Genomic DNA, 57,671 nt, shown 5'->3' with positions numbered 1-57,671 from the left:
ACACTAGCTTTACAGTTGCGAAATGATCATTCACAATTTTAGTAATTTGTACCGTTCCTACCTTTTCGATAGTGTAGGGATCGTCACCTTCACTCAATACTATTCTTTCATGGAATCTAATAACACTGTATTTTTGCCCAACCTCTGCGCCATGCTTAGCACCAATACAGATTAGAGTTCGATTATCAGAACTTTCTACTACCTGACCTCTCATCATGTATTTATGATAAAAAGTGGTATTAGAACAACCCACTAAATATAAACCGAATGTAAGCAATAAAAGAGCTTTTATATAGGGTGTTTTCATCACTGTTACCTCATTTGACTAACTAATTATCTATACACTTTTTTATGAATTCATTTGTTTTTCCGGCCAGCCCCCGAAGGTGCTTGATGACAACTCCAAGGCTTATGAACAGAGTTATCTTTGATGTTCTGATCAACAAATTTATAGTAACTTTCTTTAGTATGTGTCCACCAATCATCATGAACATCTGCGCCATACTTACGGATTACCTCCTCAATCCCATCAAGGCTTACGTTTGCGGCATCATAGGCAAGGTGTATTTCACCTTCTTTGATGTTGTAACTAACTTCATCTATACCAAAAAGCTGATCTATTTCTTTTACTAACTCGTCACAGCTTTCTTCTGTGACATTGCTAAGCTTTAGATTTCGAACAACTAAATTTTGCTCTCTAACGCCAACTCTATGATCTAAATCGCTCATAATTTTTCTCCTAATGTTTGTGTGAATGCTGTTGATTGCTATCTTTCATTTCTTCCATTTTCCGGTTCATCTGCGGCATCATGTTCTCCATCATTTCTAAATGATGTTCAGTCATCTTGATTTGTTGATGCATTGGCATTTCTTCCATATTTTTGTGCATGGATTGCATCATCTTCATCATTGAACGGTGATGTTCAACCATCATCTGCTGTTGCTTGTCAGGATCTTTTTCAGTTTTAATGGCATGGACTTCCTTTTTCATTTCCATCATTTTTTTATGCATTTCTCCCATGTTCTCATGTGGTATTGTCATGCCTTGATGCATATCAGCTTTGTTCGCACCTTCATGTTTATGCTCATTGTTTTGGGCAAATGAGCTAGTGGTTATCAGTAGTGAACTAATAAATAAAATTGATTTAGTTAACGTTTTCATGATTTTTACCTTCTACACTTTTATTAAAACTTGGGATCCAACTTGGTGTCGATTCCATATACCTGTGGTACTCCGAACCAAATTCAGCAATCGCCTGTGCTTCTTCGCGTTTCGCTAGCTTGACGTAAACAACGACTAAGATCGGAAACATCGCAAGTGTTGGGATTGTCGGCCACTGCAATAAAAAGCCGAACATGATTAGAATGAAAGCTACATACTGTGGGTGGCGACATCTTGCATACCATCCAGTTGTAGCCAATTGATGATGTTTTTGCGCGTGATGCAATACATTCCATGCTGAAGACAACATAAAGAAACCTGCAACAATAAACACCATACTCACTATATGAAATGGGTCCCAATGGGCATCACCTTGAAATCCAAAGAAAGTATGTAATAAATGCCCATTTTCATGCGCAAAGAAATTTACTTCTGGATAGGTCTCCGTCAGCCACCCCGACAGAAAATAGATAGTTAAAGGAAAGCCATACATTTCAGTAAATAGGGCAACAATAAAGGCAGAGAACGCGCTTAGACTTCTCCAATCAGTTGATGTTTTTGGTTTGACAAAACTAAAGGCAAAAAAGATAAAAATTGCTGAGTTCAGTATCACCATTGACCATAAGCCATAATCATATGTTTCATTCATCACTGCTCTCCTTTTTATGTGATTCCTTACGTGCCTTTTCTAAGCCTTGTATGTAGCCATCGCGATAGGCTGCATTTTTATCCGTGAGTTCTTGAAAGCTCTCTTCCTTTTTTTCATCAGGCGCATGTGAATGATCGTGACCATGTTTACCATGACTGCCATGCATAAATACGTGCATCAAGGGGCATAGCAATAAAATCAAGTAGGGAAGAAATTGCAGCGTATGTTGACCATGCTCAAGCACTAAGAAGTAGGTCACTGCGGCAATAAGTGCCAGTGCAGCCCAGCCTGTAGGTGTTGACCAAAAATTAGGGTGTTGATTTTTCATATTGCCCTCCTAAACGACTTTTAAGACACCGCGATACATTTGCATCTGACAGTGAAACTCATGCTCTCCCGGTGACAAGTTTAATAAGGTAATTTGAGTAATTTCATTTAACTTAAGCTGTTCGCTTATATCCAATGAAGGAATAAGCATTGTTTCAGCGCAGGGGGATTGATCTTTGCGTATAAACTTCAAGGTAACAGGTTGGCTAGCAGACACCTGAATTGAGGATGGGGAATACACGCCATCCCTCACTTCAATGAGTACTTCATTACCTTGAACGATTGTTTTATTGGGTTTATATAGCCAAAACCACCAAACAATCAGCGCGATTAACATTAAGCCTAATAAGTTAATTAACATCATCGCTCTTCTCCTTAATGCTCTTTTGCTTTAAAAAAGCGAAGTCGATTTGCATTTGACACCACAGTCAATGACGAAAACGCCATTGCAGCACCTGCAATTACAGGGCTAAGCAGAATGCCAAAGAAGGGATATAGAACCCCCGCAGCAAAAGGAATCCCAGCTACGTTATAGACAAACGCGCCAAACAAGTTTTGTTTGATATTTCGTAAAGTAGCTTTGCTTACCGCTATGGCATCGGCAAGGCCATGAAGTGAACCACGCATTAGGGTAATGTCAGCACTTTCGATAGCTACATCAGTCCCTGTGCCTATGGCGAAGCCAACATCGGCTAACGCTAGCGCAGGAGCATCGTTGATGCCATCTCCTGTCATACCAACAATTTCGCCACTGCCTTGTAGCTCTTTCACCTTGTTGGCTTTATCTTCTGGCAGCACCTCAGCAAGAAATTCGCTAATACCTGCTTTTTTGGCAACAGCGGCAGCGGTTTCCTTGTTATCACCTGTTAACATGATGACGCGTATACCATTAGCCTGAAGCCGTTTGATAGCAGAGATTGAGTCTGACTTAATGGGATCTGCGACAGCAATGATTGCGGCAAGTTCACCATCTACAGCAAAGTACATAGGTGTTTTGGCTTCTTTGGCTAAAGACTGGGCTTTTCCAACAAAGCCTGTGAGGTCTATGCCTTTTAACTTCATTAGTTTATCGTTACCAAAAAGCAGGACTTTATTGTTACAGTTTGCTTCTACACCAAAACCCGTAATAGCATTAAACGATTCAATTTTTAGTAACTCAATATCCTTATCTAAAGCACTTTCAACAATCGCTTGCGCTAAAGGGTGCTCTGAGCCGCTTTCTAAACTTGCTGCAAGCTGTAGTACGTCTTTTTCGTCAGTAGCTTTTGCTAAAACAATATCGGTTACCTTAGGTGCCCCTTCAGTAATAGTGCCCGTTTTATCTAAAATCATGGCAGTGATTTTAGAGGCGGTTTGCAGTGCCTCACCGTTGCGAATAAGTACTCCGGCTTCTGCTGCTTTTCCTACTCCCACCATGACAGACATAGGCGTTGCCAAGCCTAAAGCACACGGGCAGGCAATAATAAGCACAGTAGTTGCTGATACGATAGCAAAAGCAATTGCTGGCTCAGGGCCAAAGTTAAGCCATGCTAACGCACTTAACACCGAGATGATCATGACTACAGGAACGAAATAGGCGGAAATAACATCGGCCAAGCGGCCAATCGGCGGTTTTGAATTTTGCGCTCGTTTCACCATATTGATGATCTGTGCAAGCGCCGTGTCTTTACCAACGCGTGTCGCTCTAAATAAAATCATGCCTGATTTGTTCAAAGTACCAGCGACAACCTCATCTTCTTCGGCTTTTTCAACAGGCATAGGTTCGCCTGTCAGCATGGACTCATCAATAGAGGTGTGTCCTTCCAATACAACGCCATCTACGGGAATTTTTTCACCCGGCTTTACTTTCACAACATCATGAAGCAAAACCTGTTCGATACCTATCTGAACCTCTTTATTATCACGAACTACAGTTGCCGTTTTGGCCTGCAAGCCGATAAGACGTTTAATGGCCTCAGAGGTTTTACCTCTGGCTTTTATTTCTAATGCTAGACCTAAATCAATTAAGCCAATGATCATGGCGGTAGCTTCAAAATAGACATGTCGTGCCATCAATGGAACGGCGTCAGGTGCAAACACAACAACCATTGAGTACACCCAAGCTGTACCTGTTCCCAAAGCTATTAGTGTGTCCATATTAGCGGAGTGGTTTTTAAAGCTTTTCCAAGCGCCAACATAAAAATGCTTACCTGAAAAATACATAACACCAAAAGTTAAAATACCGACAACCAGCCAAGACATGCGTTCAAGGTTTGTTTCAACTGTCATTTCTCCAACTACAATGCTGTAGATCATCAAAGGAACGCCGAGTGAAAGGGCAATAAACGTATCGCGCATTAGCTTTTTGTAATATGCCCAATCCGCCGCCTCTTTCTCGTCAAGCGCATCTGTTGCTGAGCTATCATCAATTGGCTTCGCGTTATACCCCACTGACTCAACAGCTTTGATCAATTCTTCTGTCTTAGCTGTCCCAGAAACTGTTACAGTCCTATCAGCAAAATTCATTTCTGCACTGACGACTCCATGAGTTGCCTTTAACGCCCCTTCAATTTTGCCTACACAGCTAGCACACCCAGCGCCTTCAATGATGAGCTGTTGGCTTTGTGATGTTTTTTCCAACGTATTCTCCTTACTTTTACACGAAGAGGATTGAGTTTTTGCCTGACAGCAACAGCCTGATTCGGTTTCTATATTTGTATTAGTAGTTACCATTTTTCCTCCTATGCCTTTTTAATTTGTTCAAAGTTTTCGATGAGATGACAAACCATGTTTGCAGTCGGCGCTTTGTCTTCCATTTCTTCCCATTGAGAAAGCGCTGAAGACATTTTCCCTCGAAGTGCCAACATTGCTTGAAACTGTTTTTCTGTTTCTTCAAGCCGCTCTTTGATGAGGCTTCTGACTAATGGGCACGCACTTGTACCATCTTCAGATTCATTAAGAATTTGCTTGATATCAGCAACGGAAAAACCAAGATTTCTGGCACTTAAAATGAACTTAAGTCTCGATACTTCTTTATTCGAGTATGACTTGTAGCCGTTCACTGACTTAGCAGGTTTTAACAGTCCCAATCGCGTGTAATAGCGCACCGTATCAGCAGTCGTTCCAAGGCTTTTTGACAGTTCTGCTACTTTCATATTTACTCCTTAGTTTTTCACCTAAGTTTGTACTCTCACCTACAGCTTAGACCTGTGTCTAAGACACAGGTCAAGTACTAATACTAGTGAATAAGCTAAAAAATAATTTTTTGGTAAAAGAGAAATCTCGGCCAAAATCGACAGCATTAAGTACTGTAAATGGCAATAGTTTGAGAATTTTCATAGTGCCTTCAAAATATCGTACTAATCGTTCAAAACAATTGATTATTTAAATCAATGAATAAGTCATTCTATTTTTGATGGGAGTGGCGAAAAAAAGACGCACTGATCCCGTGATTAGCCAATAATTGGTGGACGATAAAGTAAGAGATGGATACCAGATTTTGGTAGAGGTGTACGCTGTAGAAATAGCTCAGAGTAAATATTGCAAATACCTTCCTCTTGCGCTTGCACAAGATAGGGATTTAAATGAAAGCTTGAACAAAATCCCCCCTCACAACAAACACAATCACTAGCTTTACATTTTTCACAGACTTCATCACCATGACGGTGTTTAGAGTCTTGCGAGTTTACAGTGTGATAGTGACTATTGTCATTCATTGATTGATGGTGAATATTTTTGCTTCGTTGCATAATATGCGTGTCGGAAGATCCATTTTGATGTTCTTCACAATTCATTGGCTTAGCTGTAGCAAAACTATGCTGCGTAAGCAACACAGTTATTATCACTATTTTAAACCACCTGAAAAGTCCAAACATTATCATTCCTTCTTTAGCTCCTACAATATTAGCCACTTTATAAAAATAATTTTATGATCTTGATCAACCTTTGAACTAAAACCTAAACTTTTTACTTTTTTAAACAGCTTAAACTTAACAAGTATAAAAGGGGTGTCTGATTTATACTCATGAGATTGAAGCCAAGCATGAGCACCATAAAAAAAATAAAAACCCTACGCTCATAACTAGGTATTGAGTAAGGGATCATTTTTCCAATTGTTCAGCTTTAAGCGCAGTACTTTGCAACAATCGATTCTATCCCGAGCACACCCAATTCCCGTTCATCAAAAGTGATAAAATAGTCTATTGTACGTCTTTCAATGGCGATGTTTTTTGGCTTGACTCTTTAACCTTTACCATTCGCCAACTTTACTTCTTAGCTGATATTCCACCTTGATAGGTATACACCAGACTGGCACAGACTGAAAACAAGAAGTAGCTTACTATTACTGCTCTTAGTTCTTTCCAAAAAAACTATTAGCTAGGCCTTTCCTAACATAACTAAAATGGTTTAAATCCCAAAAAACAAAAGCTACCATCAATATAGTTGCGGTAGCTCTCATCAAGTCAATATAGTATTTCTTCACATCAGAGCCAGAACTTGATACCTGCAACAAAAGCAGTATCACGAGTACTTTGCCCATTTAACTTCGCAAATTCGGCTGTATTACCAAATTTATTTGTCCACTCAACGCCAACATAGGGAGCAAACTGGCGGGTAAACTCATAACGAACCCGAAAACCAATAGCACTGCTAGATAAGCCACTACCAAGGTTATTTTGGACGTCATCCTTACCGTAAAGCGTCAACTCTGCTCGTGGTTGAACAATTAACTTTTGAGTAAGTAATAGCTCATACTCAGCTTCGATCGAAAATGCACTATTACCTTGCTCTCCTAAATACGCAGTCATATCAATTTCAAACCAGTAAGGGGCTAGACCTTGTAAACCAAAAGCTAGCCATTTGCGGTTTTCACCTTCGTTATTGTAATCAAGTCGAATACCGACTTGTGTATCCCAATAAGCAGATATTGCGTGGCCCCATAGAAAATCTGTTTGGTTCTCCTCTAAATTACCTTCGCTAAAATCTCCCTCAGTTTTGATGACTAATCTATCAAAAGTAGTGCCATACCATGCCTGAAAGTCAAAAACACCTGCGTTTGTTTGCTCATTATATTCAAGACGATCCCCTAGTAGCGCGTAAAATGAATGCTCATCTGCCAAAGTCAGTCGTTTGTCGCTATTGAGTGCATAAGGACCTTCAGTCAATGTTGTACCTGCGGCATAAGCATGAGGGTCTCTAGCATCTTTAGGTGCATCTCCACCTTGTGCTTGCATTTTAGAATCACCCATCTCAGTCATCTCATCTTTTGCAGATACAGATACACTTATAAGGGGCAAACCTATTAATAATAGTTTTAACGTATTGGTTAGTATTAATTTTCTCATGATACAACTACCTCTCTAAACATACCTGCATCCATGTGGAATAATAAATGGCAATGCCATGCCCAGCGACCTACGTCATGAGGTGTTGTTAAAAAACTAATTCTTTGCGCTGGTTGTACAGGGATAGTATGGCGACGAACCTGTACATCACCTTTTTCATTCTCCAAATCGCTCCACATACCATGCAGGTGCATTGGATGTGTCATCATTGTATCGTTTTGTAAAATAACTCTTAAACGTTGATTATGCTTCATGTGAACTGGCGTGCTTTTTCCAAATTCCAAGCCATCAAATGACCAGCTATAACGCTCCATGTTTCCAGTTAAATGTAATTCAATTTCAGCCTCAGGCTCTTGCTGGCTTGTAATTCCCTCAAGAGAATGTAAATCTGCAAGTGTTAAAACACGGCGTCCATTTTTACGTAAACCTATACCGGGATCATCAAGGTTTGTTCTAGGCATATCAACACGCATATCAACAGAAGCTCCATACTCTGTTTTTGCATGACGCACTTTAGTGCTAGCAACAGCTAATGGGTTTTTAGTCATTCCATGTTTACTATGATCCATTGCCATCGCTCCATGACCCATTGCACTATGATCCATTTTATTAGAATTCATGCCCGACATACCTGCCGTATCAGCCATTGTAGAATGCACACTATCATGGGTCATATTGCCCATCATATCTGTCATCGTTAACCACTCAACGGGGTCTAAAGAAGGTACTGGTGCATCAACGTTAGGTGCCATTGATAAAGTACCTTTAGCATAACCTGAGCGATCCATGCTTTGTGCAAAAATCGTATATGCGTCATTTTTTGGCTCGACAAGTACATCATAAGTTTCACCGGGACCAAATCTAAATTCATCTACTGTCACAGGTTCAACATTTTGTCCATCAGCTTGTACAACTGTTAACTTCAGCTCAGGTATTCTTACATCAAAAAACGTATTGCTAGAACCGTTAATAAATCTAAGCCTAACCTTTTCGCCAGCTTTAAACATTCCACGCCAATTTGTCAAAGGCGCACAACCATTCATTAAAAAAGTCATTGCAGATGCTGATAAGTCTGCAAGATCTGTAGGGTTCATTCTCATTTTATTCCACATTTCCCGGCGTTGTAGCGCATTTGAAACGCTGCTATTTGAAATGTCATCAAAAAACTCTGGAACAGTAGGTTGATTAAAGTTAAATACATCGCTCTGTACTTTTAACTTGCGAAACAAATCCATTGGGTCATCATCAGTCCAATCAGACAATTGGATGACATGCTCATTGTCAGCACTAATAATATCCTTTTCTCTTGGCTCAATAATTAATGCGCCGTACATACCTGTCATTTCTTGAAAACCACTGTGTGAGTGATACCAATATGTGCCGCTTTGTTGCAGCTTAAATTTATAAACAAAGGTTTCACCCGGCATTATACCTTTAAAGCTAATACCCGGTACGCCATCCATTTGATACGGAAGAATGATCCCATGCCAATGAATTGAACTCGGCACTGATAATTTATTCGTTACCCTGATAGTAACGTCATCACCTTCTCTGAGGCGCAAGGTAGGAGCTGGTATTGAGCCATTGATTGTTGTAGCCATTCTTACAACACCTGTGAAGTTTACTGGTGACTCATCTATCACCAGATCTATGACTTCCCCACTTAGTTCGGGCGCAGTACCTGTTGAAGTTCCAGCAAGCAAAGATGAAGCTGCATGAAGAACACTTGGAAAAGCAGCTAATACACCGCCAGCAGCTAATCCTTGTACAAAGCGTCTACGTGGCGTAGAAACTTGATGTAATGGATTGTTATTTCTCATTTTACTCTCCGTTGTTTGAACAATAAATTAATGTGACCAATGAATGTGCTTAATCTTCCATTCACCATTTTGTTTTTCCAGCACCATCGTTTCCATGCCTTGATAATCGCGTTCAACACCTTTATGAGTACCTGTAGTTTGACTGCGCGACGCAGAGATAGCGGTATTTCCAAGTATCGTCACTTGATGTTCAAGTGTGTCGCTCTTCATCGCTGCTAAATACTTCATATCCGACAACATATGATGATGAGCATATTCATCAGCGCTCCTTTCAACGCGGCCTCCCTCGAAAATGGTGACATCATCCGCTAACTGCGCTCTAGCCTGTTTTTGATTGCCAGTTTCAAGTGCTTGATGAAATGCCAAAACAACTTTTGCGGCTGGGGTATCTATACCTTTAAACAAACCTTTGTCTTTGTTCTTATCACCATGAGCGTTTGCTGCGAAACTAAACGTCATTAATAAAACGAGTAATATATTTATTGTTTTCATTTTCATTCTCTCTTTTAGGTTTTAATTTGCAGGGCCAACAACACTAGTAAGCCCAGCCGTTACAGATAAAATGGCAAAAGCTACTACCATTTCTATCGAGATAGATTTAGATAAAGCCTCTCTGCCTTGACTATTTTTAAGTTGTGGAACGAGTATTAGTTTATGTTTAGCAGCAAGTGCCAAAATAGACACTACAAGGGCCAATTTAAACAACAGTGTTTGTCCGTAACTTGAGCTTATTAGTGCATCAAGACTTCCGACCAATTGAATCACGAGCCAGAGGCCTGCTACCAACAATAGGCTCAATGTAAAACTTGCTTGTTTGCCAAAGCTTTCCATCAGCAAATGAAGTTCTGCATAACTTAGCTGATGGCAAGCCTGTTTTAGTGGCAATAACGCCCCAAACCACCATGCCATAACGAGCACATGCAAAATAAGCAAGCCTTTTTCAATTGTGCCTAACTCAGAAATATGACCCAGTAACGTGAATGAGTATGCAAGGATTAATAAACTCAACATTAAAGCGCTTTGTTTTAAGTACGAGTTCACAGCGAGTTTGAACCTTAAAGCTAAAGCGATTATTGCGGTAACTAGCCCAAGCGCTCGAAGCAAAGCTCCAGTGCCGACAGAGGAGTCCCACATAATAGCCAATATATCAGCGTCTATCGCCCCCTGAATTCCCTCTTCTGCCATTGCACCAGTACTGGCAAAGAACCAAGTAATATTAGCGATCAAAGCCATAACTATATAAGTTCTTGTCCACGTTAAATTCGCTATTACAGCATTACTATGAGATTCATTATGCTCAAAAATTTGTCTGAAAAATGTATAGCCGGCAATACAGGCAAAGCCGACGTAAAATACAATTTTTGACAGTACAATGACTGTATTCCAGATATACATTTCCATATCAATCACACAGCCTTACTAATGAACCATAAAGCCGAAGCTATCTTTCATTTTATGTCCATCTTTACCTAAATAGGTCACATCAACGATATAGTTTGTTGGAGCTAATTTAGGTAGTTCCCATGAAAACTCTCTGGAAGCTTCTTTTGATGGTTTAAAGTCAAATTTAATATTTTCACCTTTTTTATTTTTCAACGTAACTTTAACTACACGTACCTCTTTGCTAAATCCCAATGTCAATTTTTCTGGAGTATTCATTAGCATTGCATTATCAGCAGGCACGCTTTTTTCAAGATGCACATGTGCAAATACTGCACTACTAAAAACAACACTGATTATGGTTAAAAGTTTAATTAATGTTTTCATATATACCTCTATTTATTTAATGGATTAACGACTAAATTTATCTTTGAAAATTTGATTACTTGGAATCCCAGCATCTGTAATTATTTTTTCCACTTCACTCATCATTGCTTCTGGACCGCACAAGTAAAACTCAGCCAAATGCAGTTCTGCTTTTTGGTTCATATACGGCAGAAGTACTTTTTGAACATAGCCTGAGTGCCCTTGCCATTCTTCTGAAGGATTAGAAAGAGTAGGAATATAAGAGAAGTTTTTATGCTTCTCACTCAGTGACTTCAATTCATTATGGTATAGCAAGTCATCTTCAGTTCGCGCACCATAGATAAGAGTCAAACCACTTTTATCTTTATGCTTTTTCAACTGTTCAAAAATAATAGACCTCAGTGGTGCAAGTCCTGAACCCGCACCTATAAACACGCGACTAACTTTTTTATTTGAAGTGGCATAAAAATCAGAAAAAGGGCCTCTTGCAGTTATCGTTTCACCTACTTGGAGTGAACCTAAATAACTTGAACCTATTCCTGCTTTAAAACCATTCTTTGCGGTCTGCCAACGGATATTAAACATTAACTCATCAGACTCCTCGTCAAAGTTAACTAATGAGTAGTGGCGAGTTACACCGTTATGAGAAAATTTTCCATGATAGTAGCTATCCCAGTATTTTTCATAGCACTCTGGCATATCATCTGGACGTAAGCTATTCATCCCTGCTGGCACATCAAATTGCATATATGCACCAGCTTTAAATGCCAACTGTTTGCCTGATTTCAGCTTAAATTTCACTTCCTTGATAAAAGGAGTAATGAAATTAGTCGCAACCACAACTAGCTCATGATTTTCAATATTGCGATCAGTATTAACTTCAATCGAACTAATTTCAGAGAACCTATGCTGACATCCAAGCCGATAACCTTCCTTAAGTTGCTCCTGAGATAAATGTTCCTGTTCAGATAGTGTGATAGGTAATTTAGTTGAACTTAAGAACACGCATTTGCCACAAGTACCGCCACCACCGCAACCTGAAGGAAGGTATACATGTGAACTAGCTAGCCCTTCTAATACAGTTGAGCGACCAACTGCTGAGATGTCAGTAATAGTATTTTCATTGGAAAACGTCACTGCCACTTTTTGCCTGTTAGTGCCCCAACCTAGCTTCAGTAAACCACTTCTATACTGTTGTATCAGCCAAGTAACACCAGTAATTGAAAGGAATAGCGTTGCAAAAGCAAATGCAATGATCAACCAATGGTTAAATCCTCCAGAATTGCCATAGTCCATAAAGTGAAGCTTCATCATCAGATCTTTCAATCTGAAATCATCATTGGCATGGCGAAGTACTTGACCTGTAATACTATCTAAATAAATAGTTGTATTGTTCTCATCCTCAACGGCAACTTGCCACATAGGATTTTGCTGCCTTACGTGATCAGAAAACGGAGGTTGAGATAACACTGGAGTAGTTAACTTACCCTGTCCTGAGTAGGAGTTTTTTGCCAAAGTTAGTACTTGTTCTTCAGACAAATTAAATGGCTTTCCTGTTACAGCATCAAATAGCTTTGAGTGGCGCTCTTGATAGCTATGCTGCCCCTTATCGAACACAAAATGATAGTAAGGCTGATGTAAAACCCATATAAGGTTTACTTCCTGCGGAGCATTACTAGTAATGTCTTTAATAGGGAATAGGTCAAAGCCTGTAATGCTACCTTCATGATGAGAATGAACTCTAAGTTCATTACCACTGGCTTTACTGTGATCCATCAAATTGAAGTAAAGGCCCGTTCCCAACCAAATAAGCAGTTGTAAACCAACAAATAAAGAAAGCCACTTGTGTATCGTTGTATTTAACTTAAATAGTCGCATCAAATGACTCTCTTTTTATTTGGGGAAAGCACTCGGTAATAAGTCAATACTGCGCCAGTAATTGCTCCCATTAGACCTAGAGTTGCGACCAAGAACAAAAACCAGTTTGATACGTTTTCTCCATCATAGTAATCCATAATGTGGAACCGCCACATCCAATCAAACAATCGCCAGTAATCATGACGCTTGGCAACAAGTGATCCTGTTTGTTGACTTATATAAAATGTCGGTGTGGAGAATTGCTCAAACGTCACTCTCCAAACAGGTAAATGCCTTGGGGACAACTCAGCAGGCAAGTTTGTCGCTGACTTAATCAACCTTATGCTGTCGATTTGATGATTCAGCGCATAATGGTATTGTGCGATTTCTTTAGCCTTGGTTTCATCTACAAGGGCCTGAACAGCTCCAGTTTTAGCATCTATTGCTACTTTTCCATTTTCTCCATTAATAAAAGAATACAAAGGACGGCCCATACTTTGAGTAAGTGTAACTTGGCTAGCTTTAGGATAATCCGCAGCTAGCTTTACAATGGAGTAATCCATACTTGCTAAATCTATTTTGGCTTCCTCACTCTTAGCCAAGGTTTCGCCGTGTATATAGTGAATATCCATAGTCACCATATACACGCCTGTAATAGACCAGAAGAGGAATTGTATTCCGACAAATGCCATTAGCCATTTGTGATATTTTCTAGCCGTGCTAAGCATTATTCTCAGGCTCCACGTTAGAAAGCTCTTTGTTAAAGGCATTTACTTCAGGCTTTTTAATGATTGAGTAAATTGCAGGGAGTACAATAAGCGTGAGCAGCACAGCACTTGTCATTCCGCCTACCATAGGAGCAGCAATGCGGCTCATGACCTCAGAACCTGTACCAGTACCATATAAAATAGGCATTAAACCTATAATGATTGTAGCTACCGTCATCATTACTGGACGAACTCGTAAGCCAGCACCGTGCAATAATGCATCTTGATATGCATCATCTGAGATGAGTTCTGCTCGCTCCACCGCTTTTTCCTTAAGCTCAGCAAGTGCTTGATTAAGATAAACCAGCATTATCACGCCAATCTCAACCGCAACACCAGCTAGAGCGATAAAGCCCACACCAACAGCTACTGAGAAATTAAACCCTTCTAGATACATCAACCATAACCCACCGATCATTGCCATCGGCAAGGTAACGATAATGATAGCCACTTCACTAAACGCTCTGAAATTCAGGTAAAGCAGAATAACAATAATGGCGAGTGTTAAAGGCAATACATAGGTGAGCTTTTCTTTCGCTCTTTCCATATATTCGTATTGTCCAGCCCAAGTAATTGAATAGCCTGCTGGTAATGTCAGGTTATTTGCTAAGTGTTCTTTAGCATTTTCAACATAAGTACCTACATCAACGCTATCAATATCAATGAAAGTCCAACCATTGATTCTGGCATTCTCACTTTTAATACCCGGTGGGCCATTCTCTACTCGAATATCAGCAACATCACCTAGTGCAATGCGTTGACCACTTGGTGTTACAACAGGTAATCGTGCTAGCTGCTCAGGAGAATCTCGATAATCTTGCGGATAGCGCAGATTAACAGGGTAACGCTCTTGACCTTCTATCGTTTGTGTCACATTCATACCGCCAATCGCAGTAGAAACTACTTGTTGGACATCTTCGATATTTAACCCAAAGCGACTTGATTTATCTCGTGAAATATCAACCTTGATATATCGTCCACCTGCAACTCGTTCAGAGTAAACTGACGCTGTGCCTGTCACTTCTGGCAAGAGTTGTTCTATTTGTTGGCCGATATCCTGAATTACATCAAGTTCTGGTCCGGCGACTTTAATACCGACAGGCGTTTTTATACCTGTAGCTAACATGTCAATGCGGGTCTTGATTGGCATGACCCAAGCATTGGTTAAGCCCGGAAATTTAACCAACTTATCAAACTCAGCTTTTAACGACTCAGTTGTCACGCCTTCTCGCCACTCCTCCCGTGGCTTCAATTGAATAAAGGTTTCAATCATGGTTAGAGGCGCAGGGTCAGTTGCGGTTTCAGCTCGTCCTACTTTACCGAATACATTTTCAACTTCTGGCACAGTACGAATAAGCTTGTCCGTTTGCTGCAATAACTCTCTTGCTTTACCGATTGAAATTCCGGGATATGTAGTAGGCATATACATAAGGTCGCCTTCATCCAATGGCGGAATGAATTCACTACCAATTTTATCGACAGGCCAAAAACCAACGATAGTCACTAATACTGCTGCGACTATTGTCAATTTTGGAAACTTCATGACTTGCTTTAAAACAGGCATGTAGATAGCAATCAATAATCGATTTAATGGGTTTTTCTTTTCAGAGACGACTTTGCCTCGAATAAAGTAGCCCATCAAAACAGGCACCAATGTTATTGCCAAGCCTGCTGATGCAGCCATTGCATAGGTTTTTGTATAGGCGAGCGGTGAAAACATTCTTCCTTCTTGCGCTTCTAAGATAAACACAGGTAAGAATGAGACAGTTATGATCAGCAAGCTAAAAAATAATGCAGGGCCTACCTCACTCGCAGCCTTAGCTACAATTTGCCAACGGTTTTCATCTGTTAGTGGTGTTTTCTCCATATGTTTATGCATATTTTCAATCATCACTATTGCACCATCAGTCATCGCACCAATAGCAATAGCGATACCGCCTAAAGACATAATATTGGCATTGATGCCTTGCATATACATGATGATGAATGACACCAATATACCTAATGGTAGAGTAACAACTGCCACAATTGATGAGCGAAGATGAAATAGGAAAGCAACACAGACAATAGCCACGACCGCAAGCTCCTCTAGCAACTTGCTCCAAAGGTTATCAACAGCACGATCTATTAACTTCGATCTGTCATAGACAGGGACAACCTCCACCCCCTCTGGTAAAGAAGATTTGAGCGACTCAAGCTTTTCTTTTACCCCATTTATGGTTTGTTGAGCGTTTTCACCAAAGCGCATAACGACAACACCACCAACAACTTCGCCTTCGCCATTAAGTTCTGCGATACCACGGCGCATTTGAGGACCAAGGTTAACGTTGGCAACATCACCAATACGCAACGGCGTGCCTTGTTCGTTAATACCAAGTGGAATTTTCTCTATATCACTAACTGATTGAATATACCCCGTTGCGGTAACCATATATTCAGCTTCAGCCATTTCCACAACGGATGCGCCAGTTTCTTTGTTCCCTTTTTGTAAGGCTATTTGTATTAAACTTAGAGGAATATCGTAAGCTCTCAATTTGTCAGGATCTACTTGCACTTGATACTGCTTAACCATACCACCAACGGCGGCAACTTCGGACACGCCCGGAACAGTTTGTAGTTCATACTTTAAGAACCAGTCTTGAATGCTTCTTAATTGGCTTAGATCATGGTTTCCAGACTTATCTGTTAAAGCGTAAATGTATACCCAACCCACACCTGTTGCATCAGGTCCTAATTGAGGTTTTGCCGAATCAGGCAGGCTTGATGCTACTTGGCTTAAGTATTCAAGTACTCGGCTTCTAGCCCAATACAAATCAGTATCATCATCAAAAATAATGTAGACGTAGGAATCACCAAAGAATGAGTAACCACGAACAGTTTGCGCCCCCGGCACTGATAGCATCGCTGTAGTAAGTGGAAATGTCACTTGATCCTGCACAACTTGTGGTGCCTGTCCCGGATAACTCGTCTTAATTATCACCTGCACATCAGAAAGATCTGGGAGTGCATCTACTGGCGTTTTTTGTAATGAATACAAACCACCAAACGCGATAATTAAGGTAATCAACAAAACAAAGAAACGATTGCCGATAGACCATCTAATAATTGATTCAATCATTATTTTTCTCCCACTTAATGATTAGAATGATCAACAGCAGCTTTATTTTCCTTGCCGTGTTGTTCATCTGATTCAAGAGAGATTTCAGTGATAACTAAGTCATCCCTAACCTCAAAAGTGAAAGTGACATTATCACCAACATTGAAATCAACTATTTCTATATTGTCCGCGACGATAAAATCCATCGTCGCAGCAGGTCTATCCCACTTCTCTATTGGGCCTCGGCTAATATTTAGAATCCGTGTATCAATATCAATCGCATTAATTAAACCTGATACTGTTGCTGATGATACTTCTTCACTCATATCAGCAGGCTCACTCATGATATGAATTCCAGTAACTTCATATCCACCCTCTTCGGTTTTGCTCACTTCAAAGTGCAAAGATTGACCAGACTTCAGTGAATCAATATCTACCTTTTCACCTACATCGAAGTCCATTGTCATTTCAGGCCAATCCCAAGCCTCAGCAGGACCATGAGTAATATTAACCATACGATGTCCCGCCATGACGCTGTTGATTTCGCCTTCCATCCAAACAGAGCTAGGCACTTCGTCATGAGTCATTCGTTTAAAATCAGAGTTTTTACTTGATTCAGAATCAATCAAGAATTGAGCAGATGTCACCACAACATCATCTTCATTAAGACCCTCTAAGATTTCGATACTATCGATATCAACCCGGCCAATTGTCACTTCGATAGACTTAAATTGCCCATCCCCCAAGGCAAGTACAACTCTGTCTTGTTTACCTGTGCGAATGACGGCTTCTTTAGGTACGAGTATCGTGCTATCAGCTTGATTAGCGTGAATAGAGACTTGTGCAAACATGTTTGGTTTTAATTGATAGTCTGGGTTGTCAAACTTCAGTCTCACTCTGAGTGTGCGTGTTTTACTATTCAATGTTGGATAAACATAATCAACGACACCAGCCCAGTCCTCTCCGGGTAAATAATCCAGTGTCATTGATACAGGCAGTCCTTCTTTAATTAAGGCTGCGTCACGTTCAAACACTTCTGCTTCAACCCAAACTTGATCTAGTTGACCAATGCTTAATAAAGTGTTTCCCGGCTTGACATAAAAGCCTTCTCTAATCTTCAAACCGTCAACAACACCTGCTTGTGGTGAATAAAAGGTGATGGTTTGCTGAACTTTTCTAGTCTTTTCTAGCTTTTGAATGAAATCTGCTGAAAGCTGTAACGCTTTAAGGCGATCTTTCGCCGCCGAAATTAAGGAACTATTGTCGCGCTTTAAAGCTATTAAAAGTTCTTCTTGCGCGTTAACTAACTGAGGAGAATACAGTGTATAAAGAGGCTGCCCTTTCTCTACAGGGTTACCTGCCGCTTTGACATAGAGTTTTTCAATCCAACCATCAACACGTGGGTGGATATGAATTAGCTTATCTTCATCATATTGAACGTAACCAACCGTTGATATTTCAGTATGCATATTTTTCAGCTCAACAGGTGCAGTGCGAACCCCTAGGTTATTCACTACATGAGGCGCAATTTTTACTGCTCCGGGACCAAAATCATCACCAGATGATTCTTCCTCATACACAGGAATTAAATCCATCCCCATAGGCGACTTACCGGGCTTGTCCCGGCGGTAATTAGAATCCATCGGTGCAACCCAATACAGAGGCTTTTTCTCTGCTGATGTTGTTTCATCTGTATTACTGTTTGACCCTGCACCTTGATATAAGCTCAATACTCCTGCGCCTAGCGCAGCACCAATGATGATGGCAATAATTGTTTTAGTATTCGTTGACATTATTTTTCTCCAAATTGCTGATTGGATAAGTGCTGATTAGTTTTGTGTGAAGTTTGCATCGACTTATGTTCAGCATTTGAGTTAGATTGAGAACGTGCAAAGAAATAGTTGATACGAGCAACTGTTTTAAGTGCGTCAACATCAATTCTTAAGGCTGATATTCTGGCATTTAATTCTGCGATTCTTGCTCGAACAACTTCGGCAAAATCGCCATCATCATTTGTGTAAGCTGTCAATGACGCTTCTGCTTGGTCATGAGTTTGTTTAAGGAGTTGTTCTTGATAGATAGATTGCCTATCAGATAAACGCTTAAGCTGTCTAAGCTCCTTTTCCACCATACTGATCATTTGCTTTGTCAGTAATAGTTTCTCGGTTTTAATAGTCTCTGAATCTGCAATAGAAGCTGCAACTTGCTTATCTTGTCTGTTCTCGGTGAACAAGGGTAAATCAAACGTTACTCCAACAGAAAATAAATCAGCTCGGCTATCACCAGAGGGCATATTGTCCCGATAGGCATAACTAGCATTAACACCCCATTGCGGTTCATATTGCTGTTTAGCTAACTCAACTGCTTTTTCTGAAGCTTTGCGTTTTATATCAATTGCAAGTATGGCTGGGTGATTCGAAAGCTCCTGAGCCAATAGATTTCTTGAGTAATTAGATGCTTTTAGGACTGTTGAATTGTTCAAATGAATTGTAGGCAACTTTTTAGAAACCCTAAACTCTAATGGTTGCGTATCAAAGTTGAATGATTCATTCAAGCCAGCAGCATCGTAGATATGAAGCCACTCATTAAGGCGAGCGATTGTTGTTTCTAGTTTCTGCTTTTGCGAAGTTAATCGGTCATCTAACTGCACGATTTCCAATTGAGCACGAATAACATCTTGTTGTCTGGTTTTACCAACAACATTTGAGTAGCTAGCTTTAGTAACTTCCGCCATCTGCTCAAAGAGCGCCCAATCCGCTTCAATCAATTTAATGGTTTGTTGGGCTAAGTAAGCATCTAACCATAACTGTGATACTTGGCTTATCAGTTTAGCCTTACGATCCTCTCGTAGCAGTGGAAATTTCGTTGACTCAATTTTTAATTGCTCTTGTTTAATCTTTAAACTATCACCTCTAGGAAACATTTGAGAAACACCAACCTTTAGTTGAGTCATTCCTTCCTGATCTAAGTCCCAAGTATCTGTTGGTAAATTCATTATCCCTAGTGATACTTTGGGGTCAGGCAAAGTACCTGAAGCGATACTTCTATTTTCAACCGCGCTTTGTTTTAACCGACTCCCATGAAGCCAAGGATCATTTTGCTGAGCCAAGGTGATAGCTTGTTCAAGTGACACTACTTTCTCAGCTTGAGCTGAGAATACAGACAAGCCGAGAATTAGCGAAGTTGAAAGTAGAGTAAGGCTTGAAACATTTAATCTCATTAGAATTGCTCCTCATAAGCCTTAACTTCTGCATATACTTTACTCGTTCCATCTTTAAATAAAATTAATACGTTATATGACATAAAGCGGTCGCCGACTTCCATACCCGGAGAGCCAACAGGCATTGCTGGGACAGATAATCCAATCGCATTGGGGTGCTCTTCTGACAAGAACTGCTGAATAAACTTAGCCGGTACATGACCTTCAAAGGCAAACCCATTTCTACTCACTGCCGTGTGGCATGAACGGTAATTAGGTTTGATACCATACTTAGTTTTGATGTTGCCGATGTTTCGGAAATCTTTGGAATGCGCAACGATCCCTTTGTCTTCAATATGAGTTATCCATTTTTTACAACACCCACAAGTTGGGGTTTTATAAACGATTAACTCCAAAGGTGTTACGTCGTTATTGTGTGCATGCTTATGTTCATTAGCGTTTGCAAACGCAGGTGAAAGCAGCATTACAACTGCTATTTTTAAATACTTATTGATCATTTTTGCCCCCAGACGTCGCTGGAAAATAGCTATAGCGCTACGACGCTATATTGACTAACAGAAAAATTAATTACATGTGTGCGAAATTTGGACGCACTAATCCTGTATTAGGCAAAAATTGGTGGACGATAAAGGGAAGTGGAAATTGAATGAGGTTGTTTAGATTGCATAGCAGCTACAGATTCACTCAATATTTGAATATCTGTCGAGTCAACACTGGAATTTAGGACTGTCGTAGATGAGCAAGCATTTGCAGGACAAATACATTCAACGTCACAACAATCTTCTGATTGACCATTACTGCTTTTATTCATATCACCATGATCCATGTTCATGTTCATGTTCATGTTCATGTGTGATTCATGAGAACCTGATGGCATTTCGCAAGGCATAGCAGAATACGCAAATGCTTGCCCTACAAAGGCAAACAGCATAAGCGTTATCACTAAGACTTTTGAAAATGCTTTAGACATAAAATTCTCATAAAAATATACATGTCTATGCTAATACAAATTTTCGAATAAGTAAATTGATGTCATGTAAACATTTATGAATATTTGACTAACGTCAACTTTTTCAAAGAGGTAAGTGACAAATAATAATCTCATCAGACTTCTTATCTTCGTTATTCAATGGCTTTTATTTTGAGACTTAAGTTGCTCTCTCATTTCTAAAACTCGATCTACCGAATAAGCTCCCGCCCTCATAACAACCAGTTCAACAAACGAAATATCAATTAACTTATGGTCAGCATCAATCACATAACAACTCTCACTATGTGTGTATATTTCTAACTTATCCTCATCAGCAGATTTGCTAACAATCTTTGAAGTTACCATTTGCTCAAATGGCCGAAATCTGAATGTTTCATCGTCAATAACAACCCCTGACAAAAACTCCCCAAGAAATGATTTTTCAAAGTCTTTATAGTCATAGACCGAGAGTATGTAAGCATCCTTTAAATATGTTTTGTCCATTTGTTACTCCCTACTAATAGCCAGCAGGGAGCATTTCTCGCAACTCTAATAGCTCATTTGGAGAGTACATACACTCATGCATTAAATTGAACTCAAATACATCTACATCAAACTTTTGGGGTTCTGCATCTAAGATATAAAAGTCAGCACCAAAAGTTCTATATTCAAGACCGTTTACTTCCATGACTTTCGTGGAAAACAAAGCCTCACCTTTTTTACCGTTCTTACTATCCTCAGCAAAAGTAGCGTAAAGCACCTGTTCAACCTTATCTTCTAAGTCAGATTTAATTGAGATAAGTGTTGCGTTAGTTAGTTTTACTCTTGGTCTCATGCTTTTGCTTCCTTCTTACCTTCTAGGCAAAACGGGCGGAAAAAACTAAGGTACTTAACTCCATTAACTTTTAGTAAATTGTTGTCAGCATCAAAATGTGACAGAACGCTAGACTGATACAACGAAATATATTTTTCATAATCGATGGTGTTAAAAAAATTGGTATCGACACGTCGTGCATGGAAAACAAGAGCTTGCTGATCGATACGAACAATGAACTTTTGATCACCATCTAGATTTTTAACCTGTAGACATAAATCAGGTTTGTGCCAATCAGATACAAAGGAAGGAATCAGTGGGAAGCCATATACCAAATAGCGCATACCTTCGATTTTGAAGGTTGTTGGATTGAACTGAGCCTTATTTAATTTGCCGCTACGGAATAATTCAAGTGTCAACACCAGCCAGTGCTCATGCTTAGAAAATGTATTTCCTTCAGAAATACAGCCTTCGAACTCACTATCATGGTTTACATGATTGATGTACATGTATTGTTTAATGTCATTCAAGGAAAGCTTTTCAACCGGAAACTTTGAAGCTATGAGCCTGAAATAACAACCATGAACTTTTAAATCTGCATATTGAACTATCAACGGATCATCAAAAGCATCGAAATATGGTCGCCACTCCAGCCTAAAGTCAGCACCAGTGTTTACAATAAACTTGGCATCTTCTGGCAACCCTAATACTTGGTATATCACTGAAACTAACTCTAATGTTTCGATATCTACCAGCATCAGGCTTTCAATACGGTTTGCCATTGACTCAATTTCTTTATGAAGCGATTCAATAATTTCTTGATCATCGTATTCATTGATCATTAAGTATTTCAGGGAATCGTGCTTTAGAATTGAATCCAGTTTTTTCTGTTCAAATGCTTCAGTGAGGCTATTATGGGTATCAGAAAAATGAGGGCAGTTATAAACACCTCTAGCCCACAGGCCTTGGGCGTAAAGATCAGGAAACTCTAATAACTCAGCAAACTCTTTTGCTTGTTTATTGAGTTTATTCTTTAATTGATAAAGTGAGATCATTTAGTTCTCCAAACAACTTTCTAATAAACAATGGCCTACCAACACATTGCTTTATTTATTGTTCAAATAACCAAATTTTTACGGATGCTCCGCTTCACTGTTCACGTTTTTCAAGGCGAAAAACATGTGTAGGCGTAGGCTGTCCGTTCAGCCTTCTTATTATAATATCGCCAAAAAACAAAATGACAACTTACGTATTTGTACAACTTTAGGTAGATATTTTGAGTTTGAACTCTGAAAAGCTAAGCCCAAACAAGGATACGACCATCTCTTCATTTATATTGGAGCCGGGAAATTTTTTTTCAAAATTTCCAATAATGCTATCTAGGTGGCTAGCTAATATTTTTACTAAAAATATTTCCGAGTTTGGTGAGAGTGCAGACAGTGCTATCATTGGGTTGTCAAAGGATTCAGCTTTTATTTTTACTAGTAAATCGCTGTAACTGTCACAGCCATATAGACAAATAGCTGCCCCTTCTTGGGCTTGTCCAAGGGGAATAGTTAATAATTTAGATAATCGTTTTGCCTGCCTTTTTATATTTACTAGCAGGTCTTCTTTTTTAAAAGACATCAATACACCAAAAAACGGCAACGCTAGGCCACGCACCTATGTCACTCAGTTTTTATGTGAATATTTAATCTTTTAGTTCAGAGTAAATCCATTTCGTCCTGTTTTCGTGGGAACGGGCTTCTCTGAAAAGCCACTGCAAAAAGCAGTGGCCATTGTCGCAATATTATAAGGAAATGTGAATGGTAGTTTGATGCCTACATATTCTTTTCAGTGAATTCAGCCAAGCTACTACGCTCTACTTCATCAAAAATCAGCACTGATCCTTTTTCATAATGACGAAACACATTAACAGCCGCACTTGCACCAGAAGAAGCAGGTGTTACAAACTTATCGTCAATCTGGGCTAGGTTGCCCAATACGATTGTCCGACAATTTTTCCCACCACGGCTTAACATGCCCTTGATTTGCGCTCTAGTCATGTTTTGAGCTTCATCAATGATTAAAACAGCATCGTCTATTGAACGGCCACGAAAATAAGCCATGCTAGTAAATTCTATATTGGCTTTTTCAATCACATGCTCGACTGTAGCGTAGACATTTCCTTCATGATTATCATCCGAGTGCATCGAAATTAATGCGTCAGTAATACCTGCCAGAAGAGGCATTGATTTTTCAGTTAAATCCCCCGGTAAGAATCCCGGATCGTCGTCCATAAAGTCTCTGGAGCGCACCACAACGATTTTTTTGTACTTTTTCAACTCCAATACTTGATGCAGCGCCGAAGCAACTGCCAAAAAAGTTTTTCCGGAGCCAGCAGGACCAAGGATGATATTTAAATCATAGTAAGGGTCTGTTAATTGGCTTAAAGCTACCGACTGACGCTGATTTTTAGGCAAAATGCCCCATACTTTTTCTTGTTTACGAGGCAATAGCTTTGTGAATACCTCAGTATCTGTTACTTCTGAAATTCGCCCAATGTGTCCAGCTTCATCGTACCAATACATGTTTGGCTGAACTTCATCATTAAATAGACTTATTGGGAAAGTATAAACTTCTCCTGAAACCTTGAAGTCTTTGTCTGATTTAATTCGATCAAAAAGATCTCCTTTAAAGGCTTGTACCCCTGTGTATAAAAGATCAATATCTGATATTTGATTATCTACGGCAACGTCTTCTGCCATGACCCCTACGGTTCGAGCTTTCAAGCGCATATTAATGTCACGGCTAACAATTATTACGTCTTTATTGAGTTCTTTTTGAAGATATAAAGCATAATTAATTATTCTGTTATCAGCATCACTTCCTATCCCGTGCTTTAACTCCTTAGCCAGATCCAATTGAGTGTCAATTCCAATGAAAAGCTTTCCTCTCTGGGCTGTTTCGGTAGATGGTAAAGGAATACCTATTTCCATTTCCTCGGCTGTATGTCCATTTATAATGTCTTCAAGCATTCTAATGCACATACGGGCATCGGCACTTACCGATTTATTAGTTCTTTCTTTCAGGTTATCAAGCTCTTCAAGGACAGTTAGACAGATGTAAATATCATCTTTGTAGCTAAAAATAGATTTTGGATCATGTACTAATGCAGATGTGTCTAGTACACGAGGATTTCGATTATCAATAGAGCTTTTCATTACGCAGCCTCCCAAAAGATTGAATCGTTGCTAGGCTTTGTGTTGTACTTTTCTTGTAAATTACAAATTTTGAGTAAAGGTTTATTGTTGAGAGACTGCTCAGAGTAGCTAAGGTAATCAATTTTTTTGGAAATTCTTTTTACTTTTTCTACAGGCCAATAAAAACAAGGGGGTAAAAACTTTAAAATATCCCCAATTCGGGGTTGTAATATAACAACAGCATTTTGAATACTACGACCACGCATAAAGTTTACCGATTTAAACTGTACGTTGGCTTTTTCCATAATGTAATTACGGCTTGAAATCGGATTCTCATCTCCTTTATGCAGCACTTCTAACGTATCGGTGATAGCAGCTAACCACGGCGCCATTTTCTCTTCTTCGGTGCCCGGTAAAAAACCAATCGACTCAGCAATCTCTGGGGTATTACGAGTGACAATAACTTTATCGTAAATGCCTTTTTCAATAATCATTTCAAGCGCACTGGCAAGGGCGAGCAAGGTTTTACCACAGCCAGCGGGGCCAGTTAAAATCACCAACTCAATGCTTGGGTCAAGCAGCGCATCAAGTGCCATTCCTTGATACACATTTTTTGGTTTAACACCCCACGCGGTATGGCTCATCAAACGCTCAACACTGATATCTTTTAAAGTAATTTGTTTATCATCGTAGCTTGTTACTCGAGCCGCAAAGTGGTCGCTTTCATCTAAAATATATTCGTTACAGAACACATCGCTAATCGTGCTTTTTGCCACATGATGATAGGTATCTCGGCCTTGCTGCTCTGTTTCGCATTCTCCAACCTGTTGCCAAAAATCACCGTCAATTTTTTTATAGCCGCTAGTTAGCAACGCTATGTCGTCAATTAATTGGTCTGTTCTGTAATCTTCAACAAATTTAAGCCCTGCCCCTTTCGCTTTGAGGCGCATATTGATGTCTTTAGTGACAAGCACAACCTTGCTATCGCTGTGTTGCTTCTGTAAATGAACAGCACAATTGATAATGCGATGGTCGTTTTCGTTGCCAGGTAACCCTGAAATACTGTCTGCAAATAAATGGTCATTAACGATAATTAAGCGACCACGAGATTCTGTTTTAGCCTTCTTATTACTAGGGAGCGCGACACCCTGCAACATTTGCTCTGGAGAAGCGTCCTTTAGCACTTCATCTAAACCACGAATAGCAACACGGGCGTCACGGCTGACGTCATGTTTCCTATCTTTAATGTGGTCGAGCTCTTCTAATACTGTCATCGGGATAACGACATCATGTTCTTGGAAAGATAAATAAGCGAGGGGTTCGTGGAGTAATACATTGGTATCGAGCACATACATTTTACTATCAAGGTTCGAAGCTTTTTCCATAGCACTTTCCTTACGTTTTATGATTTTTATGCTATACCCAATAAACTAAACAAGCGGCGGATGAAGCTATGATTTATTTGTCAGGTATATACTCAGTTTAGTCTATTTACGACAAAAGTCCTTTTTATGACATACAAATATACAATTATTTAACTGGTTAAAATACATACAATTTTTACCCTTTATAATGACTTAAAAAGGTTGACTAAATTTAATTGTGTGCGGCGAGTTTACTGCCTTGAAGTAGCATGGCGTTACAGGTAACATAGCCGCCTTTTTTCTTCATAGACGAGACATACATGAATTTTTCCTTAGGTCAGCGTTGGATCAGTGATACTGAGTCAGATTTAGGATTAGGCACCGTTGTTGCCCTTGAAGGCCGTCAGGTCAGCATTTTATTTCCAGCCAGTGGAGAAAACAGAGTTTATTCTTTAACAGAAGCACCTGTTACTCGTGTCGCATTTAATCCAGGTGATATTATTCGCAGCGTTGAAGAGTGGGAATTAGAAGTCGAGTCTGTTGAAGCGCAAGGCGAGTTACTATGCTATCACGGCACTCGCGTTGATAATGGTGAAAAAGCGCAGTTAAAAGAAACCTTTTTAGATCACTTTATCAAATTCAATAAACCACAAGACCGTTTATTTGCAGGCCAAGTAGACCGCTTTGACCGCTATACGCTGCGCTACCAAACTTGGCAGCACCAGTTTGAGCGCCAGCAATCACCTTTAAAAGGTTTAATTGGTCAACGTGCAAACCTTATTCCGCATCAGCTTTATATCGCACAAGAAGTGGGTAAACGTTTTGCGCCGCGCGTATTACTTTCTGATGAAGTGGGGTTAGGTAAAACCATTGAAGCAGGTATGATTTTACACCAGCAAATCATCAGTGGCCGTGCTAGCCGTGTATTGATTGTTGTGCCTGAAAACTTACAGCATCAGTGGTTAGTCGAAATGCTACGCCGCTTTAACTTACGTTTTTCAATCTTTGATGAAGAACGTTGTGATGAGGCATTTGCAGACTCACCAAACGTATTCGAAACAGAACAGTTAGTACTTACTAGCCTTGAGTTCTTAAGCAAGAAAAAACGCTGGTTTGAGCAAGCTACGCTGGCTGATTGGGATTTATTAGTGGTTGATGAAGCGCACCATTTAAGTATCAACAATGGTAAGCCAAGCACTGAATACCAACGTATGGCAGAGTTAAGCCAAGACATTCCAGGCCTTATCTTATTAACTGCGACGCCAGATCAACTTGGTCACCGCAGTCACTTTGCCCGCTTACAATTACTCGACCCAGATCGTTTCTACGACTACGATGCGTTTGTTGAAGAAGAAAGTAACTACAAAGAGGTTGCCGAAGCTGCTAACCAATTACTGGGTGAAAAAGGCCTTGATGATGCATCTAGAGCAACATTAAAAGAGCTATTAAAAGAAACTGATATCACAGAGCTTTTAGCCAAAGCAGAGCAAGGTGATAAAACGGCACGTAACGAAATTTTATCAATGCTGCTAGACCGCCATGGTACAGGTCGTATTTTATTTAGAAATAGCCGTAGCGGAATTGATGGCTACCCAAGCCGTAAACTTCATGCTTATCCAATGGCGATGCCTAAACAATATAAAACGGCGATGTCAGTACTGGGTAACATGGCTGGTATTCAAAATGCAGAGCTAACTGCTCTTCGCGCTTTATTCCCTGAAAAAATATTCCAAGAGTTTGAGGGTGAAAATGCCAGTTGGGGCGCATTTGACCCACGTGTTGATTGGTTAATCGAAACATTAAAAACCCTTAAACACGAAAAAGTACTGCTTATCTGCGCTAAAGCCGAAACCGCACTTAGCCTAGAACAGATTTTACGTGAGCGTGAAGCAATTAAAGCCTCAGTTTTCCATGAAGGCATGTCGATTGTAGAACGTGACCGTGCAGCAGCTTACTTTGCCGATGAGTACGACAGCGCACAAATTCTTCTTTGTTCTGAAATTGGCTCTGAAGGTCGTAACTTCCAATTCTCGCATCACTTAGTACTGTTTGATTTACCACTTAATCCAGACTTACTCGAGCAACGCATTGGTCGTCTTGACCGTATTGGTCAAACGCAAGACGTAAACATCCACGTACCGTATTTCGAAAACACCGCACAAGAAGTATTACTTCGATGGTACAACGAAGGTTTAGATGCGTTTGAAACAACATCGACAACAGGACAAATGCTGTATAAAGAGTATGGCGAAGAACTACTTGAGTTTATTGGTGCACACAACTGTGACGAAGAAGAGCTAGACCCACTACTAGAACAAGTTGCCAGCCAAAATGCTAAGCTTCGTAAACAAATGGAAAGTGGTCGTGACCGTTTATTAGAGCTGCACTCAAGTGGCCAAGGACGAGCTGAAAGTCTTGTTGCTGATATCGAAGAGTTAGATGATCAATTCACGCTACCAAGTTATATGATCAATGTGTTCGACACCTTTGGTGTAAGCCAAGAGGATAAAGGTGAAAATACCATCATCTTAAAGCCAACTGAGCACATGCTAAATCCATCTTTCCCATGCTTGAAAGATGATGGCATCACAGTAACGTTTGATCGTAGCACCTCGCTTTCGCAAGAAGACGCGCATTTCATCAGCTGGGACCACCCTATGGTGCAAGGCAGCTTAGATATGATTTGTGATGATGACTTTGGTACTGCCTCTGTGGCGTTATTGAAAAACAAAAAGTTACCTGCTGGCACCTTCTTTGTTGAAATGATCTTTATTGCTGAGGCGATGGCACCTAAAGCGTTGCAGGTTGGTCGCTTCTTACCACCTACGCCAATTCGTATCTTATTAGATAAGAGCAGCAATAACTTGGCCGACAATGTTGCCTTTGATGCCTTCAACCAGCAGTTGTCTGCGGTTGGTCGCCAAACGGCAAGTAAGTTAGCCAGTGCACTACAAAGCGCCATTCACCCAATGATCACCAGCGCACAAGGCATGGCACAAACCAAGCTTGAAACACTACGCGCTGAATCACTAGAGAAAATGCAAACTGCACTCGGTGAAGAGCAAGCTCGTTTAACAGCACTTAAGCAGATCAACCCGAATATTCGTGATGAAGAGCTTAGCTTCTTTGATAAGCAACGTAGTGAACTCACTACTTACATTGAAAAAGCGCAAGTTAAACTGGATGCAATTCGTTTAATTGTGGTTTCTCACTAACCCATTGGCTCGTAAGCGAAAGCTTTAAGGTTTGCTTAAAGCTTTCGTGCTTACCTTCCATCATGCTATTGCATTATCGTTAATAACTTCTCTAGCATACTTTTATTCAACTCACCCATTTGCTCGTTATTGCTTAAAGCGTAAATAGCCCCCTCAACGGCACTTTCGTCGATATCTTGTCTGGACTCTACTACATTTGCCCAAAGTTCTAATTCATCGATATCTATTTCGCCATCGATAACACGCTGTAAAACCTGACAGAAAGCGTCTTGCGTAAGAATATACACATCACCTTGTGTGTCAGGAGTGCTTGTAATCACTGAGATTGCCTCAAATCGATTATCACCAAAACGGGCAAACTCATCTAATGCGTCTAATTTATCCATTTGCTATGCTTACCTTTTCAATCTCAAAGCATCTTTTTACTAAATGACAACCCTTACTTGCTCACAATGCAAAGCAACCCTTCACTGCCAAGCTGATAATATTAATGCCTGCTGGTGTAACGAGCTGCCCAACATTTTACCACTCGATGAGGCAGCAACAGAGTGTTTATGCCGAGACTGTACTATAAAAAAGATAAATTCATTTTTATCTAAACTTTATCAACAACCTTTAGAACAGCAACTAGCCTTTGCTAAGCCTTATTTTTCTCAAGGAAATTTAATAGAAAATCTTGATTACACCATGCAAAACAATTACATGGTATTTAGCCGCTGGTTCTTTTTAAAACGCGGCCATTGCTGCAGTAATGGCTGCACTCACTGTCCTTATTCCGATAACTAACCCTCAGGTAGAGTATTTATTCAATTAGTTTGCATTTAATTGCAAATATTGCATGGACGAAAAGAATAAAAATACATTATAATTGGATATAAATTCACTAAATTAATCATTTTTAAGCTTAAACTATTAATAACGTCTATTTTTTAAGCATAAATTTACTGTAACTAAATCGGAATCAATCATGAACACCTTTAAGCCTGCTCTACTTGCAAGTGCAATTTCTGCGGTTTTATTCAATAGCAATATGGCGTTTGCAGCTGAAGATGCTATCGAAGTTGATAAATCAATTGAAACTATTCAAATCACTGCAACACGACGTGCAGGTTCAGTGCAAGATGCGCCACTTAACATTACAGCGCTAAACGGCGATGTAATTAGCGATCAAAACATTGGTGATCTTGAAGATGTCGCGCGTTGGGTACCTGGCTTAACAATTTCTGATCAAGGTGGTCGTGAAGGCTCTCCGATTATCGTTCGTGGTTTAAACACAAATACCTCTGACCGTATTTCTGATAGTGGCACAGTAGCCACTTATGTTGGTGAAATTCCACTTAGCATCGACTTACGTTTAACTGATGTTGACCGTGTTGAAGTGCTAATTGGCCCACAAGGTACACTGTATGGCGCAGGGACTTTAGGCGGTGCGATCCGTTATTTGCTTAAGCAACCCGATCTAGATTTAACAGAAGGTCAGGTAACAGGTGATGTATTTAGCATTAACGAAAGTGACGGCACAGGCGGTGAGTTTGGCGTGGTATTCAACACTCCGCTAATTGAAGAAAAACTAGCTCTTCGCGCTAGCTTAAATTATTACGATAACCCGGGTTACATTGACTACACGCACGTGGTTCAAGAGCCAGGTGTATCAAATCCGAATCCTGACTTTTCTGACAGCAGCGATGTAAATGCCAACTTAAAAAGCGTAAGCGATGTTAACGATGAGCAAATCACCACAGCACGTTTATCACTGCGTTGGCTTGCAACCGAAGATGTAGATGCAACGCTTAACTACTTCTATCAAAAACAAGAAAATGGCGGTAACTCAACATCGCAATACGGCTCACTTGCTGATAGCAGTGCGCTACAAGGTATCCCAGGAAAGTACGAAAACGTTGCCCGTGTACTTGAGCCAGGCGAAGAAGAAAACGATTTATTAAGCTTAGAGATTAAAGCGGATCTTGGTTTTGCTGAGCTGGTATCTGCATCAGGTTGGTCTAGCTATGAGCAATCAGGTCAGCGCGACCAAACCGATCTACTTTACGATATTTGGTCAGGTTATGCCGACTTCCCTTCATTCGTTGGCTACACACACGACACCTCTGAGCGCGATACCTTCACGCAAGAACTTCGTTTAGTTTCAAATAGTAGTAGCGCTTTTAACTGGATCGTAGGTGGCTTCTATAACAAATTAGAAAGTCACTCAGATGACCGTGAATACACGCCAGGTCTGACTGAATATTGGGGTGGCGGTATCCCTAATGTTGAACAAGACCTTGAGTACATTCTAATTTCAGATAGCGAAACCACTGAAAAAGCACTTTTTGGTGAAATCGGCTACAGCATTTCAGATCAGCTTGATGTAACTCTAGGTGCACGTTTTTACGAATACGATGTTTCTACAACATCAGGTTCTGCTACACCGCTTTACTCAGGGGATTTTGATTCACTTGCTAATCTAGATATGGAAACGGTTACTGCCAGCGATAGCGGTAACTTATTTAAGTTTAATGCTAATTACACATTTGATAACGGTATTCTTGCTTACTTTACTGTAAGTGAAGGCTTCCGTATTGGTGGTGGTAACGGTATTGCTCCTTGCCCTGATGTATTACCTGAGCAACAAATAGTTTGTGCCCTGCCAAACGAAGAAGATTACAAACCAGATACAACGGTCAACTACGAGCTAGGCTTTAAGTCATCATGGTTACGTAACCGACTACACTTCAATGCAGCGCTATTTAATGTTGATTGGAAAGATGCGCAAGTAGGTAGCAGCACTGTAAATGGCCAAGAGCTAATTACCTCGAACGCAGGCTCAGCTAATTCAAAAGGTGTTGAGCTTTCTACTCGTGCAATGATTGGTGACAACTGGGCTGCATATGCGACATACGCGTATGCAAAGGCTGAATTGACCGAAGATGCGCCGTACTTATTTGGCGTGTTAGGCGATGACTTAGCGCAGTACCAAAGCTACTATGATGGTGCTAAAGGCGACCGTTTACCAGGTGCTCCTGAGCATCAATTCTCGTTTGGTCTTCGTTACGAGCAAGATGTCTTAGGTGATAAGTTATTAAGCGTAAACTACGGTATCACAGCGCAAAGTGATGTAATCACCAAAGTAGGCTTAAAAGCAGACGGCGAAGTATTACCAGGTTATGCACTAAGTAACTTATCTGCCAAAATTACTGGCGATATGTGGTCTGCAACGCTTTACGTAGACAACTTATTCGATAAATATGCATTCACTTCTGTACGTCGTGATAAGTCTTGGGCAGGTATGTCGCAATATGCTGAGCTTAACAAAGAGCTACCTGAGCTACAGCGTGTTTATGGTCACTACACCACCGCGCCTCGTACTATCGGTATGAAGTTTAGCTATAACTTTGAGCTGTAATTAAATATACCCATAAAAGCCTTGCCTCCTTTAGGCAGGGCTTTTATTGGGATTGGTATAAGCCTGAAAATAATTAAGTATTATGGTGAATTGGTATACTATGCGCTTATGCTAAATGATACCCAACAAGCGCTTCGCGCTCATATCCAACAGTTGTTAAGCAACAAACAACTAACCGATGCACATCACTTACTTGTGCAGCGGCTAAAACAAAATCCTGAAGACCACGTTTGTTACTTTTTACTCAGCGAAGTCAACACCGCAGCTGGCGATATCAACAAAGCGATTAAGCTGCTTGAGAAAGCGATAATCCTAGCCCCTTTTGCGATTTATCATTTAGCACTTGCCAAGTTATACGTACTGTTAGGCAAAGTAAGTAATGCGGCTGTGCATTATGAAAGCGCTCTACAAACAGCTGACTTTGGTGCCGCTGACTTTGATACATTAGCCAATATTGCGACCCGTTTAGGGCATTATGACGACGCCCTTAGCTTTCAACAAGCAGCCTACCAACGCAATAAAGATAACCCACAAATTAGCTATAATTTGGCGGTGTGTTATAAAATTCACGGACTGTTCGATGAAGCTAAAAGCTTGTTACAGCAACTAACCACAAAGCAAGCTAGTTTTTATCAAGCCCACTATTCGCAGGCTGAACTCAATACTGTTATAGATGCAGAGCAACATATTCAAAAACTACAAGCCTTGGCGGATAGAGAAAAAAGCATTATTGACCAACAAGTGTATTTTCATAGTCTTGCTCTTAATTATGAGCACCTCAATGACTACAAAAATGCATTTAAATACTTTGCACAAAGTAAGCAAGCAATAGCCGGTAAACTTAATTATCAAGCCACACAGCATCGCCACTTTTGTCAAAAACTGATTACCCAGAGCAAGCAGCAAGCAATTAAAAGTAGTGACTCTGAGTTCTCGCCAGTTTTTGTCGTTGGCATGCCCCGCTCTGGTACAACCTTAGTTGAGAAAATCCTTAATCAAAGTTCAAAGCTACGAGGCATTGGGGAATTAAATGATATTGCGCAATTGATACAACACGCCACGCAATCCGCGCGTGTGATTGACAGCGAAATGCTCGATAAGGCATATGAATCTGAGGCGATAAAGACAGCACTGACTAGCTATCAACAAAGAGCCCAGCTGCTAAGTGGTGGCCAAAGAAGTTGTGATAAACAGCCATTTAACTTTTACTATATTGATTTTATTTTAGCGGCTTTTCCTAATGCAAAAATCGTTTGTATGCAGCGGGACTGGCAAGATTGCAGCATTGCCAATTTTAGGCAGATGTATAGCCCGCAAAGTGTGTTCCATCACTACAGTTTTACACTTGAAGATATTGCCTCGTTCCATCAAGATTACTCGGTATTAGTCAGTCATTTTGCCAACAAGTATCCTGAGAACGTTTTTTTGCAAAGCTATGAGCAATTGGTGGCAGAGCCGACCCTACAAACTCAAAAGCTCTATGCGTTTTGTGATTTAAGCTGGCAGGAAAACAGCCTTACTTTTTATAAAAACAATGCAGCATCAGCCACGGCGAGTAAAAAGCAAATTCGCCAGCCACTGAATAAAAACAGTATCGGCAGCTGGCAAAATTACGCTGAGTTTATTGATGTGGGCCTGTTTCAATAGGTAAGTCGTGACGAGCGCCCCACTCACTCCATGAGCCATCGTAAACACGTAAGTTAGCGTAACCGCATTCATCGGCACACAATGCAATTGCGCAAGCGGTTACACCTGAACCACAGCTAAACTGCAACTGGGTGTGATGCGGCGCTATATGTTGCTCAAATAATGCCTGCAACTCGCTTAGCGATTTAAGCTCACCGTTATTTAGCACTGTTGCAAGAGATAAACTGCGACTATTTGGAATATGACCACTGCGCATGCCTTCGCGCGGCTCAGCGTGTTCACCGGTAAAGCGCTCATAAGGGCGAGCATCAAGTGTTAGTGTGCTTTGTTCATCAAGTGAGTTAAGTACTTGCTCAGCACTGATGAAGTAATCAACACGCGGGCTGGCAACAAAGTTGCCTTGACCAGAAGCAGCTGAATAACTTGCTTGTGTTGCAAAGCCAAGTGCTTGCCACTTAGCCAAACCACCGCTTAAAACTTTTACATTATCAAAGCCCATTGCTTTAAACATCCACCACGCACGGGCAGAACTGAATAAGCCTTGGTCTTCATAAATCACAACTAGAGAGTCTTGGTTAACACCAGCAAGCTGCATATGCTCTTCAAACTGCTCGCTATTGCACATCATGCTTGGTACAGGATTACTGTTATCTGCTAGCGCCTTCTTGAAATCAAAACGCTGTGCATTAGGAAGCATAGCCTTAGGCGCATACTCACCCGGTAAACCAGGACGTACCATTCCTGCATCGAAGATAACCAAGTTATCCTGGTTTAAATGCTCGTTAAGCCATTCTGGCGAGACGATGTTCTTCATTAGCTTTCCTTTTGCGATAGCTGTGCAAATGTATCTTGTTGAGTTAAGCGTTTTTCGACCGCTTCAACATGCTCAGTTGTACATTCTTTCCAAACACCAGGCAAGCAATACACATGCTTTAAGTAGGTAAAAAACTTATCTCTCAGAATACTGTTGGTCTGCCAGCCATTTTGTAGTTTTTCCAAGCTCTTAATCAAGGCAGTTTGATCACTTGCGTGTAGTACGAGCTCATCAATGTTGTAACAAGCAAGCCCCAAGGTAATCACTTTTTTATCAAGTAATAAAGATTCTAAGCCAACTGTCGAGTTAATAGTTATAACGGCTTCAGCACCATTAATAAGTTCTCGAGTACAATTTCCGTTGGCAAAAACGGCAACATCATTTCTATCGTACAAGTGCTCATAGTGCTTATGCCATGAAGGATGTTCTTTAAAAACAACTTTAAGTTCTGGATCATTTAACTGTTTTACAGCTGAAACAACAGCATCGTAATACTCTTCCATTGACTTAAGCCAAGGAGAGTAACAAGCTATTTGAGTATCGTGTGGAACTTGAAATGGCACAAATAAGTATTTTTTGGGTAACTCGATAGCGTCAAACTTACAACGCTTTTTATGGTTCGCTCTAGGAATTAAATCAGGCGCAGAAAATGGCAACTTCCCCTGCGGATCAAAGTTTAAATAGAATTGATTATCTCGCGGTACAGAAGCCGCAAAATTAATACCTTTTGGATCTAAGCTTGTTGTTCCGGGCAGTAACCCATTTTCATAGTAATAGGTGGTCACTCCTAAAGCCTTAGCAGCCATACAAACAGTAACATTCGGTAATTTATTACCATTCCAAATGACTAAAGCTTGTGGCGATTCTGACTTCAATAAATCATAATACTTAGCGAACCGACACCGCTCCACAAGCAGCATCAAAGCAGAGTAACTTTTAATTATTAGCGGGTTATTCCATAAACTATTACGCGCTTGTTTACGTAATAGTTGCTCCGAGATTATTTTACTAAAATCATACTTAGTCGTATTTTTGATGTATTTCAGAGCACCGAATCTTGGTACCCCCATCGTGTGCACTTTGCAATTTAAGGGTAACTTCTCAATTAGTTCTTTGTAATAGCGGGCGTGTACATTATTGCGAGAGATAAATAGAAAAGACATGCTTTTAGCCATACATTAAATAATTCTGTTGAAGTTTAAGGACTACAGTCAAAGAATGCAATAAAGTAAAAATTTAATATAAACAATAGCTAAATATCAATTACCTCAGGGCGCAGCGGTGCTAAACGACTCAGAATCTTATTTTGTACCGTTTGCGGGATCTGTTGTTCGTCCATAGCATTAATCAAAAGCTCTACTACACGGTTAAAGTCTTTTTCAGGGATGTTCATTCCCGTGTGGATATCTACCATATTGTCGCCTTTGTATTCACAAGGGCCGTCGGTGACGCTACACAAATGAGTAATAAAACCTTGGCGAAAATGGGCAACATTCGTTTGTTTAAAATAAGCTAAAATTTGTTCGTCACGGCCAATTTGATTAATAAAACTATCAACCAGCTTTTCAACTCCTTGCTCACCATTAATTTGCTGATACAAGGTGCTATTGTTGCTACTCGCACAACCAACTAACATAGCTGCAAATACAAATGTAAAAAGTGTTTTCATCATTACCAATACCCTGTTACAGAAAGATACCAACCTGTTTGATCCTCAGCCCCAGCAATACTTCCTAAGTCTAACCAAGCTGCGGTCACACTAACATGCTTGTTAGGGAACCAAGCAACAAACACATCCTGCCAATCTTGCTCTCCTAAGCCAAGGTTATTGGACTTTTCACGATACTCAACACCCACAGCTATTTGATGGGTTAAAAACACTGCAGTAGATGCTTCAAATAACAATTCTTTATCGCTATCAGGGCCGCCAAAGCCTAACAAGCCTAGCTGATTAGCATCGCTATAACGAAAGGTGGTGTTCCAAAACCAGTTATACCCAGCAAGCGCCCCTAAGTGTAATTTACTGGCAGCAAGATAAATATCGGTACCACTGGTGTCTTTGGCGCCGAGTAGGTTTGCGATACTGCCGTCATCCAGTGATTTATGTTGCACACCCAAGCTCAACTGCGGCCATTTACTGTAAACGATATCGCCGTATAAGCGCACTTTTGCCCCTGTTATTGATTGTTCAATATCGGTATTTAATGCCGGAACTTCGAAGCGTTGTTCTGCGTAACTAAATTCAACGCGATCATAAATATTTAGCTGCGCGCCACAAACATCTAGGCGATAATCACTCACATCTGCACGGCTACAAAAACCATTTATTGCTATTTCATCATCACTTGCATAGCCTGCAAGCTGCGCCCAAGGGACAATACCACCACCCGCACTACCTTCTACCTGGGAGACTCCGGGTGTTGCTAATAATTTACCTGACGCCGCAAAGCCAGAACTTGCAAAAGCAAGGCATGTTAACCCAAACAACCAATTAAGACGCTTCATTGTACACCTCTAACCACTGCAAAAACTGCTCTGATTTTAGTGGCCTACTTAAATAATACCCTTGTGCATAATCGCATTTGTTTTGCACTAAAATATCCAGTGAATCTTTGTTCTCAACGCCTTCCGCTACAACCGAAAAGCCCAACTGATGACCTAAAGTCACCGTCGATTGCACTATATATTGATCTTGACGTGACTGGTCTAGTTGCAAAATAAAACACTTATCAAGCTTTAGCTCATCAATCGGTAATGACTTTAAGCGCCCAAGCGATGTTTGCCCTACACCATAGTCATCCAACGAGATTTTAACACCCAAGGTTTTAAGGTTTTCGAGTGCCTTAATGCCTTGCTCTTCGTTCTCAATCATATCTCGCTCTGTAAGTTCAATCGTAATTAAACGCCCATTAACAGCATGTTTCTCAAGTTGTTTAGCAAGGTGTGAGTAAAAGCTTGGGTATGCAATATCTTGTGCAGAGACATTAATCGCAGCCTGCATAGTAATACCTTGCTGTTGCCATGCAGCAACTTGAGACACTACGGTTTTCACAACCCAAGAAGTTAACTCAACAATCACCCCCGATTGCTCAGCTAAATCAATGAACAGCTCTGGTGAAACCCACTGACCATCTTTGCGTTGCCAACGAATTAACGACTCAACTTTATCAATACAATTGGTTTTAATATTTAGTTTTGGCTGATAGGTCATAAACAGCTGACCATCATCATCGACAAGGGCTTGCTTAAGTTCATCGATAATAGCAAGGCGCTCAAGGTGCTCTTCGTCTTCACCTTCTTGATAATAGTGAATGGTTTTATGCTCACAGGATGCGGTATCAACGGCAATTAACGAGCGACGCATTAAGTCCTCAGGGCTGACATTTTGTGAAAGACAATGCACTACCCCAACGCTAAAGCGTAACGTAATATTCAAGCTTTGAATTAAGTAGCCTGCTTGTAGCTGAGTAACCAGCTTCATTACTGCATCTTTAAATTGTTTCGTTTCATCTGCTGGCAATAAAGTTAAAAACTCGTCACCGCCAATCCGAGCATTCACCCCATTATGATGAGCTGAGTATTCGCCAATTCGCTCAGCAACGGCTTTTAAACAATCATCACCAATACGCGGGCCTAATTTATCATTGATATGACGAAGACCGCGTATATCAATAGCAACGAGTGTGTATTCAGCCCCTTCAACAAACAAGTTTTCCATGCTCTCTAACATCGCAGAACGGGTATAAAAGCCAGTTAAAGAATCATGGCTGGCTTGAAAACTAATTTGCTGCTCACGCTCTTGTATGTCATTACCCATGTTATTAAATGCATCGACTAAGGTAGTGATTTCGCTACTTTGTTTTTTACCTACAAATTCAGCTTTATAATTACCTCGCGCAAATTGCTGAGCAAGTAGGGTAAGCTTTGAAAGCGGTGTGGTCAGGTTTTTGGCCAAAATCCCACTGGCCAGCACACCGATGACAACCGTGATAGCAGCAAGCACAATTATAGTGAAAAACAACTGCTCAAACTCACGATAACTTTGCGTTAAATCGGCACTTAACAACACTGAGACAAAATGACCTGGTAACGACGGAAGTTCAACCAATCGGTTTCTATAAACAGGCTTTTCGCCAAAAATTCGCTGGGTTGTTTTGTTATTAAAATGCGCTAACACTGAATCACTTTGTGGCTGCTTGGTGAGTGATGTCTCTACAACACCATCCTCTTCACCAATAAAACTCACATCCATTGTGGTGAGGTTTTTAAGCTCTGCTGCAACTAGGTCGTTGATTTCAAATCCCACAAGGCTGTAGGCAACAGTACGAGGCGCACGTACTGGCAGTAAAATTACTTGGTAAAGGGTTTGGTCAAGTACAATGAAATTTGATTGTTCTGCATTAATGAGTAATTCATTCATCAGTGCAGAAAACTCATCTGGCGTATGGTTAAACTCAGTATTTGCAGAAACCAATTGCCCTGATAAATCAATCAGTAACATCAAATCAGCATTGATACGACGACTGTGGTTATTCAGTACACTACTGATAGTATCAGCATCTTGAGTGGCGATTGCTTGCTTAAAGCCAAAATCTGCGGTGAGTACCTTTGCGGCTGTTAATAGCAGGCTTTCTTTAGCACTTAAATATTGCTTAAAAACATTTTCAGCGACATTAATATCTTCACGTAACTTTTGATCATTAAAGCGATTAGTCGACCACCAAGAGCTCGCTAAACTGACTAAACTAGTTAATAAAACCAAGCTTACGCATAAGGCTATGATACGCCCTCTTAAACTATGAATCATTATCTGCCTTAAACATCTCACCAAACGTATTACGCGGTGCAGGTTCATTCGTATTAATTGTAATATCAGCAACTTGCTCAGTTACAGTAACCGATAATTTTTTGTTAATTTCACTGGTTTGGTTTGGGTGCCAAATAGTTAAACTGGCCGGTAAAGTAATCCCTTTTAATTGTACTTTGCCATCCTCTGCTGTTTTTAGTGTGTTAGCACTGTTTGCGACATAGATATAACCCACCATAGAATCGTGGATATTACAGCCAAGGACTACAACCCCAGAGTTATCAAACAACTCTGGTTTCTCTGGACGGTCAGCGTAAAGCCTAATATTGAAAGGTTTAGCACTCGAAAAAGAATAAACATGATGACGGATATTATCGCTATTTGGAAAATCAACAGATTGTCCTTGCTGTATGACCAATACATTAGGTGAAAATTGTTTATCAACCTGGTCCATTATCGCTATGGGTAATTGCGTGCTCGGTAAGTTCGCATTACTTTCTAATTCGATTACAGCATCAGCTAACGGCTTACCAAACTGGTCACGAACGGTAAATGAAATATCACCAGCAAAAGCATTTGCTGAGCAACAAAGAACTACAAAAGAGCATACAGTGCGGGCACAATGCGAAAAAAACGTCATAATTAGACCTTGCTTAGCTTAGTTTGCTAATAAGTATAGATTAATCTTAGCTTAAGTTAATGAGAGAGGATATGAAAAGCAAGAAAAAAGCCAAGCAGTTTTACTAGAAAACTAACTTGGCTTTAATAATATTGACTTAGCACATGACTAAGTTAAAAAACGACAATTAATTGTGCTTAATTAAGCCGTATTCTTTATCTAAAATAGCGATCACTTCACTACGTGGGTCGCTTGGAATCGTGATTTCTTGACCAATAATTTTACTCGCAATGCCAACGTAGGTATCAGACACTTCAAGCATCACTGATTCTGGCAAGGTATAGTCTTTAGCAAGCTGCTCACGCTCGCCCATACGGTCTTTATTTAATAACACGTCGCTGTCTGGCACGTTATTAATTAATAGCTGGCGGAAACCCTCTTTTGAGTTTTCAATGATTTTACCGTCACGGTAAGCTGAGCCATCCCAAATACGTGATGAATCAGGTGTACCTACTTCATCGATATAGATAAGCTTATCTGAACCATCAACGTCTTCAACATAACCAAATTCAAATTTAGTATCGACAAATATTTGATCAAGCTTTGCAAGTTCATCACTGATCAGCTTAAAGCCTTCAACAAGTAATTGCTCATATTTAGCCACATCATCTTCAGACTTGAAGTTAAAAACAGCTAAGTTATTCGTGATGTTTTCACGGGTAATATTTACATCATCGACTGCAGGAATATCTGCAACACCTGTGATAATGCCTTTGGTTGATGGCGTAATTAACACGTCATCTAGCTTTTGGTTCGCAGCTAAGCCCTCTGGTAAATCAATACCACAGAAATTACGCGTACCTTTCGCGTAATCACGCCACATGCTGCCAGTAATATATTGGCGCGCAATGGCTTCAACTTTTACTGTACTTGCTTTACGTACAATCCATACATAAGGGTGTGGAATATCAACAATATGGTTACCAGCAAGGCCAGCTTTATCAAATAGCTTAAACCAATGAGATGCCACAGAGTTTAGCGCGATACCTTTACCAGGCACACCATTTAAACCGTTTTCACCTTGCCAAATACAATCAAACGCAGAAATACGGTCAGAAATAACCATAATAGCTAGCTCAGTTCCTTTTGGAACTTGGTAACCTTTTTCATTAATTAAACGAGCGCTGTCTTCATCAGTTAACCAATAAACTGAACGCACTTTACCACTGTGTACCGCACCTTTGGTACGGATCGGTAAATCATCGTTTACGTCTAAAACTTTATAGCTAGTCATGCTATCTCCGATAGTATTTGGCATGCTCTTGTGAGCACATGTATGGGATTGGGGTTATGGCCGCCTATAATAATCTAGACGCCTTGAAAGCTCAATCATTGCACTATCATCATCAGCCTGCGGATGCGATAAAAACCATAAAAATTTAAACTTTCAGTAATTTTGCTGTCATAAACATTATTTCGTTATACTAGTGCCCTCGCAATAGGAGGTTTTCTTGGATTACTTAGCAGCTACCGCAGAAAAAAAATATTTAATGTTTATTTCACAGAACTATTCGTACGCGATCTTACGCCCACTACAACGGGAGATTTTAGCGCGTGGCGGTGAAGTTAAGTGGTTTTTCTATGGTGATGAAGTTAATCAGAACTTCCTCCGTTCAGATGAATCGTGTTTAGAAACTATAGATGATGTAATCCAGTGGCAACCAGACATTTCATACATTCCAGGAAATGTGATTCCAAATTTTATTCCAGGAAAAAAAGTAGCAGTTTTTCACGGTTTTAATTCTGGAAAACTAAATCGAAAAGGATACGAAGATCATTTTAATATCCGAGGCTGCTTTGACCTGTATTGTACCCAAGGTCCTAATACAACTTCTAAGTTTGAGGAACTAGCTGAAAAGCATGGTTTCTTTTTAGCTAAAGAAACGGGCTGGCCTACCCTAGATCCGCTATTTTCAAAAATAGGAAACAATCCATACTTAGATGAAAGCGATAGAAGACAAACTCTTTTAATTTGTTCAACTTTTTCTCGGAACCTTTCTCTTGCTCCTAAATTATACGAACAAATAAAAGCATACAGTGAGCAAGGCAAGTGGCGAATTTTGGTGCAATTTCACCCCAAAATGCCAAGCGAGCTTGTTGATAAATACAAGGCTCTACAAAACGACAATCTAACCTTTGTCGAGACTGATAACGTATTACCACTATTACAAGCTGCTGATGCCATGCTGTGTGATACCTCATCTATTTTGCTTATGTTTATCTTACAGAGAAAGCCTGTCGTGACGTTCTGCAACCAAGCACCTGGCGAACACCTTATTGATGTCACAGATGTCGATAAACTAACTGAGGCGATTGATTATGCCTTCACACGACCCACTGAATTAATGGCGAAAATCGAACACTTCTGCCAGCAACTGCATCCATACCAAGACGGCTTATCGAGTCAACGTGTACTTGCTGCTAGCAATGAATTACTATTGAGCAATCCTGCACTTAAGCCGAAACCACGTAATTTTATTCGTAATTTTAAAATGCGTAGAAAATTAAATTACTGGCGATGGTAACAATTCATAGGTCGTTATGATCACGCTTGAAAATGTGCTTTTCAAATGGCACGCAAAACAACCTGAGCCGACGATCAATATTCCTGAGCTAGATATTGATCAAGGCGAGCATGTTTTTCTTCACGGTCCGAGTGGTTGTGGTAAATCAACGTTATTATCCCTGCTTGCTGGTGTCACAGTGCCAACACAGGGCAATATCGTGCTTCTTGGTAAAGCGATAAACCAACTGAGTAATAGTAAACGTGACCGTTTTCGTGCCGACCATATTGGTTATATTTTTCAAAACTTTAATTTACTGCCCTATTTATCGCCCATTGAAAACGTGACCTTAGGTTGCCAGTTTTCAAAACAAAGGCAAAACAACGCTCTAAAAAATAGTGCAACAATAGCAGCGGAAGCAAGTCGCTTACTCACTGCTTTAGGACTAAACGACGCCTTGCAACATCAAGCAGTTGCACAGCTGAGTATTGGTCAGCAACAAAGAGTTGCCGCAGCACGCGCCTTTATTGGCAGCCCTGAAATTATCATTGCAGATGAACCTACCTCAGCACTCGACACACAAAATCGCCAAGCCTTCGTAAAATTGTTATTTGAGCAGGCAAGCGCAGCAAATAGCACGCTAATTTTTGTTAGTCATGATGAAACATTACAAACGCTATTTACCCGAAGTATCAGCCTGGTCGAGTTACAAGGAGGCACAGATGCTACTCATTAAACTCGCCACAAAAAGTTTATTAAACCGTAAAGCCAGCGCCCTACTCACTTTGTTTACAATAGCCATAAGCGTGATGCTACTCATGTCGATTGAACGGGTTCGGGTCGATGCTAAAAGTAGCTTTAGCAATACAATTTCTGGCACTGATTTAATTGTTGGTGCGCGTACTGGTGACATCCAACTACTGCTGTCTTCGGTATTTCGCATTGGTCATGCAAACAATGGCGTGAGTTGGAAAAGCTATCAATTCATCTCTGAGCAGCGAGGTGTAAAATGGGCTATCCCTATGTCGCTTGGCGACAGCCATAAAGGCTTGGCTGTACTTGGTACAAATAAAGACTATTTTGAGCACTATCGCTTTGCTAAAAAGCAGCCCTTAAGCTTTTTACAAGGTCATGAGTTTAATCATTTATTTGAGGTTGTACTCGGTGCTGAGGTTGCCAATACCCTTGGCTATCAACTTGGTGATGAAGTGGTGATTGCACACGGCATGGGCAATACCAGCTTTCATAACCATGACGATAACCCATTTAAAGTGGTTGGTATTTTAAAACCAACGGGGACACCTGTTGATAAAACCCTGCATATTCCACTTGCAGCAATTGACGCAATTCATGGCAGTCATGCCCATCAGCATGAACCCGCTCAGGCTGATGCAAATGACCATGACCATGACCATGACCATGACCATGACCAGCATGATGATGTTGATTTAGTTGGCACACCAAAACAAATAACGGCTTTTTTACTTGGTTTTGATTCACCACTTTATACCTTACAAGTGCGCCGTAATATCAACCAATACAAAGATGAAGCACTGCTAGCCATCATGCCGGGGGTTACCTTGCGTGAACTCTGGGAAATGCTGTCTATTGTTGAAAAAATCTTGCTGTTATTTTCTATCGTCGTGGTGCTGATCAGTTTACTTGGCATGTTAACGAGCCTGCTTTCAAGCCTCAATCAACGCCGCAGAGAGCTTGCTATTTTGCGCTCTGTTGGCGCAAGGCCATGGCATATTTTCACCTTGATCAGTGTCGAGTCGTTACTTATCACAGGGCTTGGCTGCATTGTTGGCACCGCACTGTTCTATGCTTTAATGCTACTCGGCGCAGATTACTTGCAAAGCCATGCCGGAATAAGCCTAAATATTGCTTTATTGTCATCCTATGAACTCATGCTCTTAGCTGCGATAATGGTCGCAGGCTTTATTGTTGGGTTAATTCCTGCAACCCGTGCGTATTTCTACTCTCTTGCTGATGGTATGAGTATTAAAATTTAAGGAATGTTATGCCGTTTTTTCGAAAATTCGTCGCTTTAGTCGCATTAGTTGTGTGTGCTAGCGCTAATGCTGGCGCACCTAAAGAAATCTTCTGGGAAGATTTAATTCCAAAAGGTCATGTGCAAATCGACACCCAAGCACAAGCAAACCATGAAGGCTCTGAGCAAAACTGGGTGCAGCCAGACCTTGATGCACCTGTGGTAAAAGAGCTTAATGGTCAATCTGTGAGTATTCCCGGTTTTGTTGTACCACTTGAAGGCGATAGTGAGGTGATCACCGAGTTTTTATTGGTTCCTTATTTTGGTGCCTGTATCCACGTGCCACCACCGCCACCAAATCAAATTGTGCATGTCACGATTAAAGACGGCGTACCAATCGAAAGCCTCTACGATGCGATTGTCGTAACAGGCGTTATCAGCACCGAAACCTGGTCTGGTGAAATAGCTCAAGTCGGCTATAAAATGAAAGCCGTCGGTGTAGCACCATTTGAGTTATAAGTTTTAAAGAGCATGCTTCTGCATGCTCTAATCCACAACTTGTTCTTTTTCCAGTTCCTGTTCGCTTAATTCATACCAATTCGCTTAATTAAGAGATCTATTTTGAGGCAATAAAAGCTCGTTGATAGCAAGGCAAAAATTTCGTTATTTAGTTGTTCTAAATCAGAAATTTTTAACGTAGGTAGCGACAGGTTTAATCCCTCAAAATGATTAAGTATTATTGCGGATTGGTATCATACCACCCACCACCAAGGGCTTTATAAAGCGTTGCTAGGCTTTGTAAGCGATCATTTTTTGCCTGCGATAACGCAATTTCTGCCGAAAATAACTGCCGCTGTGCATCCATCAAATCAAGGGAGCTGGCAACACCATTGCTATACCTAAGGCGTGCTAAGCGGTAGTAATCTTGACTACTGAGCACCAAGCTTCTTTGCGCATCATAGCTTTGCTCTGCAGACTGATAATTCGAAAGCTGATTGCTCACTTCTTGCAGTGCCACCAGCACTGTTTTTTGGTATTGAATACTTGCCTGATAAGCTCGTTGTTCCGCCACCGTTAAATTTGCCTGATTGCGCCCCATATTAAATATAGGCATTAACAACTCTGAGCCCAGCAACCAAACCTGCGAGTTACTGGCGAGCAAATCACTAAAATCAGTACTTTCACTGCCAAGCTCGGCATATAAATTAAGTTTTGGAAATAACGCCGCTTTTGCGACTCCTATCTCAGCCATTGCTGCTTGCCATTGATACATTGCTTGCTGTACATCTGGCCTGCGTTTTAAAAGCTCGCTAGGTAGCCCTGTGGGTAATTGCTTAGGAAGGGTTTGTACAGATAACTCATTACCCCCTTGCACATCAGCATTGGCATCACCAATCAAAAACTTTAACTGATTAATAATCCGCCTTTCACTGTGCTGTAATGGTGGGATCTTCACTTTCGCAGATTCTAATTCAACCTCAGCTTGGCGCTGCTCTAGCCCTGAAATAATACCGCCTTTTTTGCGAATACGTGCAATTTCAAGCTCCTTCTCGCGAAGCTTAATCGTACTCAGGCTAATTTTTAATTGCTCTTCAACTTCTTTGAGGGCAAAAAACTGCTGCGCAACATCAGCAATCAAGGCGAGCTGCAACGCGTTTCTTGCTTGCTCTTGGCTATAATAATTTGCCAGTGCGGCTTCGCTTGCGCGTCGGTTACTACCAAATAAATCTAGCTCCCAACTTAAGTAACCTTTTAAATCAAAGGTATTTTCTGGGCTGCTATTAAGCTCTTCTTCTCGCTCTGAAGTAAGCCCTACATTCACATCAGGCCATAAAGCGGCATCCGTAATTCGATACCGAGCTCGCGCTTCAATAATTTTCGATTGCGCAATTAACATATCTTGGTTGTTAAGAAGCGCTTGGCTAATCAGCTTTTGCAAATGAGGGTCGTTATATATTTGCTTCCAGCCCGCTAAAGCCTCCGACTGTGGCGTTGCCGTTGCGCCCATAAAATTAGTAACTTCACTATGATCAGGTATTTCAAAATCTGGCCCTACAGCACAGCCATGAATACAAGCGAAACAAAGCAATGGCAACAATTTATGCATCGACTTGCTCCTCTACTTCTTTAGAAGCCAGTATTGGCTGTTTTTTCACAAAGCGTGCAGCAGTAATAAAAAACAGCGGCACTAATATAATGCCAATAGAACTTGCCAGTAACATTCCCCCTAAAATAGGCATAGATACCGACTGCCGACCAACGGCGCCGGGGCCAGAGGCAAGCACTAACGGCAAAACACCAAGCACAAAAGAGGCTGCCGTCATTAAAATAGGCCGAAAGCGAGAATGGGCGGCTTCTATTGCTGCATCAGCGGCATCCATCCCCTCCTGATAAAGCTGATTTGCCACTTCAACAATCAAAATTGAGTTCTTTGCAGCAAGGCCAATCAAAGCAATAAAGGCTACTTGGAAGAATAAATTGTTTTCATGCCCCGTCACTAAGGTCAATACTGCGGCTCCTAACATGGCAATCGGGCTTATTAATAGAACCGCAAACGGTAAACTCCAACTTTCATAGAGCGCCGCTAAAAATAAAAATACAAACACGATAGCAAGGCTGATAGCGATACTTAACTGACCCGATGAACGAATTTCTTGATAGGTTAATCCTGTCCATTCATAGCCAAGGTTAGGCGGTAGTTTTGCCATTTCTTCTTTAATTACGTTAATTACATCACCCGATGCATAGCCGTCAGCTGGCGATACATTCACCATGGCACTGGTAAACATATTAAAGCGATTTATCGCCGACGGACCGGTTGTTAAATTTAACTTAGCAAGCACATTTGATGGCACCATAGCGCCATTTTTTGAACGCACATAAAATTCATTGAGGTTTTCAGGGCGTGCTCTAAATTCATCTTCAGCTTGAACTTTAACCCGATAAACCCGGCCAAATAAATTAAAGTCATTAATTGTCGATGAGCCAGTCAGTACTTTCATTGTGCTGTATACATCGGCAATCGGCACCTCTAATGCCATGGCTTTTTCTCTATCTAATTCCAAAAACAGCTGAGGTACTGAGCCACGCAGTGAGCTACTTGCTTTAGCAACTTCAGGGCGATTATTTAAATTTGCCAACAGTACCTCAAGCGATTCAACCAGACTCGTTAAGTTGCCTCCTGTTTTTTCTTGCAGCGCAAACTCAACGCCAGAGCCCGAACCAAGCCCCGCTACAGCTGATGGTTGAAACACATTAAACTCAGCATCCGGAATGGCATACAACTGCTTACGTATATCATTCATCACACTTGTGACCGTAAAGCCTTGCTCAGCACGCACTTGCCAAGGTTGTAAAATAACCTCCATTTGACCATGTGATTGCGCACTACCAGCACGACGGTTTTCACCCGCTAGCGTGAATGAATAAGCCACCCCGGCATGGTTCATAACATATTGGTTTGCCTTACTTATCACCTCATTGGTACGTGAGACCGTTGCCGCATCTGGCAAGGTAATATCAACAAAAAAGCGTCCTTGATCTTCTTGCGGCATAAAGCTGCTTGGTAATTGGCTAAACACAAAGTAACAGCCTCCTACCATTATAAAAAAGCCAATATAACTACGTTTTGCTTTTTCGGAGCATGCCTTTACAAGCCAAGTGTATTTTTCGCCAACACCTTCAAGCCAGTTATTAAATTTATTAAAAATCTTATTTTTTGATGGGGCACTAGGTTTTAAGAAAATCGCACATAAAGCAGGGCTCAAGGTTAGCGCAACTAAGGTTGAAATGAGTACCGCAACCGTAATTGAAATCGCGAACTCTCGGTACATAATGCCCGTAATACCGGCTAAAAATGACACCGGCACAAACACCGCTGCCAGTACTAAAGAGGTTGCCACTATGGCGCCAGAAAGCTCCGTCATCGCTTGCTTAGTAGCGGCAACTACCTCCATATTTTGCTCATTGATCAGTCGCTCAACACTTTCTACTACGACAATCGCATCATCGACGACGATGCCGATTGCCAATACCATAGCCAATAAACTGACATTGTTAATGGTAAAACCAAATGCAGCCAAGGCGATAAAGGTGCCCACTATCGACACCGGCACAGCTAACGCAGGTATTAAAGTTGTTCGCCAGTTTTGCAAAAATAAATACACCACTAAAATCACTAAGATCAGCGCTTGAATAAGGGTATTAATCACCTCATTAATCGACAGTTTGATGAACTCTGAAGCATCATAAAAAAGCTGCCATTTCACTCCCTTTGGAAAAGCCTCGCTCAGGCGCTCCATCTCAGCCTTAACACGCTCTGTAACCGCTAATGCATTAGAGCCTGGTAACATATAAACCTGCAAAATAGTGGCTGGCTGTTCATTAAGTTTTGAATTTAAAGTATACGCAGAGGAAGCTAGCTCAACCCTTGCGACATCTCGCAAACGGATCATCGAGCCATCACTATTAACTCGCAGCATAATATTATTAAACTCATCCACCTTATTAAGCCGGCCTTGTGCTCGTACCGGAAAGTTAAGCTTAATAGCATCGCTCATTGGCTGAGCCCCGATCTCCCCAGCAGCGGCCTCTTTATTTTGTGCTTTGATTGCTGCGGTCACATCATTCACGGTTAACTCGTAGCCCGCTAAAATATCAGGCTTTAACCAGACCCGCATAGCATATGAACGCGAGCCAGTGTTACGTACCTTACCAACCCCCGGGACACGCTTTAAAGCCGCCTCAACATTGATGCTAGCGTAGTTACTCAAATAGATTTCATCATAGCGTGGGTCATCAGAGGTCAGTGCCAGTTTCAAAAGCTCAACGGAACTTTCATTAGAGACATTCACCCCTTCAGTTTGCACATCAACAGGTAAATTACTACCAGCTTGACTTGCGGTGTTTTGTACATCAACAAGGGCGAGATCAGGGTCGGTGCCAACATCAAAGGTGAGTGTGATCCCAACACTGCCAGAGTTAGTTGCCTTTGACTCCATATACAACATATTCGGTGTGCCATTTAATTCTTGCTCAAGAGGAATAGCTACCGACTCAGATGCGGTCTCAGCCGTTGCGCCGGGGAATGAAGCAGACACTTTAACCGACGGCGGAGCAATATCTGGGTATTGATCAATGGGTAGGGTAAAGAGCGAGACCAAGCCTGTGAGTAAAATAACTAACGAAATAACGATAGCAAACACTGGACGCTTGATAAAAAAATGCGAAAACATAGCTAAGCTCCCTGCTGATTTTTTTCATCATCTTGTTTGCTTGGTTTATCTGGCGCCAGTGGAGTAGTGTCAGTGTTAGGTGCGACTTGGCGTTTTTCAAATTCGGCTAACGAAATCGCCTTTACTTGCTGACCATGACGAATGCGATGTAAACCTTTCACCACCACTTGCTCACCCGCACTCAAGCCCCCGCTGGCAACAATTCCCTGTTCACCGTAATGCTCAACAACAATAAAGCGTCGCTCTATCACACCAGAATCAAGGACCACCATGACATAAATACCGCCCTGTTCCACTTGTGTGGCTTCCTCTGGAACCACAATCGCATCTGTAAGTTCAGATAATTTGATACGCGCTTTTGTATATTGTCCAGGTAATAGCTCACTATTAGGGTTCGGCAGCTTTGCCCTTACTTTAAATGTGCCCGTTTTCGGGCTAATTTTAGGGTCGGTAAAACTCACATCACCCCAATATCGATACTCGCTGCCATCAGGTAATGAAATACGTACAAAGCCTTCAAGTGCCTTGCCCTTTTGCTCAGCTTGTAGCTGCTCCATCATACTGGTCATACGCCGCTTAGCATTCAAATAATCAAGTGCCGACATATTAAAGTTAACAAAAATAGGGTCTATTTGCTGAATGGTGGTAAGGAGCGAAATACCATTACTGCCAACCAAAGCACCAAGATCGGCTTCTGAGCTACCCACCATGCCGCTAATTGGCGCCGTCACACGGGTATATTCTAAATCAAGCTTGGTTTCTTCAAGTTCTGCTTGGGTTGCTGATAATGAGGCTTGTGCTTGCTCTTGAATCGAAATAGCATTGTCGTAATCAAGCTGACTTGCTGCGTCTTGCTCGTAGAGGGGTTTTAAACGGGTTACATCGCGCTTTGCTTTAGCCAGCGCTGCTTGGTCTTTTTGCAGCGCCGCTTTAACGCGATTAAGTTTTGCTCGGTAGGGTCTATCATCAATGGTGTAGAGTAAATCTCCTTCATTTACCCAGCTACCTTCAACAAATTCTACGCTTTGTACAAAGCCGGTGATCCGCGCTCGCACTTCAACATCCAGCGACGCATCTGTGCGTGCCACGTAATTCCCGTACAGTGGCACATCAAGCTGCTTAACCTCAGCGGTAACCACTTCTTCAACAACCACTTGAGGTTGCTCTTTAGAACAACCAACCAGTGCCGCCAAGCACACGCACCCTATGACGTATTTGTTTAATAGCATACAACCTTCTCATTCCTTAAGCCTGTCTCTATCTTGCTATCTGTTGCAATACTACATAGATAAGGGATTCTTTATTATTTTTGACAATTAGAACAGTACACTGTGCTTCTTTGTCCTAATCTAATTTCTTTTAATGGCTCTTTACAATTAACGCATGGCTCACCCTTGCGGCCATAAACCAGTAATTGCTGGGCAAAATAACCCGGCTTACCATCACTTTGAGCGAAATCTTTTAATGTTGTACCGCCTTGCGTGATAGCCGCTGCGAGAGTTTCTTTAATAATAGGCACTAATTGCTGAAATCGCTTTAAAGACACCTTGCCGGCTTCTCGTTTCGGGTGAATTCCGGCCTTAAACAACGATTCATTGGCATAGATATTACCCACACCAACCACCACAGCGTTATCCATAATAAACTGTTTAATTGGTACTTTTTTATTTCTAGACTGTTCGTAGGCTCGCTTAGCAGTAAACTCATCAGTTAGCGGCTCAGGCCCGAGTTTGGTTAACAAGGTATGACATTCGCCTGGCGCTTGCCACAAACAGGCACCAAAGCGACGCGCATCGTTGAGCCTTAATGCTTTACCTGAGGCTAAAATAAATTCGATATGATCGTGTTTTTTCAGTGGCTCATCAGCACTCACGACCCGTAAATTACCCGACATTCCTAGGTGCAAAATAACACTACCCAGCTCACAACCGAGTAATAAATATTTTGCTCTACGCTCCACTGAAGTAACTTCAAGCCCTTGTAATTGATATACATCATCAGGCACAGGCCAACGCATACTGGCGTTATGAATATTTACTTTGGCCACTGTTTGGTTAAGCACATGCGGCGTTATTCCCAAACGGCTAACTTCAACTTCTGGTAATTCAGGCATCTGTGACTCTCTTAAAACGGATATAACGGGAATAACTTAGCGGCATCAGCTTGTTCAAGCTCAAATACCCGCTGTAACCGCTTATCTAATAAATAGTATTGCTGATCTATGTTGTACAACTGATACACCGCTGGCAACTGCTCTCCAGCTAACCACACGGAGGCAACATAATCAGCCGACGCCTGTGAAATTTTACTAACAGGGAGACTGGCAATAGTCAGCTTTTGATGCTGCCAAAGTTCAACGAGTTGTTCGAGCTGCTGCTCATCGCCTTGCCATGCGGTTTCTTGCTGTGATTGGCTTCGCCAAGAGGTGCCGATACGCTCGATTTTTAATTCTGGAAATGCCATTGCTAAAATGAAGCTTTGCTCTGGGAGTAACGCTTGCACTCCTTCTTCAACAGGCTGTGTATTGAGCTTTTTATGTAGGCCATTGAAGAAAAAAATCATCAATAGCATCGAAATAATCACCACATTATTCCATGCTTTTCGGCTCAAGCGCATCAGTATCTTCCTCAGTTTTCAATATCTTAAAGTGTAACCAAAAAGGACATTAATTGGCAGTTGTAATTGATCAACAAAATTTCATGTCTGTTATGTATCAATCTGTCGATACTTTGCTAAAATATCCGCCAAATTTAAAGGAGTTCCGTCAATGTCAATGTATGTAGTGGGTCATAAGATCCCTGATTCAGATTCAATTTGCGGTGCAATTGCGCTTGCTTACTTAAAAAACCAGATCAATGAACCTGCGATCCCGACGCGTTTAGGTGAAGTATCACCTGAAACACAATTTATCCTAGATAAATTCGGTTTCGAAGCACCTGAGCTAAAACTTAGCTACGCAGGCGAAGACGTTTATATCGTTGACCACACAGAAAAAACACAAGCACCTGATGACATCGATGAAGCACGTGTTGTGGGGGTTGTTGATCACCACAAACTAGGCGACTTAACATCGTCAACACCACTTGAGTGTTGGATCCGTCCAGTTGGTTGTTCAAACACTATCATCAAAATGATGTATGACTTCTACAATGTAGAAATTCCAAAAGATATCGCAGGCATCATGTTATGCGCTATCTTAAGCGACACTGTGATCTTTAAATCACCAACATGTACAACGGCTGATATCAAGTGTGTTGAAGCACTTGCTGAAATCGCTGGCATCGAAGATTTCAAAGAACTTGGCATGGACATGTTCAAGGTTAAATCAGCAGTGGAAGGCACGCCTGCACGCGATTTAGTAATGCGTGATTTCAAAGACTTCAACATGAACGGTAAGCTAGTAGGTATTGGCCAGCTAGAAGTTATCGACCTTGCAGTATTTGATGAAATCAAAGCAGATCTTGAAGCTGATATCGCTAAGCTTAAAGAAGAAGGCGATCGACACTCAGTATTACTCCTGTTAACTGATATCATGAAAGAAGGCTCAGAAATGCTAATTACGTCTGATGACGTATCTGTAATCGAAGCTGCTTATGATGTTAAATCAGAAGACGGTCGCGTATGGTTAGATGGCGTATTAAGCCGTAAGAAGCAAGTAGTACCACCACTACAAGACGCTTTCGCAAAGATCTAATCTTACGAAATAGATACAAAAAAAGCCGATGTTACATTGGGCTAATACTTTATTAGGGATCTGAATACTCAGATCCCTTTTTTATTTCAACGTGAAATCAAATGCTTAGCCATCAAGATATGTCGAAAATTACATTCGAGAGCAGGTATATCCTCATTAAAAACAATAGGTTAGTAGGTCTACTGTAATTAATGGTGTGAGGTGTAGTACCAATTGTCTGCGTATTTTATTATTTGAGTTACATCTTCTTCATCTAAATCCGCATAGCTCCTTGGGTCGCCGCCGTCAGGGACATATAAAAAACCAGAATAGTTGTCCAATATCCCTCTAAAGGTGTAGAAGAAAACGTATTTCGAACCGTCGATATCTTGAACCACAATCTCATTTCCGCCCATTGATATTTTTGAATACTCAGAGCCTAGTGCTATTAACGATGAATTATGTTGTACATTAGAGACAAGCTCGCCAGAGTAAACCCTTGCGACGACTTCTTGACGTTGAGATTCATATAAGTGGAAATCTGCATTTATCCAGAGCTTCGTAAACGGAACAAACTCTAGTACAGCAAGGGCAACCAATTGGACTGCTAAGGGAATTGTTGCCAACCACCTAATTTCTTTGAACTTAAAAAGACATGAAATGCTAAAACCGAGTCCCGTTAAAAAGACAATAAATACCACAAGCATCAACGGCATCATCAAGAAAGGAGTTATCCAATCAATGATTGACCATTGAAATGCCATTATTAATATAGCGAATGCCGACACCCCGACAGCTAGCTTAGCTCTGTTCTCTATTCCTTTAATCATTGACTTCCTTATTGTAAGTTTTTAATTTTGCTCGCGACTGTAAAGTCTAGAATATCTTCTATTGTATATTTCTTATCTGTAATGCCAAGCTTTTGAGCTGGTGTTGTTGCTTCCTGATACAGTCCTTTGTTTTTAAGTGACTTTTCGTCGGTCAATACGTAGTTGTTGTAGACCCTCAATATCTCAATAATCATAACCGCCCATTTAGGGTTGTATGAAGCGTAGCCATTCCATCGTTTACTGTTTGTGGCTGATGTTATTGGTCGCTCGAACATATTGATTCGGCGGCGTATCATTTGAAAGTAGTTATCAACTCCATATGTAGATACATCTAACAAATTCTCAGATAGCGTTTGGCTAACAGATATAGCGCCATGAAAGCCTACTAATGGTTTTACTTGAACAGAATGTCTAGATTTAGGAAATGGATGAACTAACCACTCTGATTTAGCCGATCCTGATTCAATAGTACGTTTGTGCATCTCGGCAGCCCAATATTGTTGCGATATTTGAGCTAGTTTTTCTCTATCAACTTTGGCCCTCTTTATGTCGCTCATAGTAATCCCATGCTTAAGAAGAACTTGTTCTGACCAGGCACGCTTGTCTTGCATTTGGCTGGCATTGTTCCTTTCTGCTTTTACAAGCACAGGGTAGAGTTTGCTGGCCGCAATCTGTTCTTTCATCACTAACCCAATACCAAGTTCAAAGCCTTCGTCGGCATCTGCGAATAAACGAGTGTAACGCGCCTCATTTACGTACTGTTTTATCACTTCAAGGTGTGCCATGAGAGAATAAGTTTGTTGCACTAGTAAATTTTTATTTGGTGCTTTCAGAGGCAGGGTATCATCAACGTCATCAGTTTCGACTTCTTGATTGGATAGAACGTACTGACCATACCTTCTCTTGTGTTCAGGCTTCTTAAGATCACTACATCTGCTAATGTCTCTTTTAATTACTTCCCAGTCTGAGGTGGTGTCGAAGTTAACTGTACTAGCAAATACAAATCGAGTTTTATTGTCTACCGTTGAAGTATTTACCAGTTTCGTAGGGCGACTGTCCTTCTTATCACTCCAGTTAGACAGGTAGTGCTGCCTGTCCATACTAACTTCTAGGGTTTTGCCTTTTAAAGCCTGAATGTTGTTCTGTATGTGCCAACGGTCAAACTCAACACACTGGTTAAAGAAAAACTCGATACGGTGGTAAATTAAAGTGATAGGCACATCCAAAATTTCTTCCATTCTGTTGACGATACCTTTGTTAATAAGCATTCTGAACAATATTCCATTGATATCAGCTCTCTTTTGACCATACTCAGCGTTCAACGGTACGTTGAAAGGATTGTGACAGGCATTGCATTCAATCCTTTGGGCTTCTCGATACTTCAATGACTCTACTGTTGACGGTACTGTGCCTCTTAAGGTGTAACGCTTAGGCTTATCTAACCAATTTACCACCGCATTTCGACATGGCCTAGTTCGTCGTCGTGATGTTTCAAGTTTCTTATCAGGGCAACAAATCTCTTTATTGGAAAATATTTGCTTTTGCCTATTTGACTCTTCAACGAAAGCTTTGTTGTTTATCAGTTTTGTACTTGTGCCGCAGATGATGCAAGTTAACACGCGACCTATCTTTGTTTTAGTAAACCTATAATCATTACCTAACCCTCGCATTATAGAGCCATCAGCTTTGCGTTTGGGATTAAGTGCGGCTACACCATAGTTTCGGCAGTTTGGGTTCTTACAGTAGTTAAGCTGAATAGCTTTACCAGTGATAGGATCTTTGTAGGCTCTTGGGATTGGAAAGGCTGTAGGCTCGACACGTTCATTTTGATGCGGTGTCTTCGCAAGTGGTTTGTCACTCGAATAATGAAACTTCAGGTACAGCTCCGCTGTAATAAAGGCATCTATTGCGGCACCGTGTGATTTTCTTTCAGTAATGTCTATACCATAACGTATGCAAGCATTATCTAATTTGACCCATTTCCCATAGTTTTCCCTATTGGCAAAATCCCTCATCAAGCAAGATACGTCGTAATCTCTATTGAAGACAATATCTAGTCCACATCGATCAATTTCTGATTGCAGGAAATCAACATCAAATTCTGAATTGTAAAAGGAAAGTCGTGCACCATCTATGAACTCTAGAAATTCTTCAGCTATTTGGCAGAACGTTGGCTTATCAAGCAAAAATGAATCTTCAATTTGGTGTACCGCGTGGGCTTCCGACGTACTCTTCTTACCTTCAGGGTTTTAGAAGTAGTGGAAGATGCTGCCTGTGATATCGCCATCAATTATTTCTACGGCAGCAAGGTTAACAATGCGATGCTTGCCCTTGCGTGGAGACAAGCCAGTTGTCTCTGTATCTATTATTACTACTCTGTCCATTGATCCCCCTAGCGATCAATTCTAGTAATAATTAGAAAAATTTCAATTAACTACTTAAGCTATTGAATATATAGAAAATACATCTGCTCGCGAATGTTTTTTTTGCGTAAGTTTTAATGTTAACCCTATGATTTTATGTACATAAATAAAAAGGGATCTACATATGTAGATCCCTAATAAAGTATCAGCCCA

General features: G+C 40.8%; 50 protein-coding genes and 1 pseudogene (1 of these 51 running past the window's edge). 9 read left to right on the top strand and 42 right to left on the bottom strand.

Annotated features, from left to right (window positions below; translation table 11 throughout):
- From NH153_RS06120 to NH153_RS05990, 27 genes are all read right to left on the bottom strand, one after another.
- Nucleotides 1-307: the 5' portion of a hypothetical protein gene (locus NH153_RS06120; RefSeq protein WP_062566151.1), read on the bottom strand. Its footprint begins 44 nt before the window's first position; 307 of the gene's 351 nt are visible here — the first part of the coding sequence; the start codon lies at nt 305-307; its stop codon lies beyond the left edge, outside the window.
- A 50-nt stretch (nt 308-357) separates the two neighbouring features.
- Complete coding sequence (locus tag NH153_RS06115; RefSeq protein ID WP_019677951.1) at nt 358-729, bottom strand: hypothetical protein; 372 nt, start codon at nt 727-729, stop codon at nt 358-360.
- 10 nt (nt 730-739) lie between these two features.
- Nucleotides 740-1,162 (bottom strand): hypothetical protein, encoded by a 423-nt coding sequence (locus tag NH153_RS06110; protein WP_062566152.1) that lies wholly within the window; start codon nt 1,160-1,162, stop codon nt 740-742.
- Nucleotides 1,146-1,811 (bottom strand): methyltransferase family protein, encoded by a 666-nt coding sequence (locus tag NH153_RS06105; RefSeq protein WP_016708241.1) that lies wholly within the window; start codon nt 1,809-1,811, stop codon nt 1,146-1,148. The genes NH153_RS06110 and NH153_RS06105 overlap by 17 nt, the downstream gene beginning before the upstream one ends.
- On the bottom strand, nt 1,804-2,139 hold the full coding sequence (locus tag NH153_RS06100; RefSeq protein ID WP_016708242.1) for a DUF2933 domain-containing protein: 336 nt from the start codon (nt 2,137-2,139) through the stop codon (nt 1,804-1,806). The genes NH153_RS06105 and NH153_RS06100 overlap by 8 nt, the downstream gene beginning before the upstream one ends.
- 9 nt (nt 2,140-2,148) lie before the next feature.
- Nucleotides 2,149-2,502, bottom strand: a complete 354-nt coding sequence (locus NH153_RS06095) for a cupredoxin domain-containing protein (RefSeq protein WP_045979597.1) — start codon at nt 2,500-2,502, stop codon at nt 2,149-2,151.
- An 11-nt stretch (nt 2,503-2,513) separates the two neighbouring features.
- Complete coding sequence (locus NH153_RS06090; protein ID WP_045979598.1) at nt 2,514-4,757, bottom strand: heavy metal translocating P-type ATPase; 2,244 nt, start codon at nt 4,755-4,757, stop codon at nt 2,514-2,516.
- A gap of 101 nt (nt 4,758-4,858) precedes the next feature.
- Nucleotides 4,859-5,272 carry a MerR family transcriptional regulator gene (locus NH153_RS06085; protein WP_045979599.1) on the bottom strand — a complete coding sequence of 138 codons (414 nt, stop codon included), beginning with the start codon at nt 5,270-5,272 and terminating at the stop codon, nt 4,859-4,861.
- Between the two features lie 297 nt (nt 5,273-5,569).
- Nucleotides 5,570-5,992 (bottom strand): hypothetical protein, encoded by a 423-nt coding sequence (locus tag NH153_RS06080; RefSeq protein ID WP_045979600.1) that lies wholly within the window; start codon nt 5,990-5,992, stop codon nt 5,570-5,572.
- A gap of 609 nt (nt 5,993-6,601) precedes the next feature.
- Nucleotides 6,602-7,462: a copper resistance protein B gene (locus NH153_RS06075; protein WP_045979601.1), complete on the bottom strand. Its 861-nt coding sequence runs from the start codon at nt 7,460-7,462 to the stop codon at nt 6,602-6,604.
- The gene (locus NH153_RS06070) at nt 7,459-9,282 is read right to left on the bottom strand and encodes a copper resistance system multicopper oxidase (RefSeq protein ID WP_045979602.1); all 1,824 of its coding nucleotides are present in this window, start codon (nt 9,280-9,282) and stop codon (nt 7,459-7,461) included. Before NH153_RS06070 ends, NH153_RS06075 begins: the two co-directional genes overlap by 4 nt.
- Before the next feature lie 27 nt (nt 9,283-9,309).
- Complete coding sequence (locus NH153_RS06065; protein ID WP_008467847.1) at nt 9,310-9,780, bottom strand: YybH family protein; 471 nt, start codon at nt 9,778-9,780, stop codon at nt 9,310-9,312.
- Between the two features lie 15 nt (nt 9,781-9,795).
- On the bottom strand, nt 9,796-10,683 hold the full coding sequence (locus tag NH153_RS06060; protein WP_045979603.1) for a CopD family protein: 888 nt from the start codon (nt 10,681-10,683) through the stop codon (nt 9,796-9,798).
- An 18-nt stretch (nt 10,684-10,701) separates the two neighbouring features.
- Nucleotides 10,702-11,049, bottom strand: a complete 348-nt coding sequence (locus NH153_RS06055) for a copper resistance CopC family protein (RefSeq protein WP_016708251.1) — start codon at nt 11,047-11,049, stop codon at nt 10,702-10,704.
- 24 nt (nt 11,050-11,073) lie between these two features.
- A complete protein-coding gene (locus NH153_RS06050) occupies nt 11,074-12,906 on the bottom strand; it encodes a 2Fe-2S iron-sulfur cluster-binding protein (protein ID WP_045979604.1) in 1,833 nt (610 codons plus the stop codon).
- A complete protein-coding gene (locus NH153_RS06045) occupies nt 12,906-13,526 on the bottom strand; it encodes a PepSY domain-containing protein (protein WP_235419340.1) in 621 nt (206 codons plus the stop codon). Before NH153_RS06045 ends, NH153_RS06050 begins: the two co-directional genes overlap by 1 nt.
- A 79-nt stretch (nt 13,527-13,605) precedes the next feature.
- Nucleotides 13,606-16,770, bottom strand: coding sequence for an efflux RND transporter permease subunit (locus tag NH153_RS06040; RefSeq protein ID WP_055022009.1), 3,165 nt, complete (start codon nt 16,768-16,770; stop codon nt 13,606-13,608).
- Between the two features lie 14 nt (nt 16,771-16,784).
- A complete protein-coding gene (locus NH153_RS06035) occupies nt 16,785-18,542 on the bottom strand; it encodes an efflux RND transporter periplasmic adaptor subunit (RefSeq protein WP_055022008.1) in 1,758 nt (585 codons plus the stop codon).
- Nucleotides 18,542-19,969 (bottom strand): TolC family protein, encoded by a 1,428-nt coding sequence (locus tag NH153_RS06030; protein ID WP_062566153.1) that lies wholly within the window; start codon nt 19,967-19,969, stop codon nt 18,542-18,544. Before NH153_RS06030 ends, NH153_RS06035 begins: the two co-directional genes overlap by 1 nt.
- Nucleotides 19,969-20,466 (bottom strand): DUF411 domain-containing protein, encoded by a 498-nt coding sequence (locus NH153_RS06025; RefSeq protein WP_016708256.1) that lies wholly within the window; start codon nt 20,464-20,466, stop codon nt 19,969-19,971. Before NH153_RS06025 ends, NH153_RS06030 begins: the two co-directional genes overlap by 1 nt.
- Before the next feature lie 107 nt (nt 20,467-20,573).
- Nucleotides 20,574-20,939 carry a hypothetical protein gene (locus tag NH153_RS06020; protein ID WP_063702032.1) on the bottom strand — a complete coding sequence of 122 codons (366 nt, stop codon included), beginning with the start codon at nt 20,937-20,939 and terminating at the stop codon, nt 20,574-20,576.
- A gap of 156 nt (nt 20,940-21,095) precedes the next feature.
- Nucleotides 21,096-21,443, bottom strand: a complete 348-nt coding sequence (locus NH153_RS06015) for a hypothetical protein (protein WP_045979609.1) — start codon at nt 21,441-21,443, stop codon at nt 21,096-21,098.
- 13 nt (nt 21,444-21,456) lie between these two features.
- The gene (locus tag NH153_RS06010; protein WP_045979610.1) at nt 21,457-21,774 is read right to left on the bottom strand and encodes a hypothetical protein; all 318 of its coding nucleotides are present in this window, start codon (nt 21,772-21,774) and stop codon (nt 21,457-21,459) included.
- Nucleotides 21,771-22,808, bottom strand: a complete 1,038-nt coding sequence (locus NH153_RS06005; protein ID WP_063702030.1) for a hypothetical protein — start codon at nt 22,806-22,808, stop codon at nt 21,771-21,773. Before NH153_RS06005 ends, NH153_RS06010 begins: the two co-directional genes overlap by 4 nt.
- Before the next feature lie 208 nt (nt 22,809-23,016).
- On the bottom strand, nt 23,017-23,379 hold the full coding sequence (locus NH153_RS06000; protein ID WP_062566156.1) for a hypothetical protein: 363 nt from the start codon (nt 23,377-23,379) through the stop codon (nt 23,017-23,019).
- Nucleotides 23,380-23,573: 194 nt separating this feature from the next.
- The gene (locus NH153_RS05995) at nt 23,574-24,956 is read right to left on the bottom strand and encodes a PhoH family protein (RefSeq protein WP_062566157.1); all 1,383 of its coding nucleotides are present in this window, start codon (nt 24,954-24,956) and stop codon (nt 23,574-23,576) included.
- Complete coding sequence (locus NH153_RS05990; protein WP_063702027.1) at nt 24,956-26,320, bottom strand: PhoH family protein; 1,365 nt, start codon at nt 26,318-26,320, stop codon at nt 24,956-24,958. The genes NH153_RS05995 and NH153_RS05990 overlap by 1 nt, the downstream gene beginning before the upstream one ends.
- A gap of 299 nt (nt 26,321-26,619) precedes the next feature.
- Here NH153_RS05990 and rapA point away from each other — a divergent pair, with 299 nt between their 5' ends.
- A complete protein-coding gene (gene rapA / locus NH153_RS05985) occupies nt 26,620-29,514 on the top strand; it encodes an RNA polymerase-associated protein RapA (protein WP_063702025.1) in 2,895 nt (964 codons plus the stop codon).
- A 65-nt stretch (nt 29,515-29,579) separates the two neighbouring features.
- On the opposite strand, the gene NH153_RS05980 is transcribed toward rapA, so the two are convergent.
- Nucleotides 29,580-29,900, bottom strand: coding sequence for a hypothetical protein (locus NH153_RS05980; RefSeq protein WP_063702023.1), 321 nt, complete (start codon nt 29,898-29,900; stop codon nt 29,580-29,582).
- Between the two features lie 43 nt (nt 29,901-29,943).
- Between NH153_RS05980 and NH153_RS21555 the strand changes: the two genes are divergently transcribed.
- From NH153_RS21555 to NH153_RS05970, 3 genes are all read left to right on the top strand, one after another.
- Nucleotides 29,944-30,300, top strand: a complete 357-nt coding sequence (locus NH153_RS21555; RefSeq protein WP_082874001.1) for a DUF5522 domain-containing protein — start codon at nt 29,944-29,946, stop codon at nt 30,298-30,300.
- 181 nt (nt 30,301-30,481) lie between these two features.
- Complete coding sequence (locus NH153_RS05975) at nt 30,482-32,914, top strand: TonB-dependent receptor (RefSeq protein ID WP_063702021.1); 2,433 nt, start codon at nt 30,482-30,484, stop codon at nt 32,912-32,914.
- A 108-nt stretch (nt 32,915-33,022) separates the two neighbouring features.
- The gene (locus tag NH153_RS05970) at nt 33,023-34,561 is read left to right on the top strand and encodes a tetratricopeptide repeat-containing sulfotransferase family protein (RefSeq protein ID WP_063702018.1); all 1,539 of its coding nucleotides are present in this window, start codon (nt 33,023-33,025) and stop codon (nt 34,559-34,561) included.
- Here NH153_RS05970 and NH153_RS05965 read toward each other — a convergent pair.
- From NH153_RS05965 to NH153_RS05935, 7 genes are all read right to left on the bottom strand, one after another.
- The gene (locus NH153_RS05965; RefSeq protein WP_063702016.1) at nt 34,536-35,375 is read right to left on the bottom strand and encodes a sulfurtransferase; all 840 of its coding nucleotides are present in this window, start codon (nt 35,373-35,375) and stop codon (nt 34,536-34,538) included. The genes NH153_RS05970 and NH153_RS05965 overlap by 26 nt on opposite strands.
- Nucleotides 35,375-36,538, bottom strand: a complete 1,164-nt coding sequence (locus NH153_RS05960) for a capsular polysaccharide export protein, LipB/KpsS family (RefSeq protein WP_063702014.1) — start codon at nt 36,536-36,538, stop codon at nt 35,375-35,377. The genes NH153_RS05965 and NH153_RS05960 overlap by 1 nt, the downstream gene beginning before the upstream one ends.
- A gap of 89 nt (nt 36,539-36,627) precedes the next feature.
- Nucleotides 36,628-37,047, bottom strand: a complete 420-nt coding sequence (locus NH153_RS05955) for a group I truncated hemoglobin (protein ID WP_063702012.1) — start codon at nt 37,045-37,047, stop codon at nt 36,628-36,630.
- Complete coding sequence (locus NH153_RS05950) at nt 37,047-37,880, bottom strand: DUF3034 family protein (RefSeq protein WP_063702010.1); 834 nt, start codon at nt 37,878-37,880, stop codon at nt 37,047-37,049. The genes NH153_RS05955 and NH153_RS05950 overlap by 1 nt, the downstream gene beginning before the upstream one ends.
- A complete protein-coding gene (locus NH153_RS05945) occupies nt 37,867-40,182 on the bottom strand; it encodes an EAL domain-containing protein (protein WP_063702008.1) in 2,316 nt (771 codons plus the stop codon). The genes NH153_RS05950 and NH153_RS05945 overlap by 14 nt, the downstream gene beginning before the upstream one ends.
- Nucleotides 40,172-40,822: a methylamine utilization protein gene (locus tag NH153_RS05940; protein ID WP_063702006.1), complete on the bottom strand. Its 651-nt coding sequence runs from the start codon at nt 40,820-40,822 to the stop codon at nt 40,172-40,174. Before NH153_RS05940 ends, NH153_RS05945 begins: the two co-directional genes overlap by 11 nt.
- A gap of 166 nt (nt 40,823-40,988) precedes the next feature.
- A complete protein-coding gene (locus tag NH153_RS05935; RefSeq protein ID WP_063702004.1) occupies nt 40,989-42,095 on the bottom strand; it encodes a phosphoribosylaminoimidazolesuccinocarboxamide synthase in 1,107 nt (368 codons plus the stop codon).
- Between the two features lie 217 nt (nt 42,096-42,312).
- On the opposite strand from NH153_RS05935, the gene NH153_RS05930 reads away from it, so the two are divergent.
- From NH153_RS05930 to NH153_RS05915, 4 genes are read left to right on the top strand one after another with little or no spacing between them, the layout of a single operon-like run.
- Nucleotides 42,313-43,386 carry a CDP-glycerol glycerophosphotransferase family protein gene (locus tag NH153_RS05930; RefSeq protein ID WP_233999179.1) on the top strand — a complete coding sequence of 358 codons (1,074 nt, stop codon included), beginning with the start codon at nt 42,313-42,315 and terminating at the stop codon, nt 43,384-43,386.
- Between the two features lie 16 nt (nt 43,387-43,402).
- Complete coding sequence (locus NH153_RS05925) at nt 43,403-44,101, top strand: ABC transporter ATP-binding protein (RefSeq protein WP_063702002.1); 699 nt, start codon at nt 43,403-43,405, stop codon at nt 44,099-44,101.
- Entirely contained in the window at nt 44,088-45,380 is a 1,293-nt protein-coding gene (locus NH153_RS05920; protein WP_063701999.1) for an ABC transporter permease, read from the top strand. The genes NH153_RS05925 and NH153_RS05920 overlap by 14 nt, the downstream gene beginning before the upstream one ends.
- A gap of 8 nt (nt 45,381-45,388) precedes the next feature.
- On the top strand, nt 45,389-45,877 hold the full coding sequence (locus NH153_RS05915) for a DUF3299 domain-containing protein (protein ID WP_063701997.1): 489 nt from the start codon (nt 45,389-45,391) through the stop codon (nt 45,875-45,877).
- 217 nt (nt 45,878-46,094) lie between these two features.
- Here the strand turns inward: NH153_RS05915 and NH153_RS05910 are convergent, their stop codons facing one another.
- The 5 genes from NH153_RS05910 to NH153_RS05890 form a co-directional block, all read right to left on the bottom strand.
- Complete coding sequence (locus NH153_RS05910; RefSeq protein ID WP_082874000.1) at nt 46,095-47,465, bottom strand: efflux transporter outer membrane subunit; 1,371 nt, start codon at nt 47,463-47,465, stop codon at nt 46,095-46,097.
- Nucleotides 47,458-50,592, bottom strand: coding sequence for an efflux RND transporter permease subunit (locus tag NH153_RS05905; RefSeq protein WP_063701995.1), 3,135 nt, complete (start codon nt 50,590-50,592; stop codon nt 47,458-47,460). The genes NH153_RS05910 and NH153_RS05905 overlap by 8 nt, the downstream gene beginning before the upstream one ends.
- 2 nt (nt 50,593-50,594) lie before the next feature.
- Nucleotides 50,595-51,821 (bottom strand): efflux RND transporter periplasmic adaptor subunit, encoded by a 1,227-nt coding sequence (locus tag NH153_RS05900; protein WP_063701993.1) that lies wholly within the window; start codon nt 51,819-51,821, stop codon nt 50,595-50,597.
- 74 nt (nt 51,822-51,895) lie between these two features.
- Nucleotides 51,896-52,705, bottom strand: a complete 810-nt coding sequence (gene mutM / locus NH153_RS05895) for a bifunctional DNA-formamidopyrimidine glycosylase/DNA-(apurinic or apyrimidinic site) lyase (protein WP_063701991.1) — start codon at nt 52,703-52,705, stop codon at nt 51,896-51,898.
- An 11-nt stretch (nt 52,706-52,716) separates the two neighbouring features.
- Entirely contained in the window at nt 52,717-53,208 is a 492-nt protein-coding gene (locus tag NH153_RS05890) for a hypothetical protein (RefSeq protein WP_063701988.1), read from the bottom strand.
- A gap of 151 nt (nt 53,209-53,359) precedes the next feature.
- Between NH153_RS05890 and NH153_RS05885 the strand changes: the two genes are divergently transcribed.
- The gene (locus tag NH153_RS05885) at nt 53,360-54,286 is read left to right on the top strand and encodes a manganese-dependent inorganic pyrophosphatase (protein WP_063701986.1); all 927 of its coding nucleotides are present in this window, start codon (nt 53,360-53,362) and stop codon (nt 54,284-54,286) included.
- Between the two features lie 188 nt (nt 54,287-54,474).
- Here NH153_RS05885 and NH153_RS05880 read toward each other — a convergent pair whose 3' ends face one another.
- Nucleotides 54,475-55,095: a hypothetical protein gene (locus NH153_RS05880; protein WP_058584966.1), complete on the bottom strand. Its 621-nt coding sequence runs from the start codon at nt 55,093-55,095 to the stop codon at nt 54,475-54,477.
- 8 nt (nt 55,096-55,103) lie between these two features.
- Nucleotides 55,104-57,479: pseudogene (locus tag NH153_RS05875) on the bottom strand (exonuclease domain-containing protein).
- Between the last annotated feature and the right edge of the window lie 192 nt (nt 57,480-57,671).

This window comes from Pseudoalteromonas gelatinilytica (assembly GCF_001641615.1).
GTDB classification, from domain to species: domain Bacteria; phylum Pseudomonadota; class Gammaproteobacteria; order Enterobacterales; family Alteromonadaceae; genus Pseudoalteromonas; species Pseudoalteromonas gelatinilytica.
The sequence above is the reverse complement of the archived record's forward strand: the minus strand, read 5'-3'. Positions and strand labels throughout refer to the sequence as shown.

Coding starts and splice junctions, on each gene's coding strand:
- NH153_RS05920 (WP_063701999.1), top strand. CDS start 44,088: ATGCTACTCATTAAACTCGCCACAAAAAGTTTATTAAACCGTAAAGCC.
- NH153_RS06010 (WP_045979610.1), bottom strand. CDS start 21,774: ATGAGACCAAGAGTAAAACTAACTAACGCAACACTTATCTCAATTAAA.
- NH153_RS06015 (WP_045979609.1), bottom strand. CDS start 21,443: ATGGACAAAACATATTTAAAGGATGCTTACATACTCTCGGTCTATGAC.
- NH153_RS05950 (WP_063702010.1), bottom strand. CDS start 37,880: ATGAAGCGTCTTAATTGGTTGTTTGGGTTAACATGCCTTGCTTTTGCA.
- NH153_RS05915 (WP_063701997.1), top strand. CDS start 45,389: ATGCCGTTTTTTCGAAAATTCGTCGCTTTAGTCGCATTAGTTGTGTGT.
- NH153_RS05980 (WP_063702023.1), bottom strand. CDS start 29,900: ATGGATAAATTAGACGCATTAGATGAGTTTGCCCGTTTTGGTGATAAT.
- NH153_RS05975 (WP_063702021.1), top strand. CDS start 30,482: ATGAACACCTTTAAGCCTGCTCTACTTGCAAGTGCAATTTCTGCGGTT.
- NH153_RS05970 (WP_063702018.1), top strand. CDS start 33,023: ATGCTAAATGATACCCAACAAGCGCTTCGCGCTCATATCCAACAGTTG.
- NH153_RS06075 (WP_045979601.1), bottom strand. CDS start 7,462: ATGAGAAAATTAATACTAACCAATACGTTAAAACTATTATTAATAGGT.
- NH153_RS06095 (WP_045979597.1), bottom strand. CDS start 2,502: ATGATGTTAATTAACTTATTAGGCTTAATGTTAATCGCGCTGATTGTT.
- NH153_RS06115 (WP_019677951.1), bottom strand. CDS start 729: ATGAGCGATTTAGATCATAGAGTTGGCGTTAGAGAGCAAAATTTAGTT.
- NH153_RS06060 (WP_045979603.1), bottom strand. CDS start 10,683: ATGGAAATGTATATCTGGAATACAGTCATTGTACTGTCAAAAATTGTA.
- NH153_RS06085 (WP_045979599.1), bottom strand. CDS start 5,272: ATGAAAGTAGCAGAACTGTCAAAAAGCCTTGGAACGACTGCTGATACG.
- NH153_RS05960 (WP_063702014.1), bottom strand. CDS start 36,538: ATGTCTTTTCTATTTATCTCTCGCAATAATGTACACGCCCGCTATTAC.
- rapA (WP_063702025.1), top strand. CDS start 26,620: ATGAATTTTTCCTTAGGTCAGCGTTGGATCAGTGATACTGAGTCAGAT.
- NH153_RS06050 (WP_045979604.1), bottom strand. CDS start 12,906: ATGCGACTATTTAAGTTAAATACAACGATACACAAGTGGCTTTCTTTA.
- NH153_RS06070 (WP_045979602.1), bottom strand. CDS start 9,282: ATGAGAAATAACAATCCATTACATCAAGTTTCTACGCCACGTAGACGC.
- NH153_RS05990 (WP_063702027.1), bottom strand. CDS start 26,320: ATGGAAAAAGCTTCGAACCTTGATAGTAAAATGTATGTGCTCGATACC.
- NH153_RS06025 (WP_016708256.1), bottom strand. CDS start 20,466: ATGATCAATAAGTATTTAAAAATAGCAGTTGTAATGCTGCTTTCACCT.
- NH153_RS05880 (WP_058584966.1), bottom strand. CDS start 55,095: ATGATTAAAGGAATAGAGAACAGAGCTAAGCTAGCTGTCGGGGTGTCG.
- NH153_RS06005 (WP_063702030.1), bottom strand. CDS start 22,808: ATGATCTCACTTTATCAATTAAAGAATAAACTCAATAAACAAGCAAAA.
- NH153_RS06110 (WP_062566152.1), bottom strand. CDS start 1,162: ATGAAAACGTTAACTAAATCAATTTTATTTATTAGTTCACTACTGATA.
- NH153_RS06040 (WP_055022009.1), bottom strand. CDS start 16,770: ATGATTGAATCAATTATTAGATGGTCTATCGGCAATCGTTTCTTTGTT.
- NH153_RS06080 (WP_045979600.1), bottom strand. CDS start 5,992: ATGTTTGGACTTTTCAGGTGGTTTAAAATAGTGATAATAACTGTGTTG.
- NH153_RS05965 (WP_063702016.1), bottom strand. CDS start 35,375: ATGAAGAACATCGTCTCGCCAGAATGGCTTAACGAGCATTTAAACCAG.
- NH153_RS05900 (WP_063701993.1), bottom strand. CDS start 51,821: ATGCTATTAAACAAATACGTCATAGGGTGCGTGTGCTTGGCGGCACTG.
- NH153_RS05955 (WP_063702012.1), bottom strand. CDS start 37,047: ATGATGAAAACACTTTTTACATTTGTATTTGCAGCTATGTTAGTTGGT.
- mutM (WP_063701991.1), bottom strand. CDS start 52,705: ATGCCTGAATTACCAGAAGTTGAAGTTAGCCGTTTGGGAATAACGCCG.
- NH153_RS06065 (WP_008467847.1), bottom strand. CDS start 9,780: ATGAAAATGAAAACAATAAATATATTACTCGTTTTATTAATGACGTTT.
- NH153_RS05945 (WP_063702008.1), bottom strand. CDS start 40,182: ATGATTCATAGTTTAAGAGGGCGTATCATAGCCTTATGCGTAAGCTTG.
- NH153_RS05925 (WP_063702002.1), top strand. CDS start 43,403: ATGATCACGCTTGAAAATGTGCTTTTCAAATGGCACGCAAAACAACCT.
- NH153_RS06035 (WP_055022008.1), bottom strand. CDS start 18,542: ATGTCAACGAATACTAAAACAATTATTGCCATCATCATTGGTGCTGCG.
- NH153_RS06000 (WP_062566156.1), bottom strand. CDS start 23,379: ATGTCTTTTAAAAAAGAAGACCTGCTAGTAAATATAAAAAGGCAGGCA.
- NH153_RS06020 (WP_063702032.1), bottom strand. CDS start 20,939: ATGTCTAAAGCATTTTCAAAAGTCTTAGTGATAACGCTTATGCTGTTT.
- NH153_RS06105 (WP_016708241.1), bottom strand. CDS start 1,811: ATGAATGAAACATATGATTATGGCTTATGGTCAATGGTGATACTGAAC.
- NH153_RS05940 (WP_063702006.1), bottom strand. CDS start 40,822: ATGACGTTTTTTTCGCATTGTGCCCGCACTGTATGCTCTTTTGTAGTT.
- NH153_RS05995 (WP_062566157.1), bottom strand. CDS start 24,956: ATGAAAAGCTCTATTGATAATCGAAATCCTCGTGTACTAGACACATCT.
- NH153_RS05935 (WP_063702004.1), bottom strand. CDS start 42,095: ATGACTAGCTATAAAGTTTTAGACGTAAACGATGATTTACCGATCCGT.
- NH153_RS05885 (WP_063701986.1), top strand. CDS start 53,360: ATGTCAATGTATGTAGTGGGTCATAAGATCCCTGATTCAGATTCAATT.
- NH153_RS05890 (WP_063701988.1), bottom strand. CDS start 53,208: ATGCGCTTGAGCCGAAAAGCATGGAATAATGTGGTGATTATTTCGATG.
- NH153_RS06055 (WP_016708251.1), bottom strand. CDS start 11,049: ATGAAAACATTAATTAAACTTTTAACCATAATCAGTGTTGTTTTTAGT.
- NH153_RS06045 (WP_235419340.1), bottom strand. CDS start 13,526: ATGGTGACTATGGATATTCACTATATACACGGCGAAACCTTGGCTAAG.
- NH153_RS05910 (WP_082874000.1), bottom strand. CDS start 47,465: ATGCATAAATTGTTGCCATTGCTTTGTTTCGCTTGTATTCATGGCTGT.
- NH153_RS06030 (WP_062566153.1), bottom strand. CDS start 19,969: ATGAGATTAAATGTTTCAAGCCTTACTCTACTTTCAACTTCGCTAATT.
- NH153_RS21555 (WP_082874001.1), top strand. CDS start 29,944: ATGACAACCCTTACTTGCTCACAATGCAAAGCAACCCTTCACTGCCAA.
- NH153_RS06100 (WP_016708242.1), bottom strand. CDS start 2,139: ATGAAAAATCAACACCCTAATTTTTGGTCAACACCTACAGGCTGGGCT.
- NH153_RS05905 (WP_063701995.1), bottom strand. CDS start 50,592: ATGTTTTCGCATTTTTTTATCAAGCGTCCAGTGTTTGCTATCGTTATT.